Annotated in this window: 50 protein-coding genes and 1 pseudogene (2 of these 51 running past the window's edge); 18 read left to right on the top strand and 33 right to left on the bottom strand. The window is 72.1% G+C overall.

The window, feature by feature from the left end:
* Positions 1-32: the 5' end (the start) of a lysylphosphatidylglycerol synthase transmembrane domain-containing protein gene (locus SANBI_RS17710; RefSeq protein ID WP_056127046.1), read on the bottom strand. 2,581 nt of this gene lie to the left of the window's left edge; the window shows 32 of its 2,613 coding nt (coding positions 1-32); its start codon is at positions 30-32; the stop codon falls past the left edge of the window.
* A gap of 334 nt (positions 33-366) precedes the next feature.
* On the opposite strand from SANBI_RS17710, the gene SANBI_RS17705 reads away from it, so the two are divergent.
* Positions 367-1,602, top strand: a complete 1,236-nt coding sequence (locus SANBI_RS17705) for an HdeD family acid-resistance protein (protein ID WP_319157402.1) — start codon at positions 367-369, stop codon at positions 1,600-1,602.
* A gap of 95 nt (positions 1,603-1,697) precedes the next feature.
* Here the strand turns inward: SANBI_RS17705 and SANBI_RS17700 are convergent, their stop codons facing one another.
* On the bottom strand, positions 1,698-2,420 hold the full coding sequence (locus tag SANBI_RS17700; RefSeq protein ID WP_319157400.1) for a RibD family protein: 723 nt from the start codon (positions 2,418-2,420) through the stop codon (positions 1,698-1,700).
* A gap of 276 nt (positions 2,421-2,696) precedes the next feature.
* Here SANBI_RS17700 and SANBI_RS17695 point away from each other — a divergent pair, with 276 nt between their 5' ends.
* Positions 2,697-3,275, top strand: a complete 579-nt coding sequence (locus tag SANBI_RS17695; RefSeq protein WP_319157398.1) for a TetR/AcrR family transcriptional regulator — start codon at positions 2,697-2,699, stop codon at positions 3,273-3,275.
* Here the strand turns inward: SANBI_RS17695 and SANBI_RS17690 are convergent.
* Together SANBI_RS17690 and SANBI_RS17685 are read right to left on the bottom strand one after the other, a co-directional pair.
* Positions 3,268-4,104 (bottom strand): CPBP family intramembrane glutamic endopeptidase, encoded by an 837-nt coding sequence (locus SANBI_RS17690; RefSeq protein ID WP_319157397.1) that lies wholly within the window; start codon positions 4,102-4,104, stop codon positions 3,268-3,270. The genes SANBI_RS17695 and SANBI_RS17690 overlap by 8 nt on opposite strands.
* 94 nt (positions 4,105-4,198) lie before the next feature.
* Positions 4,199-4,594 (bottom strand): hypothetical protein, encoded by a 396-nt coding sequence (locus SANBI_RS17685; protein WP_319157395.1) that lies wholly within the window; start codon positions 4,592-4,594, stop codon positions 4,199-4,201.
* Positions 4,595-4,784: 190 nt separating this feature from the next.
* Here SANBI_RS17685 and SANBI_RS17680 point away from each other — a divergent pair, with 190 nt between their 5' ends.
* Genes SANBI_RS17680 through SANBI_RS17665 form a run of 4 tightly spaced genes read left to right on the top strand, consistent with a single transcriptional unit; the run spans position 4,785 to position 7,667 of the window.
* Positions 4,785-5,507, top strand: coding sequence for a hypothetical protein (locus SANBI_RS17680; RefSeq protein ID WP_319157393.1), 723 nt, complete (start codon positions 4,785-4,787; stop codon positions 5,505-5,507).
* On the top strand, positions 5,504-5,809 hold the full coding sequence (locus SANBI_RS17675; RefSeq protein ID WP_056127059.1) for a transcriptional regulator: 306 nt from the start codon (positions 5,504-5,506) through the stop codon (positions 5,807-5,809). Before SANBI_RS17680 ends, SANBI_RS17675 begins: the two co-directional genes overlap by 4 nt.
* The gene (locus SANBI_RS17670) at positions 5,806-6,894 is read left to right on the top strand and encodes an ABC transporter ATP-binding protein (protein WP_319157391.1); all 1,089 of its coding nucleotides are present in this window, start codon (positions 5,806-5,808) and stop codon (positions 6,892-6,894) included. The genes SANBI_RS17675 and SANBI_RS17670 overlap by 4 nt, the downstream gene beginning before the upstream one ends.
* Positions 6,891-7,667 carry an ABC transporter permease gene (locus SANBI_RS17665; RefSeq protein ID WP_319157389.1) on the top strand — a complete coding sequence of 259 codons (777 nt, stop codon included), beginning with the start codon at positions 6,891-6,893 and terminating at the stop codon, positions 7,665-7,667. The genes SANBI_RS17670 and SANBI_RS17665 overlap by 4 nt, the downstream gene beginning before the upstream one ends.
* A 39-nt stretch (positions 7,668-7,706) precedes the next feature.
* Here SANBI_RS17665 and SANBI_RS17660 read toward each other — a convergent pair whose 3' ends face one another.
* The 4 genes from SANBI_RS17660 to SANBI_RS17645 form a co-directional block, all read right to left on the bottom strand.
* Positions 7,707-10,271 (bottom strand): heavy metal translocating P-type ATPase, encoded by a 2,565-nt coding sequence (locus tag SANBI_RS17660; protein ID WP_319157387.1) that lies wholly within the window; start codon positions 10,269-10,271, stop codon positions 7,707-7,709.
* 131 nt (positions 10,272-10,402) lie between these two features.
* Positions 10,403-12,541: an MSCRAMM family protein gene (locus tag SANBI_RS17655; protein ID WP_319157386.1), complete on the bottom strand. Its 2,139-nt coding sequence runs from the start codon at positions 12,539-12,541 to the stop codon at positions 10,403-10,405.
* 331 nt (positions 12,542-12,872) lie between these two features.
* Positions 12,873-13,175 carry a heavy-metal-associated domain-containing protein gene (locus SANBI_RS17650; RefSeq protein WP_056127068.1) on the bottom strand — a complete coding sequence of 101 codons (303 nt, stop codon included), beginning with the start codon at positions 13,173-13,175 and terminating at the stop codon, positions 12,873-12,875.
* A 122-nt stretch (positions 13,176-13,297) separates the two neighbouring features.
* Positions 13,298-13,579, bottom strand: a complete 282-nt coding sequence (locus tag SANBI_RS17645; RefSeq protein WP_319157383.1) for a metal-sensitive transcriptional regulator — start codon at positions 13,577-13,579, stop codon at positions 13,298-13,300.
* A gap of 190 nt (positions 13,580-13,769) precedes the next feature.
* Between SANBI_RS17645 and SANBI_RS17640 the strand changes: the two genes are divergently transcribed.
* Positions 13,770-14,009 (top strand): hypothetical protein, encoded by a 240-nt coding sequence (locus SANBI_RS17640; protein ID WP_056127071.1) that lies wholly within the window; start codon positions 13,770-13,772, stop codon positions 14,007-14,009.
* 137 nt (positions 14,010-14,146) lie between these two features.
* Complete coding sequence (locus SANBI_RS17635; protein ID WP_319157380.1) at positions 14,147-14,935, top strand: HdeD family acid-resistance protein; 789 nt, start codon at positions 14,147-14,149, stop codon at positions 14,933-14,935.
* A gap of 117 nt (positions 14,936-15,052) precedes the next feature.
* Here SANBI_RS17635 and SANBI_RS17630 read toward each other — a convergent pair whose 3' ends face one another.
* From SANBI_RS17630 to hemE, 9 genes are all read right to left on the bottom strand, one after another.
* Entirely contained in the window at positions 15,053-16,618 is a 1,566-nt protein-coding gene (locus SANBI_RS17630; RefSeq protein ID WP_319157378.1) for a hypothetical protein, read from the bottom strand.
* Complete coding sequence (locus SANBI_RS17625) at positions 16,600-17,586, bottom strand: ABC transporter ATP-binding protein (protein ID WP_319157376.1); 987 nt, start codon at positions 17,584-17,586, stop codon at positions 16,600-16,602. Before SANBI_RS17625 ends, SANBI_RS17630 begins: the two co-directional genes overlap by 19 nt.
* 124 nt (positions 17,587-17,710) lie before the next feature.
* Positions 17,711-19,039 carry a glutamate-1-semialdehyde 2,1-aminomutase gene (gene hemL / locus SANBI_RS17620; RefSeq protein WP_319157374.1) on the bottom strand — a complete coding sequence of 443 codons (1,329 nt, stop codon included), beginning with the start codon at positions 19,037-19,039 and terminating at the stop codon, positions 17,711-17,713.
* Positions 19,040-19,200: 161 nt separating this feature from the next.
* On the bottom strand, positions 19,201-19,734 hold the full coding sequence (locus tag SANBI_RS17615; protein ID WP_319157372.1) for a hypothetical protein: 534 nt from the start codon (positions 19,732-19,734) through the stop codon (positions 19,201-19,203).
* A gap of 258 nt (positions 19,735-19,992) precedes the next feature.
* Positions 19,993-20,976 carry a porphobilinogen synthase gene (gene hemB, locus SANBI_RS17610; protein ID WP_319157370.1) on the bottom strand — a complete coding sequence of 328 codons (984 nt, stop codon included), beginning with the start codon at positions 20,974-20,976 and terminating at the stop codon, positions 19,993-19,995.
* Between the two features lie 36 nt (positions 20,977-21,012).
* On the bottom strand, positions 21,013-21,999 hold the full coding sequence (locus SANBI_RS17605) for a uroporphyrinogen-III synthase (RefSeq protein ID WP_319157368.1): 987 nt from the start codon (positions 21,997-21,999) through the stop codon (positions 21,013-21,015).
* Positions 21,999-22,937 (bottom strand): hydroxymethylbilane synthase, encoded by a 939-nt coding sequence (hemC, locus tag SANBI_RS17600; protein WP_319157366.1) that lies wholly within the window; start codon positions 22,935-22,937, stop codon positions 21,999-22,001. Before hemC ends, SANBI_RS17605 begins: the two co-directional genes overlap by 1 nt.
* A 163-nt stretch (positions 22,938-23,100) precedes the next feature.
* Positions 23,101-24,594 (bottom strand): protoporphyrinogen/coproporphyrinogen oxidase, encoded by a 1,494-nt coding sequence (locus tag SANBI_RS17595; protein ID WP_319157365.1) that lies wholly within the window; start codon positions 24,592-24,594, stop codon positions 23,101-23,103.
* 22 nt (positions 24,595-24,616) lie between these two features.
* Positions 24,617-25,678 carry a uroporphyrinogen decarboxylase gene (hemE, locus tag SANBI_RS17590; RefSeq protein ID WP_056127089.1) on the bottom strand — a complete coding sequence of 354 codons (1,062 nt, stop codon included), beginning with the start codon at positions 25,676-25,678 and terminating at the stop codon, positions 24,617-24,619.
* Positions 25,679-25,734: 56 nt separating this feature from the next.
* Between hemE and SANBI_RS17585 the strand changes: the two genes are divergently transcribed.
* Positions 25,735-27,210, top strand: a complete 1,476-nt coding sequence (locus tag SANBI_RS17585; protein ID WP_319157362.1) for a glutamyl-tRNA reductase — start codon at positions 25,735-25,737, stop codon at positions 27,208-27,210.
* A 73-nt stretch (positions 27,211-27,283) separates the two neighbouring features.
* On the opposite strand, the gene SANBI_RS17580 is transcribed toward SANBI_RS17585, so the two are convergent.
* The 5 genes from SANBI_RS17580 to purB form a co-directional block, all read right to left on the bottom strand.
* The gene (locus SANBI_RS17580) at positions 27,284-28,279 is read right to left on the bottom strand and encodes a DUF4333 domain-containing protein (RefSeq protein ID WP_319157360.1); all 996 of its coding nucleotides are present in this window, start codon (positions 28,277-28,279) and stop codon (positions 27,284-27,286) included.
* Positions 28,279-29,412 carry a hypothetical protein gene (locus SANBI_RS17575; RefSeq protein ID WP_319157358.1) on the bottom strand — a complete coding sequence of 378 codons (1,134 nt, stop codon included), beginning with the start codon at positions 29,410-29,412 and terminating at the stop codon, positions 28,279-28,281. Before SANBI_RS17575 ends, SANBI_RS17580 begins: the two co-directional genes overlap by 1 nt.
* Entirely contained in the window at positions 29,409-30,716 is a 1,308-nt protein-coding gene (locus SANBI_RS17570) for a trypsin-like serine peptidase (RefSeq protein WP_319157356.1), read from the bottom strand. The genes SANBI_RS17575 and SANBI_RS17570 overlap by 4 nt, the downstream gene beginning before the upstream one ends.
* Before the next feature lie 252 nt (positions 30,717-30,968).
* Complete coding sequence (locus SANBI_RS17565; RefSeq protein WP_319157354.1) at positions 30,969-31,799, bottom strand: nuclease-related domain-containing protein; 831 nt, start codon at positions 31,797-31,799, stop codon at positions 30,969-30,971.
* Between the two features lie 34 nt (positions 31,800-31,833).
* Positions 31,834-33,300 (bottom strand): adenylosuccinate lyase, encoded by a 1,467-nt coding sequence (gene purB, locus SANBI_RS17560; RefSeq protein ID WP_319157352.1) that lies wholly within the window; start codon positions 33,298-33,300, stop codon positions 31,834-31,836.
* On the opposite strand from purB, the pseudogene SANBI_RS17555 reads away from it, so the two are divergent.
* From SANBI_RS17555 to SANBI_RS17545, 3 genes and pseudogenes are all read left to right on the top strand, one after another.
* Positions 33,299-34,774 (top strand): annotated as a pseudogene (locus SANBI_RS17555) (DUF222 domain-containing protein); the annotation flags it as partial. The gene purB and the pseudogene SANBI_RS17555 overlap by 2 nt on opposite strands.
* 40 nt (positions 34,775-34,814) lie before the next feature.
* A complete protein-coding gene (locus SANBI_RS17550) occupies positions 34,815-35,027 on the top strand; it encodes a hypothetical protein (RefSeq protein ID WP_319161383.1) in 213 nt (70 codons plus the stop codon).
* A gap of 17 nt (positions 35,028-35,044) precedes the next feature.
* Entirely contained in the window at positions 35,045-35,617 is a 573-nt protein-coding gene (locus SANBI_RS17545; RefSeq protein ID WP_319161358.1) for an HNH endonuclease signature motif containing protein, read from the top strand.
* A 78-nt stretch (positions 35,618-35,695) separates the two neighbouring features.
* Here the strand turns inward: SANBI_RS17545 and SANBI_RS17540 are convergent, their stop codons facing one another.
* Positions 35,696-36,088: a phage holin family protein gene (locus tag SANBI_RS17540; protein ID WP_319157350.1), complete on the bottom strand. Its 393-nt coding sequence runs from the start codon at positions 36,086-36,088 to the stop codon at positions 35,696-35,698.
* Between the two features lie 247 nt (positions 36,089-36,335).
* On the opposite strand from SANBI_RS17540, the gene hisC reads away from it, so the two are divergent.
* Positions 36,336-37,439 carry a histidinol-phosphate transaminase gene (gene hisC / locus SANBI_RS17535; RefSeq protein ID WP_319157348.1) on the top strand — a complete coding sequence of 368 codons (1,104 nt, stop codon included), beginning with the start codon at positions 36,336-36,338 and terminating at the stop codon, positions 37,437-37,439.
* 294 nt (positions 37,440-37,733) lie between these two features.
* Complete coding sequence (locus SANBI_RS17530; protein ID WP_319157346.1) at positions 37,734-38,627, top strand: DeoR/GlpR family DNA-binding transcription regulator; 894 nt, start codon at positions 37,734-37,736, stop codon at positions 38,625-38,627.
* Positions 38,628-38,753: 126 nt separating this feature from the next.
* On the opposite strand, the gene SANBI_RS17525 is transcribed toward SANBI_RS17530, so the two are convergent.
* The 6 genes from SANBI_RS17525 to SANBI_RS17500 form a co-directional block, all read right to left on the bottom strand.
* Positions 38,754-39,698 (bottom strand): LacI family DNA-binding transcriptional regulator, encoded by a 945-nt coding sequence (locus SANBI_RS17525; protein WP_319157344.1) that lies wholly within the window; start codon positions 39,696-39,698, stop codon positions 38,754-38,756.
* Positions 39,699-39,710: 12 nt separating this feature from the next.
* Positions 39,711-42,431, bottom strand: a complete 2,721-nt coding sequence (locus SANBI_RS17520) for an FAD-dependent oxidoreductase (protein WP_319157342.1) — start codon at positions 42,429-42,431, stop codon at positions 39,711-39,713.
* A gap of 124 nt (positions 42,432-42,555) precedes the next feature.
* Positions 42,556-43,899, bottom strand: a complete 1,344-nt coding sequence (locus SANBI_RS17515) for a sugar ABC transporter substrate-binding protein (protein WP_319157340.1) — start codon at positions 43,897-43,899, stop codon at positions 42,556-42,558.
* 181 nt (positions 43,900-44,080) lie between these two features.
* Positions 44,081-45,007, bottom strand: a complete 927-nt coding sequence (locus tag SANBI_RS17510; RefSeq protein ID WP_319157338.1) for a carbohydrate ABC transporter permease — start codon at positions 45,005-45,007, stop codon at positions 44,081-44,083.
* Positions 45,004-45,936 (bottom strand): carbohydrate ABC transporter permease, encoded by a 933-nt coding sequence (locus SANBI_RS17505; RefSeq protein WP_319157336.1) that lies wholly within the window; start codon positions 45,934-45,936, stop codon positions 45,004-45,006. The genes SANBI_RS17510 and SANBI_RS17505 overlap by 4 nt, the downstream gene beginning before the upstream one ends.
* Before the next feature lie 171 nt (positions 45,937-46,107).
* Positions 46,108-46,584, bottom strand: coding sequence for an ASCH domain-containing protein (locus SANBI_RS17500; RefSeq protein WP_319161356.1), 477 nt, complete (start codon positions 46,582-46,584; stop codon positions 46,108-46,110).
* Between the two features lie 405 nt (positions 46,585-46,989).
* Here SANBI_RS17500 and SANBI_RS17495 point away from each other — a divergent pair, with 405 nt between their 5' ends.
* A complete protein-coding gene (locus SANBI_RS17495) occupies positions 46,990-47,586 on the top strand; it encodes a hypothetical protein (protein WP_319157334.1) in 597 nt (198 codons plus the stop codon).
* A 92-nt stretch (positions 47,587-47,678) separates the two neighbouring features.
* Here the strand turns inward: SANBI_RS17495 and SANBI_RS17490 are convergent, their stop codons facing one another.
* The 3 genes from SANBI_RS17490 to SANBI_RS17480 are packed head-to-tail and all read right to left on the bottom strand — an operon-like array spanning position 47,679 to position 50,880.
* The gene (locus SANBI_RS17490; protein WP_319157332.1) at positions 47,679-48,611 is read right to left on the bottom strand and encodes a DUF4097 family beta strand repeat-containing protein; all 933 of its coding nucleotides are present in this window, start codon (positions 48,609-48,611) and stop codon (positions 47,679-47,681) included.
* Positions 48,608-49,282: a response regulator transcription factor gene (locus tag SANBI_RS17485; protein WP_319157330.1), complete on the bottom strand. Its 675-nt coding sequence runs from the start codon at positions 49,280-49,282 to the stop codon at positions 48,608-48,610. The genes SANBI_RS17490 and SANBI_RS17485 overlap by 4 nt, the downstream gene beginning before the upstream one ends.
* The gene (locus SANBI_RS17480; RefSeq protein ID WP_319157328.1) at positions 49,270-50,880 is read right to left on the bottom strand and encodes a sensor histidine kinase; all 1,611 of its coding nucleotides are present in this window, start codon (positions 50,878-50,880) and stop codon (positions 49,270-49,272) included. Before SANBI_RS17480 ends, SANBI_RS17485 begins: the two co-directional genes overlap by 13 nt.
* A gap of 383 nt (positions 50,881-51,263) precedes the next feature.
* Between SANBI_RS17480 and pdhA the strand changes: the two genes are divergently transcribed.
* The 3 genes from pdhA to SANBI_RS17465 all read left to right on the top strand — a co-directional run bounded on the left by pdhA (position 51,264) and on the right by SANBI_RS17465 (position 55,281).
* Entirely contained in the window at positions 51,264-52,409 is a 1,146-nt protein-coding gene (pdhA, locus tag SANBI_RS17475; protein ID WP_179914555.1) for a pyruvate dehydrogenase (acetyl-transferring) E1 component subunit alpha, read from the top strand.
* On the top strand, positions 52,406-53,620 hold the full coding sequence (locus SANBI_RS17470; protein ID WP_319157327.1) for an alpha-ketoacid dehydrogenase subunit beta: 1,215 nt from the start codon (positions 52,406-52,408) through the stop codon (positions 53,618-53,620). Before pdhA ends, SANBI_RS17470 begins: the two co-directional genes overlap by 4 nt.
* Positions 53,621-53,745: 125 nt before the next feature.
* The gene (locus SANBI_RS17465; protein WP_319157324.1) at positions 53,746-55,281 is read left to right on the top strand and encodes a dihydrolipoamide acetyltransferase family protein; all 1,536 of its coding nucleotides are present in this window, start codon (positions 53,746-53,748) and stop codon (positions 55,279-55,281) included.
* Positions 55,282-55,539: 258 nt separating this feature from the next.
* Here the strand turns inward: SANBI_RS17465 and SANBI_RS17460 are convergent, their stop codons facing one another.
* Positions 55,540-56,257, bottom strand: partial view of a hypothetical protein gene (locus tag SANBI_RS17460; RefSeq protein WP_319157322.1) — the 3' end only. It continues 1,025 nt past the right edge of the window; only the last 718 of its 1,743 coding nucleotides appear in the window; its start codon lies off the right edge, out of view; it ends in the stop codon at positions 55,540-55,542.

Below are 56,257 nucleotides of genomic sequence, written 5' to 3'. Positions count from 1 at the left end.
ACCGTCGGTGGGCGCTGTGACTCGGGTGGCATGACTGCGAGTCTAGGGCTGTGCGCCTGCGCCGCACCGCGAAGGACACCCGCTGAGAGTGGTGGCGTTGCGCACGCACGGCCGGCTAGGTGCCCAGGGCGTCCCGCCAGGTGGCCAGACAGTCCCGGCGGGTGCCACGTCCCTCCTGCCTGGTAGCCCGTCGCCCCGCCCTCGGTGCTGTTGTCGACGCTGCGTGCGGGAGGCGTCGCGGGTGCCGTTGCCTGAGCGTGCTGGGGCTCGCGGACCTACGATGACGCCAGACGGCGCGCCGCTGGTGGCGCGCAGACGATCCGGCTCCCCAGCCGGCGTCGACCACACGAGCTCACGAGGTGCACCATGGCACGGACCACAGCGACGAAGAGCACCCCGGGGGGTGCGGGCGCAGACGGCGGGACGCAGGGGATCGAGCTGCGCAAGGCACGCGGGCTGTGGATCATGCCGCTGATCCGTGGGCTGCTGCTCGTGCTCCTCGGTCTGCTGCTCATGGTGCAGCCTCTCGGAACCCTCGACCGCCTCATCATGCTCTTCGGCGTGTTCCTGCTGCTCGACGGTGTGGTCGCGGCGGTCCAGGGGCTCGTCAACCGTGACCAGATCGGCTGGCGCTGGTGGTTGGTCCAGGGGGCCGTCGACGTCGTCTTCGCCGTGCTGGTCCTCGTGTGGCCCTCGGCCACGGCGCTCGTGCTGTTCTACCTGCTCGTGGTCTGGACCCTCGTGCTGGGTGTCGCGGCGATCGCCGGTGCTGTCGCCCTGGTCCGCAACCGTGACCTCGGCTGGCCGTGGCTGCTGACCATCGGTCTGCTGTCGACGCTCTTCGGCTTCTTGCTCGTCACGCGCTCGCAGGACGCCTCGGCTGCCCTCGAGCTGGTGACCGTGGTCTTCGGCATCTACGCCTTCGTCAGCGGAGCCGTGCACATCGTGTCGGTCTTCGCGATCCGGTCCGTGGCGCAGGAGATCGACCGTGCGCTCACAGGCCGCAGCCTCGTGGTCGACGCGATGGCGGCCCGCCAGGTGGCCGCCCGTGAGGCCGCCGAAGAGCGTGCCGAGGCGAAGGCCGCGGCCTCAGCCGAGAAGAAGGCCGAGAAGCAGGCGGCCAAGGAGCACGGGCGCGAGGGCGACCGTGCAGCGCGCGACCGCAAGGTCATCCACCTGCCCGACGGCTCGGAGGAGCAGCACGGTTCCGGCGCTCCCGGGGCTTCCGGCGCTGTCGGCACGGGCGGGACGGCCGGTGCCGCGCGCACCGGCGAGACGTCCGCGGAGGCCCACGACCGTCGGCTCGACGACGAGCGCGCCGCGGCGGGCTTCCCCGACAGCCCCGGGATCGTCGAGGCCCCGCACCCCGTCGTCCTCGACGACCAGGGCTCGGGCCGCATCCCGGCACGGACGGACCGGGACGGCGGTGCGCAGGCGCCGACGCCGACTACGCCCGCACCCGCACCCGCTGCCGACGACGAGGTCTTCGACGTCGCCGCGACCGGCGACGACCAGCCTCGGACGACCTCGAACCCTGGGACCTCCACCACCGGCACGACTGGTAGCCAGAGCCCCGAGGACGAGGCACCGCCCCGCGCCTGACGAGGCGCCGTCCCACGTCCGACGAGGCGCCGTCCCACGTCTGGCCCAGCGTCACCCCGCGCCTGGCCAGGCGTCACCCCGCAACCGGCCCGGCGTCAGCCTGCGTCGGGCACCAGCCCTGCGTCTGGCCCGAGCGTGACTCGCAAGAGGGGCTGGCCCGCGCCGTCACCCAGGACCCTGACGTCACGCAGGACGAAGCTCTCGGGCAGGTTCCCGACTCCGAGGTCCATGGCCCCCACGATCCCGCCGACCGAGAGCTCGGGGCTCACGTGGGTGACGACCTCGTCGACCAGGCCGGCCCTGAGGAACTCGGACGCGAGAGCGGGGCCGCCGTCGAGCAGCACGTGCCGACCGCCGAGGTCGTCGATCGCCTGCAGCGCGAGGTGCGGGTCGCGCGTCGCGAAGTGCAGGGTCCGGCCGGGTGCGTCGAAGACCGGCAGGCCCGGGTCGAGGTCGCGCGTGCCCAGCACGACACGGAGCGGCTGCCGTGCGGACGGCGTCCCGTCGGGGTCGAGGACGGCGAGCGACACGTCGTGCGCGAGGACGGCCCAGGTGCTCACGACGAGGGTGTCGGCGGCCGAGCGGAGGGCGTCGAGGTCGGGGGCGGGCGTGCCGTGGTCGACGACCCAGGTGACGAACGGGCGCCCGGGACGCGTGTCGTCTCCCGGGTGCGGGGCGCGCATCCGAGCAGCAGCCTGCGGGGCCGGGGGGGCCGGTGCGGTCTTGCTGTCCCCGGCGCGCAGCGCGTCAGTCTCGGGGGTCGTGCGGAGGTGCGTGGACGGTGTCGGGGCCCCGGTGTCGGAGGGCTCGGCGCGCATGGTGGTCTCCGGTGTCGTGCGGCGACCGTGCTCAGGCGCACCGTTCGCCCCTGCAGCATGGTCGACCAGTCTGGTCAGTCTGGCTCTTGATCGACCAGAATGGTCAGTCTATGAGGCGCGCCGCGGACGGCGTCGTGGCCCGTGGCAGTGATCTGCACCACCGCGCGCGCCCCCCGGTGGACCCCAGGCGTGGAACGGCTGCGGTTGTCCGGGAAGGTCGCGGGCGAGCGCCGCCGCTCCCCGTGCGAGTTCTCCGTCCGCCCGTAAAATGAGTCGATGCCACGCAGGACGACGACGGAGACGACCGAGGCGATCCTCGACAACGCCGCGGGGCTCCTCGCGTCGCTCGGGCCACGGGACCTCTCGGTCCAGGCCGTCGCCGACGCGACCTCCCTCGCCAAGTCGTCGATCCTCTACCACTTCGGCTCGCGTCAGGGGCTGCTCGACGCCGCCGTCCAGCAGTGCGTCCGCGAGGCCGTCGGTCTGACCGAGGTGACGGGAGACGACCGCGCGCGCCTGCGTGCCCTCGCCGAGCTGTCGCTGAGCCGCCCGGGGTGGATACGTCTCGTCATCGCCGGGGTCACCAACCTGCACGGGACCGAGGTCGCCGCGGGTCTGCGCCCTGCCATCGAGGCGCTCTACGGGCTCTTCGGGGTGGACATCGAGAACCCTCTCGCGGACCCTGACCGCGCGATGCGCGTGACCGGGACGCTCGGCGCGCTGGCGATCTTCGTCATCGACGCCCCACCGCTGCTGCCGCCGGCGGCCAGGCTCCAGGCTGTCGAAGACGTGTGCGCGGGCATCCTCGAGGCGGGTCGGGGCCGTACGGCTGGCACCGCCGTAGCGGTCAGCTGACGCCGAGGGCCCTGAGCCACGCGTCGGGCAGCAGCGCGTACCCGACGAAGGCCACGATGTCGAGGATCGTGTGGGCCACGACGAGCGGCATCACGCGACGCCGTCCCCACCGTGACTGGTAGAACCACGCGAAGACGACGCCCATGACGACGTTGCCGAAGAACGGCCCGATGCCCTGGTACAGGTGGTAGGAGCCGCGGATCAGGGCGCTCGTGACGATGATCTTCACGGTGCCCCAGCGCAGGTCGCCGAGGCGTTCGCTGAGGTAGGCCACGACGATGATCTCCTCGAGCAGGCCGTTCTGCAGGGCCGCGAGCACCAGGACCGGGACCGCCCACCACGTCGAGTCGAGGGCGGCGGCCTGCACCTCGACGGTGATGCCCAGGGCCCTGCCGGCGACGTAGAGCCCGAGGCCCGGGATGCCGATGACCGCGGCGAGCCCGACGCCGTAGCCCACGTCGCGCAGCGGGCTGGTGAGGTCGAGGCCGATGCGCCGCAGCGTGCCCGGCCCGCGGGCGGACAGCAGGAACAGCGCGAGCGCGACGGGGACCAGGTTGAACCCGATCGACAAGACCTGGAAGGTGAGGTCCAGGTAGGGCCGGACCGACTGGCTGGCGTTGAGGGTCGCGGACTGGTCGCGCAGCGCCGTGTCGGCGGTGAGCCGGGCGATGATCCGCACGATCGCGTACACCCCGGACTGCCCGAGGCTCAGCCCGAGCAGGATCCAGACCTCGACGCCGATGCGTCGGCGCTCGTGCCGGGTGAGCGGTTCGAGCTGGGCTGTCGCGGAGGCGCCGGTCGGCTCGGTCGGGTCGGGCTGGTCAGTCATGGACCGGTTATAGCATCGCGCGCCGCGTGCAGCCTGGGCTGCGGCCGGCGGCGCTGGCAAGCGGCGCGGGAAGAGAGCCCGAGGGGAGCGGCGATCAGCCCCGGTTCTCGCGACGCTTCGACAGGACCATGAGCCCGATCCCTGCGAGCAGCCCGAGCCCACCGCCGACGACGATCCCGGTCCACGGGATCCCCTCGGAGTCGTCGTCCTCGGCCGCGGGCGTCGTGGGACCGGTGGGGGAGATGCCTGGCTCGGGGGAGGCGTCGGCGGGGAGAGGTCCCATGCGGGCGGCTGCCGGCGCGGCGGCGAGGGTCGAGGCGGTCGGAGCGGTGCTGGAGATCGCGACACCCACCGGGCTGATGCTGACAGCACCTCTCTCGGCGACGGGCGCTGGGGCCGCCAGGGCGCTCGGGGTGCCCGCGAGCAGCAGCAGGGCGCCGAGGGCGACCGTCACGAAGAGCGGGCGGGAGGTGCGTCGTCGACCTGGCATCGCGCCAGCCTATCTGCCGAGCGTGACCAGCCTGCTCCGTGCCCGTCCGTCCACGCCGGGGGGTCGGTTGGTGCGCTCGGCCCTGGTCTGCCGCACCCGGCCTCGTTCCTCCGCGGGTCTTGCTGCCTGCGCGCCGCCGTGCCACACTGACAAAGTACTTTGAACCGCAAACCTCATCGACGGAGTCACCATGACCGACGACGGCACGTCTCGACCCTCAGGCGCTCCCGCAGAGTCCCCGCTCGACGCGGCCGAGAGCCTGCGGATCATCGCCGCGCAGACCGCGAAGGTGCGGTCCAGGGAGCCCGACTCCCGGCTGATCTTCGCAGCGTGGGGCGTGGCCTGGCTCCTGGGGTATCTCGCGCTCTACCTCACGGCTACGGGCCGCGTCGGGCAGCCGCAGGTCACCGAGGGCTTCTCCCTGCCTGCGGGGTGGGCCTTCGCGGTCTTCGCTCTCTCGATCATCGCGGCGATGGTGTTCACCGTCGTCCACAGCACCCGGGCCAACGCGGGGATCAAGGGAGTCTCGGTGTCCTTCGGGGCCATGTACGGATGGACGTGGTGCCTCGGCTTCGTCGCCATGTCCGTCATGCTCGGCGGGCTCGCGCGAGCCGGTGCCGGGCCCGAGGTCATGGCTGTGGCCTCGAACGCCTGCTCGTGCCTGCTCGTCGGCGTCCTCTACATGGCGGGCGGGGCGTTCTGGCAGGACCGCCAGCAGTATGCGATCGGCGTGTGGATCATCCTCGTCGCCACCGTGGCGGTCTTCACGGGCTTGCCGCAGACCTATCTCGTCATGGCTGTGCTCGGGGGCGGCGGGTTCTTCGTCGGGATGGTGCTCGAGCACCTGCGCCGCCGCCGCGACCCCTCCGCCGGTGCCGGCTTCGCGGTGGCCGGGCGGCCGGTCGGCGCATGAGCGAGACCGGCCTCGACCCCGTCATCCACGCGCAGGCCCGCCTGCGCGTGGTCGCGACCCTCGCGGCGCTCAGCCCGGGGGACCGCATCTCCTTCCCGCGGCTGCAGGACCTGCTCGACATGACCGCCGGGAATCTGTCGACCCACCTGCGCAAGCTCGAGGACGCGGAGTACGTGACGATCCTCAAGACCCACGAGGGTCGCAAGCCCGCCAGCTACGTCGAGCTCACGCCGCTCGGCCGACGCGCCTTCGAGTCCTACACGGCGTCTCTGACCGCACTCCTGAGAGGGACCGCACCATGAGCCAGCCAGCCCAGCCAGCCCAGCCAGCCCAGCCAGCCCAGCCAGCCCAGCCAGCACCTCCTGCCCAGCCAGCACGCTCTGCGCCGCCGATCATCGAGGTCAGCGGCGTCACCCGCCGCTTCGGCCCGGTGGTCGCCCTCGACGACGTGTCCCTGCAGATCGCCCCCGGCGAGCTCGTGGGCATCCTCGGCCCGAACGGTGCCGGGAAGTCCACCCTGCTGTCCCTCGTCTCGGGCCAGCGCAAGCCCGACTCAGGAACCGTGCGGCTCTGCGGTCTCGACCCCCGCGACGCGGCCGCCCGCACCTCCCTCGGCCTCACGCCCCAGGAGACCGGGCTCCCCGCGACCCTCAAGGTCCGCGAGGTCGTCGACTACATCGGCGGGCACTACCCGGACCCCGTCCCGACGGCCGAGCTGCTCGAGCAGTTCGGGCTCGGCGAGCTCGCCGGCCGCCAGACCGGTGGCATGTCCGGCGGGCAGAAGCGCCGCCTCGCCGTGGCACTCGCCCTCGTCGGACGCCCGTCGGTGATCCTCCTCGACGAACCCACGACGGGTCTCGACGTCAACGCCCGCCAGGTCCTCTGGCAGGCGATCCGCGACTACCACGCGAGCGGCGGGACGGTGCTGCTCACGAGCCACTACCTCGAAGAGGTCCAGGCCCTCGCCGAGCGGGTGGTCGTGGTCGACCAGGGCGTGGTCCGGGCCGACGACACCATGGACGCGATCCTCGAGCAGGTGGGTGTGCGGCGCGTCGTGCTGCACAGCGCAGGTCTCGCGGTGCCAGGCGCCGCCGAGACGCGCTTCCCGCAGGTCACCCGCGTGCAGGTGTCGGGCGACAGGGTCGAGCTGTTCTCGCCCGACGCCGACGGCTTCGTCCGCGAGCTCGTCGCGAGCGGGATCGACTTCCACGGCCTCGAGGTGCGCGGGGCGACCCTCGAAGAGGCCTTCGAGCAGATGGTGGCCGCCCCGACCGTCAGGCCAGCCGGCACTCGAGCCGTCAGCCCCTCCGGCAGTCCCGCTGTCAGACCCACCGGCGCTCCCGCCGTCAGACCTGCCGCCGCACCCGCCCGAGGAGAGCAGCGATGACCACCACCCGGCCCCGGACCCTGTCGACGGCGCGCCTCACCCGGCTGCACCTCAAGTACCAGTTCCTCGAGACCGTGCGCGTGCCGATGGCCGTCTTCGGCAACCTGCTGTTCCCGGCGCTGTCGATGTTCTTCTTCGTGGTGCCCCAGCCCTACGTGGCCGACGACCCCGTGGCCTCGACGATGGCCGTCGCGTCGCTCGGGCTCTTCGCCATCTGCTCGGCGAGCCTGTTCACCTACGGCCTGGGTGTCGCGGAGGACCGCGCGCTGCCCTTCGACCCGTTCTTGCGCTCGATGCCGGCGGGTCCCGCGCCGCGGATGCTCGCCCGGGTGCTCAACGGCGGGATCTTCTCTCTGTTCGGGATCGTCCCGCTCGTGCTCATCGGGTGGCTCTTCACCGCGGCGACGGTCACGTGGGGCCAGCTCGCACTCGGGGTCGTGGTGCTGCTCGTGGTCTCGGTGCCCTTCGTGCTGCTCGGCATGGGGATCGGCTACTCGCTGCCGGCCAAGGCGGCGCTGCCCGTCGTGCAGCTCGTGCTGTTCCCGCTGGCCTTCGCCGGTGGGCTCTTCATGCCACCGCAGTTCTTCCCCGACTGGTTGTCCGTCGTCTCCCAGGCGACCCCCACCCGCGCGGGCCGCGACCTGCTGGTCGGCGCCCTCACCGGAGCCGACGTCTACGCCGGCGCCTGGCCCGTGCTGCTCGGGTGGACGGCGCTCTTCGCAGCCCTCACGGTCTGGGCCTACCGCCGCGACGAGGGCCGCCGCTTCCGCTGAGGAACGTCAGCGCGCACGCCCGAAGGCTCGGCTCCCCGCTCAGCCGGCGCGGCGCAGCCGCAGGGAGTTGCCGACGACGATCACCGAGCTCGCGGCCATCGCGGCACCGGCGATCATCGGGTTGAGCAGCCCGAGGGCTGCGAGCGGGATCGCCGCGACGTTGTACGCGAAGGCCCAGAACAGGTTCTGCCGGATGATCCGCAGGGTCTGGCGGGACAGCCGGATCGCTGTCGCGGCGCTGCGGAGGTCGCCCCGGACGAGGGTGATGTCGCTGGCCTGGATCGCGACGTCGGTCCCGGTGCCCATCGCGAGCCCGAGGTCCGCCCCGGCGAGGGCGGCGGCGTCGTTGACACCGTCGCCGACCATCGCGACGACCCGACCCTCGGACCGCAGCCGGGCGACGACCTCAGCCTTCTCCGACGGGACCACCTGCGCGACGACGTCGCTGGCGGCGATCCCCACCTGCTCGGCCGCGACGCGCGCAGCACCAGGGTTGTCGCCGGTCAGCAAGATCGGGCGGAGCCCGAGGTCCTTGAGCTCCGCGACGGCTTGGGCCGACGACTCCTTGACGGGGTCTCGGAGCACGACGACCCCGCGGGCCGCTCCGTCCCACGCGGCGACGACAGCCGTCGCCCCGCTGCTCTCGGCCTCAGCGACGGCGTCCCGCAGCGGCCGCTGGTCGTCACCGTCGACCGCCATGCCCTGCTCGGCGAGCCACGGGAGCCGCCCGACGAGCACGCGCGGCGACAGGTCGAGCCCAGAGTGCGCGACCCTGACGACACCCGACACCCCGCCGCCCGCGGCGCTCACGAAGTCGAGCACCTGGTCGGACCCGACGACGAGGCCGTCACCGCCGACGGCCGCGACGTCCGGACTCAGCCCGGCCTTCTCCTGCTGCGCCGCAGCGGCGATCGCCTGCGCGATCGGGTGCTCGCTCAGAGCCTCGACGGCTCCGGCGAGGCGGAGCGTGCTGTCGTGGCCGACGACCTGCTCGACGACCATGCGTCCCTGGGTGACGGTCCCGGTCTTGTCCAGGACGACCGTGTCGACGCGGCGGGTCGACTCGAGGATCTCCGGGCCCTTGATGAGCACGCCGAGCTGCGCGCCGCGCCCGGTGCCGACGAGCAGGGCGGTCGGGGTGGCCAGGCCGAGGGCGCAGGGGCACGCGATGATGAGGACCGCGACAGCGGCTGTGAAGGCCGCCTGGGTGGAGTCACCCCAGACCATCCATGCGGCGAAGGTCGCCAGGGCGACGACGAAGACGACCGGGACGAAGACCGCCGAGATCCTGTCGGCGAGGCGCTGCACGGGGGCCTTGCCGGTCTGAGCGGCCGAGACGAGCCGGCCGATCTGCGCGAGGGTGGTCTCCTCGCCCACGCGCGTCGCGCGGACGACGAGGTGGCCGGAGGTGCTGATCGTCGCTCCGGTGACGGGGTCGCCCGGGCCGACATCGACGGGTACGGGCTCGCCGGTGAGCAGCGACGCGTCGATCGCGCTCGTGCCCTCGACGACGACCCCGTCGGTCGCGACCTTCTCGCCCGGCCGCACGACGAAGAGGTCGTCGGTGCGCAGGGACTCGACAGGGACTCGCTGCTCGACGCGGCGACCTGAGTCGTCTGTCGTGAGGACCACGACCTCCTTGGCGCCGAGGGCGAGCAAGGACCGCAGTGCGTCGCCGGCGCGGCGCCGCGACCTGTGCTCGGCGTAGCGGCCGGCCAGCAAGAAGGTGGTGACGACGGCGGCCACCTCGAAGTACAGCTCGGGGCCCGTCATGGCCGCGTGGTCGGCGGCTGGGAAGAGGGTCGGCGTCATGCGCATGCCGATCTCACCGGCCCCGCCGAGGAGCAGCGCCCAGAGGGACCAGGCCGTCGCCGCGACGACGCCGACCGAGACGAGGGTGTCCATGGTCGACGCACCGTGCCGCGCAGCGCGGAAGGCCGCGCGGTGGAAGGGCCAGGCCGACCAGGTGACGACAGGCATCGCGAGCACGGCGACGACCCACTGCCACCCGTCGAGCTGGAGCGCGGGGATCATCGAGAGCAGGACGACAGGGACCGACAGGACCGTCGAGACGACCAGCCTGCGCCGCAGGTCTGCACCACGGTCGGGGGTCGGCGCCGAGGTGTCTTCACCCTCGACCATCACGTGCCCCTCGGCCATCGAGTGGCCCGACAGCGCCATCTCCGCGGAGGAGTGGTCGTGTGCTGCGGGTGCGTGCGTTGCGTGCGTTGCGTGCGGCGAGTGCGACGTGCCGGGCGCGTGCGCTGCGTCAGGAGCGTGGGACATGTGCGCTGTGCGGTGCGCGTCTGGTGCGGGGGCTGCGGCTGCTTCACCACCAAGCCTGCGCCGCCCGGTGACGCGCGCGTCGTAGCCCGCCTTGGCGACGGCCGCGACGAGCTCTGCCTCGTCGACGTCCTCGTCGAGCACGACGTGCGCGGACTCGAGCGGCAGGTTGACCGTCGCCACGACCCCGGGGAGCCTGTTGAGCCGCTTCTCGACGCGAGCCACGCACGAGGCGCAGGTCATGCCGCTGACGGCGAGGTCGATCTCCGCGACGGGCTCGCGGTGGTCCTGGGTCGGGTGGTCGGTCGTCGTGCCAGACATGTCAGCTCCTCGGCGGTGCAGGGTACTTCTCTCCCTCCACCATACCCCTAGGGGGTACTATGTCCAGGTGTGCTGGGTCACGCGAGGGACCACAGAGGGTCGCCCCTCGAGACCTCGGCGCCTGTCGACGGTCAGCGCGCCGCAGCCCCCCGCCGCCGGACTGCCAGCGTCCCGGCACCCACGACCAGCAGGAGTGCCGCGACGGCGAGCGGCGCCGTCGGGTCGGACCCTGTCGTCGGGAGCCTGCCGCTGTCTCCGCCGGTCCCGGTGCCGCCGGGCGGCACGGCGCCCGGCGCCGTCGTCGGTGCCCCGGTCTCAGGGGCGCCCGGCCCGCCGGACGGCTGGCCCGAGGGCTCGGCCGTCGGCTCTGCCGTCGGAGGTGCTGTGGGCTCTGCGGTCGTCGGCTCGGGGGTCGGGACCGCGGCGAGCACGAAGCTCTGGTCGACGTAGACCTCGCCGGCGGCCGTCACGGTCACGGTCACGCTCTCCGGACCGGCGACCGTGTACCCCTCAGGCGGGACCACGCTGACGGTGTACGTCCCCGGTGCCAGCTCGTCGAGGGCGTAGGCGCCCGACGCGTCGGTCGTGAGCGTCCCCGGGCCCCCGGGTCCCTCGACCCGGAGGTCGACGCCGACGAGCGGTGTCCCGGCCTCGTCGGTCACCTGCCCGCTGACAGCGCCGAGGACGGCGAGGGCGAAGTCGACGTCGGTCACGTCGGTGCCCCCGACGGTCTCCTCGCGCGTGCCGGCGCCGAGCACGACGTACCCCGCGGGCGGGTCGACGGTCACCGACCACGCACCCGGGGGGAGGTCGCCGAAGCTGTAGCTGCCGTCGAGGGCGGTGAGCGTCTGGAGCGTCGCGCCACCGGGGCCCGTCGCGGTCACGAGGGCGCCGGGGACGGCTGTGCCGGAGGCTGTCACCGCACCCGAGAGCGAGACCTCCGGGGCGGCCTGCAGCACGAAGTCCTGGTCGGTCACGGGGGCCTCGGAGTCGGGCGGGACCGTGAAGGTCAGGGGCGGGGTCAGCGCTGTGTACCCGTCGGGGGCGGTGACGGTGACGACGTGGTCGCCCACAGGCACCGAGTCGACGAGATAGCTGCCGTCCGACAGGGTGACGACGGTCTGCGGTCCTCCGGGGCCCTCGACCGTCACGGCGACACCTCCGAGAGCGAGCCCGTCGGCGTCGCGGACTGTCCCGCTCACGGCGGCCGGGATGATGTCGCGGACCGTGAAGTCCACGGCGCTCGCGTCGGTCGTGGAGAGGTCGGCCGGGAGGCGGACAGGGCTCGTGGCGATGCTGCCGTCGGGCGCGTCCAGCTCGACCTGGTAGCCGTCGGTCGCCGTGAAGCCCTCGAAGGAATAGCTGCCGTCGGGGCCCGAGAAGCTCGTCGCGAGCGTCTCGCCCGCCGGTCCGAGCAGGGTCAGCGTCGCGCCCTCGAGCGGGCCCTCGGCGCCAGGGGTGACGTCGCTGACGACGCCGCTGACGTCTCGGGCGAGTGCCGCGAACCACGTCTGGTAGACGGGGAACCCGGCGCGCCGGGTGAAGGTGAGCGTCAGCGTCGAGACGGGTGCCGACGGCTCGAACCATCCTGCCGAGCCCGAGGTGTCGATCGCGGCGGCGTTGCCGGTGAGCGTGCGGGTGGTCGCGTCCCAGGAGGGGACGTCGGTCGTCACGCCTGTGCACGAGGGCTTGCCCGCGAGGCCGGGGGCGCAGTAGTTGAACCCGCCCTGGTACCCGAGCTCGGTCGCTGTCAGCAGCCGGCCGTCGGCTCCTGTCGCGGCGACCTGGACCTGGTCGGCGTCGATGTCACCGAGGACGAAGGTCCAGCCGCTCGCCGGGGTCGGCCTGTCGAAGGTGTAGGTGGTCGTCGAGGCGCCTGTCGACGAGTCGACCCGGGGCCGGAGGTTGAGGTACTGCTCGTCGCGGCTGCTGCCGTAGCGCTGCCCGACCGGCGTCCCGGCGCTCAGCCAGGTCGTCGCGCCCGAGATGACCGCGACACCTCCGCCGCGGGAGTCCGAGCTCATCTGGGACCCGGGGAACCCGCCGGCGAGCGGTGCGACGGAGGTCGACCAGCTGCCGGGACCGCCGTCGAGCGGTTCCCAGTCGGCCCATCCCGTGGTGGTCGCGGCAGATGCCGGTGCCAGCACCCCGCCGGCGACGAGCCCGCCCGAGAGCGCGACGGCTGCCGCGGACAGGACGGCCACGAGCCGGGGGCTGCGGCGTCGCGCGCGGGGAGCGGGCTGTCGGGCGGGCTGGTGGCGCGGTGCCATGTGCGGTCCTCCGGAGGCGTCGTCGCCGTCCGGCTGCGCGGGCGCGCCCCCCTGGCGATCAAGTCAGGAGGAGATCCGCTCGGCCAGGCCAGCAGGCGGAGTCTTCACCCGCCCACCATCGTCGACGACTGTGACGCGGATCGCATCTCGAGGTCGCGTCAGGCCGTGCTCGGCGAGCGGCCCTGGTCCGGCTCAGGGCGAAAGGGGCCCGACGCCTGCGGACAGATGACGACGGGCCTGCTCCCGCGAGCAGCAGGGGGAGCAGACCCGTCGACGCCGCCCGTCGTGCACGACCGGACGGGTGGTCACGCGACCACGTGGGACGCCGGCGTCAGGCCGGGTCGCCCTCGTAGAACTCTTCGCGCTGCTGGTGCTGCTCCTTGCTCTGGGCGGCGAGGCCGTCCACCTCGACGTCGACCGAGGCGGTCTCGTACCCGGCTTCGGTGACGGCCGCGCGCAGCGCGCTCTCGTCGAGGGGCTCGTGGGACAAGATCGTCACCTCGGAGACGGCGTCCTTGCGCAGCTCGACGCTGATGCGCTCGACTCCGTCGACGCCTTCGAGCTCTTCGGTGACCGACGAGACGCAGTGGGCGCAGGTCATCCCCGGCACTCCGAGGGTGGTGATGGTCGGCATGGTGGCTCCTTGTTCGGTGGCGGGCTGGGCGTGGGTCGGGACTGCTGTGGTGCGGTCCCGGGAGGTGGGGTGGGCCGTCGCGGTGAGGGGATCGTCCCGCTGGCGGTCGGGGAGGTCCGCTGTCAGCTGCGGACGAGCCGCGCGATCGCGTCGGCGGCCTCGCGGACCTTCGCCTGGCCCTCCTCGTCGGAGGACTGTGCGGCCTGCACGACGCAGTGGCCGAGGTGGTCTTCGACGAGCCCGAGGCTCACGGCCTGGAGCGCCTTGGTCACGGCGGAGACCTGTGTCAGCACGTCGATGCAGTAGGTGTCTTCCTCGACCATCCGCGCGATGCCGCGGACCTGGCCCTCGATGCGGCGCAGCCGCTTGAGGTAGTCGTCGGTGGTGCCGCTGTATCCGGCCATGGGTGCTCCTTCGTGCGTCGACATGACGGTCGGCCGGGGCTGAGGTGCCCCGGGGACCGTGCCTACCATGATACCCCCGCAGGGTATGAGGTGACCATGGGGCGTGCTCTTCGCCCGGCACCGGGCCGTCGTCTCAGCAAACGCGTCGCCCGGCACCGGGCCGTGGTCTCAGCAGAGTAGCCTTCCTCGCGTGAAGACCCTCAAGGCGTACTTCGGCCTGACCGACGACGGGACCCGGGTCGGGCCCGGCACGTCGATCGGCATCTCGCTCGCGCTCTCGATGCTCGTGAGCATCGGGCTGCGCTTCGTCATCCCGGGGGCGAGCCCGGTCGTCCGCCTCGTGCTGTGGTTCGTCGTCATGCTCGTGCTGTTCCGCTGGGCGGCGTCCAACGCCGAGAAGCAGCGTCAGCGGCGCCGCGGCGGTCGCTGAGCCGCAGCGAGCGGCCCGGTCTCCCCGCGACCAGCGCAGACACCCCGTCGGGGACTGGCGCGCGAGGCCCGTCTGCTCCACGATGAGCAGCAGGGCACCGTCGCCAGGTGCTCGTCCCTCAGACCGAGGAGCTGACCATGTCCGAGACGATCATCCCCACCTTCGCTTCTGTCGCCCGCCAGGTCTGGTACTGGACGGTGATCCGAGGGGTCTTGGCGGTCGTCTTCGGCGTCGTCGCCCTCGTCGCGCCCATCTCGACAGCCGTCTCGCTCGCCGTGGTCGTCGCGGTCTTCGCGATCGTCGACGGGCTCTTCGAGATCGTCGACGGCATCCGGCACCGCTCGACAGGTGGAGCGGGTCTGCGGATCCTGCAGGGGGTCCTGACCCTCGCCTTCGGTGTGGTGCTCGTCGTGTGGCCGTCCATCACGGCCCTCGCGATCGTCTGGACCGTAGGGATCTGGGCTGTCGTCGTCGGTGTGATCCAGCTGGTCGTCGCCCTCTCCCTGCGCAAGGTCGTGCGGAGCGGCTGGGGCTGGGGCGTGGTCTCCGGCCTGGTCTCGGTGATCTTCGGCGTGATCGTCGTCGCCCGCCCCTCGGCCGGGCTCGTGTCGATCATCTGGGTGCTCGGCGTCTACGCGCTCATGCTCGGGGTGCTGCTCATCGGCTTCGGCCTCCAGGTCCGCAGGCTCGCCCGCGAGGTCGACTCCCGGACGCAGACGAGCCCGACAGCGAGGTCCGAGGAGGCGGCGAGGCCCGAGGAGACGGCGAGGTCCGAGGAGCGGGCCGGGGCTCCGGCAGGCGCCCACCGCGCACCTGGCGAGCCCGTCGAGACGTCTCCAGCGAGCGAGACGTCACACGTCGCGAGCCACCTCGCGGACCCCGCCGACCAGCCGTCGCAGGGCCGGTCGGCCGAGGCTGACCGCTGAGCCGAGTGCGTCGCTCGTCAGCCGGCCCTGCCTCTCAGCCGGCCCTGCCTCTCAGCCCGCTCGGCCTCTCAGCCGGCCCTGCCTCTCAGTCCATGCATCTCTCAGACTCCCCACCTCTCACGCCAGCGCCGTGACCTGCTCCATGAGGTCGGTGCTCCGGGCGTCGTACACGCGCGACCCGATCCGCACGCCGACGACGAGCAGCACGGTCCCGAGCGCCACCCCGACCACGAGCGTCGCCCACCCGAGGGCCGCGTTCCCCGTGACCAGCGACGCGATCCCGAGGCCGACGTGCGGGAGCGTCAGGGCGGCGAGCACCGCGGCCCCGGCGGTCTGCACGAGCAACGTGGCCGTCGTCGCGCCCTGGGGCGTCGCGAAGGCGCTCTCGCCGTGCTTGGGCACCGGGTAGACGAATCGTGCGGAGGCCACGCTCGAGACCCCGAGGGCTGTGAGGTAGGTGCCGAGCGTGACGCCTGCCGCTGCGGGCAGGGTGTCCCAGCGGTCGAGGTACCAGACGGAGCCGACGAGGTACACGAGCATCAGCGGCACGGCGATCACCGAGACGGCGACGACCCGGCCGAGCCGGTCTGCGCGGCCGGGCACCCCGGTGACCACGTGCAGCCAGAAGGCCGTGCTGTCGTAGGAGACGTCGGCGGAGATCGCCCAGCCCATCGAGAAGGCCGTGAGCGGGCCGAGCAGCAGGAGCGTCCACCACGTCTGGTCGGCGACCGTCGTCCCGAGGCCGAGGAACACCGGGAACAGCGGCAGCACGACGAGCGAACCGATGTACCGCGGGTCTCGGCGCCAGTACGTGAGGCACCGTGCGGCGACGGCACCCGTGGGCGTCCAGCCGAAGCGCCCGAACAGCCCGAGGCCTGTCATCCGGCGGGTGGTCGTGGTGGTCCCGCCGCCGGTGAGCGTCCTGTCGAGGGCCCATCGCCAGAGGGCCACGAGCGCCGCGAGGGTCATGAGGGCGACGACGAGCCGGGCGACCGCGACGAGGGGCTGACCGCCGGCCACGGCGTAGGGCACGCCCCACGCGGCACCGACCGGGGTCCAGGCGAGGACGTCGGCGACGGAGTCGAGCGAGCCGCGGCTGACGGAGCCGAGCACCTTCCCGCCGAAGACGACCAGCAGGACCACGAGCACGACGAGCAGGGTGCTCGCGACCTCGCGGAACCGCCGGGTGGCGCGCAGCGGCGCGACCGCGGAGGTCAGGGCCCTGGACCCGACGACGCAGGTCGCGACGGCGAGGGCGACGCCGAGGACCGCCGTGAGCAGCGCCGGGACCGACCCGCGCCAGACCACGAGGCTGCCGGCGGACGCCAGGAGCGTGACGATCCCGGGGACCCCGACCACCCCGGCTGCGGCCAGCCCGAGCAGCAGGTCGCGCCGCGAGATCGGGAGCAGCGCGAGCTTGCGAGGATCGAGGGTCGAGTCGATGCCGAAGGTCACGAGCGGCAGCAGCCACCACCCGAGCACGGCGACGGAACCCCCGGCGACGACGACGGTCTGGGCTGTCGCGGGGTCGTCGATGCTCAGCGCGAAGAGACCGGCGACGAGCGTCAGCAGGACCGTGGCGCCGTAGAGCGCCGCGAAGGCGAAGCCGACGATCTGCCAGGCGGAGCGCTTGAGGAGGTTGCCGAGGAGGGTGAGGCGGAGCCTTACGAGCTGCGCAACCACGAGAGGCCCTCTCCGCTGAGCTGTCCGCCGGCGAGCTCGACGAAGCGCTCTTCGAGGCTGCGTCCGGCGCGGACCTCGTCGACGGTCCCAGCGGCGCGTACCTGTCCGTCGACGACCACGGCGACGTGGTCGCACATCCGCTGGACGAGGTCCATGACGTGCGAGGACACGATGACGGTCCCACCGCTGGCGACGTAGTCGGAGAGGATCGCGCGGATGTGGCTGGCCGAGACGGGGTCGACGGCCTCGAAGGGCTCGTCGAGGACGAGGACGCGGGGCGCGTGGATGAGCGCGGCGGCGAGCGTGACCTTCTTGGTCATGCCGGCCGAGTAGTCGACGACCAGGGTGTCGGCGGCCTCGCGCAGGTCCAGGACGCCCATGAGGTCTGCGGTGCGGCTCGCGACGGTCTCGCGGTCCATGCCGCGCAGCAGGCCGGCGTAGGTGACGAGCTGGGTGCCGGTGAGCCTGTCGAAGATCGCCATGCCGTCGGGCAGCACGCCGAGCAGCCGCTTCGCCTGGACAGGGTCGGTCCACATGTCGACGCCGCAGATGGTCGCGGTGCCCGCGTCGGGGCGCAGGAGCCCGGTGGCCATCGAGAGCAGCGTGGTCTTGCCGGCACCGTTAGGTCCGACGAGCCCGTAGAACGAGCCCGCGGGGATGTCGAGGGAGATCCCCGCGACGGCGACCTTGTGCCCGAAGGTCTTGACGAGCCCGCGGAGCGACACGGCCGGAGAGCCGTAGGCGGGCGCTGGCTCGGGCACCAGCGCAGGCGCATCCCCGTGCCCGGCCTCGGCCGCTGGTACCGGCGCGTGACCGACCTTGGCCGCTGGCGCCGGCGCCGTGGCTGACGAGCCTGGCAGAGCCGTCGCTCGTCCCTCGCCGTCCGGCGGTGCGACGGACGCCCCTGGGGCACCGTCTCTCGCAGAGGGTGTGACGATCGGGTCCTGAGGCTCGGTCGGCGAGGTCATGCGACCAACCTAGCGGCTTGCCCGTCGTCGATCACCCGGGACGGACGTGCGAGAACCCGACGTCACCGCAGGCCAGGGACGGCGGCGTGCCGTGTCGTCTCGTCACTGACCGGTGCGGGCCGAGTCAGCGCCTCGCTGCAGCCGCAGCCTTCGCGGCTCCCGGCAGCGCGTCGAGGATCCGTCCGACGGCGGTGTCGTCGTGCGCGGCCGACACGAACCAGGCCTCGTACACCGACGGCGGCAGGTTGACGCCCGCGTCGAGCATGGCGTGGAAGAACGCCGGGTAGCGGAAGGTGTCGGAGGCCTGGACCTGGGCGTAGGTGCGGGTGCCGACCTCCTGGGCGAGGTCGCCGAACATCACGGAGAACAGGTTGCCCGAGCGCTGCACGCGGTGCGCGACGCCCTCGGCGGAGAGTGCTGCGCTCGTCGCGTCGGCGATCGTCGTGGAGACCTCGTCGACGCGGGCGTAGACGGAGGCGTCGGCGGCGGCGAGGGTCGCGCGGCCGGCGGCGACGGCGACGGGGTTCCCGGAGAGGGTCCCGGCCTGGTAGACGGGGCCGAGGGGAGCGAGCAGGTCCATGAGGACCGACGGTCCGCCGATCGCGGCGACGGGCATGCCGCCGCCGACGACCTTGCCGAAGGTGAAGATGTCCGGGGTGTAGCTGGCGCCGAGGGTCGACGTCTCGTAGCCCCACCAGCCGCTCGCGCTGACCCGGAAGCCTGTGAGCACCTCGTCGAAGATCAGCAGCGCGCCGTGCGCGGTGGTGATGCGGCGCAGGCCCTCGTTGAAGCCGGGCAGCGGCGGGACGATCCCCATGTTGGCCGGTGCGGCCTCGGTGATGACGGCGGCGATCTCGGAGCCGCGCTCGGCGAAGACCTGCTCGACGGCCTCGAGGTCGTTGTAGGGGAGCACGAGGGTCTCCGACGCCGTCGCCTCGGTGACACCTGCCGACCCGGGGAGGGCCTGGTTGGCGACACCCGACCCGGCCTCGGCCAGGAGCGAGTCGACGTGCCCGTGGTAGCAGCCGGCGAACTTCACGATGAGCGGACGACCTGTCGCGCCGCGTGCGAGCCGCACCGCGGTCATGGTGGCCTCGGTGCCCGTCGACACGAGACGCACGTGCTCAGCGGCGGGGACGCGGCGGCGGATCTCCTCGGCGAGCTCGACCTCGCCGAGCGTCGGTGCACCGAAGGAGAGGCCGCGGGCGGCCGCCTCCTGCACGGCCTCCACGACAGCGGGGTGGGCGTGCCCGAGCAGCGCCGGACCCCACGAGCAGACGAGGTCGACGTACTCGGTCCCGGTGACGTCGCGGATGTACGGACCGGAGGCAGACGACACGAACCGCGGGTCCCCGCCGACCGAGCCGTAGGCGCGGACGGGGGAGTTCACCCCGCCCGGCAGCACGAGCCGTGCGCGCTCGAAGGCCAGGTGGTTCGCTGCGTCGTCGTGCATCGTCAGGTCCGTCCAGGAGGGGATGGTGTGCGTGACCTCCAGGCTACGGGAGTCGCCTGATTCCGGAGCGTGCGGGACGCTGCCTGTGCAGAACGTCTCATCGGACTGTGGCTGTGGACAGAGTCGGTGCGCTCACCCTGCGCGAGCGCGACGTCAGGCGCTCACGGCACCTCGTCGATGCGGCCGAGGTCGAAGGTGACGCGCAGGTCGACGGCGTCGTTGCGGTCGAGGAAGGCGTCGTGGACGGCGACGACCTCGATGGTGGCGGGTCCGTGGGTGACGGTGTCGCCGACGCGCAGGGCGGTGTCGGTCAGGCGGGTCTCGACCCAGGTGTCCTCCGGGTCTTCGGTCCACGTGAAGAGGTCGTAGGTCAACGAGATGCGGCCGTCGTCGACCCGAGTCACTCTGCTCAGCGGGAAGAGCAGCACCTGCGCTCCTGGGCTCTCGGCATACTCCGTACCGACCGTGGTCCCGGGAGCGCCGCCTGGCGTGCAGCACGCTCCGGTGAGCTGCACGATGGTGTGGTCGGACGGATCCGGTGGGAGCTGGTGCCACACGACGATGCCGAGCAGGGCGAGCGTCGCGGGAACTGTGATCGCCAGGATCTTGCCGGCCTTCCGGCCGTGACGGACAGCCAGATCCTCCACACGGTCTTGCGCTGCCAGCAGGGCGAGCTCTGCGCGTGTGCGCCTCATCGAGCACCCACCTCAGGACGGAGGACGAGGACCCGCCAGGCTGCCGGCGGTTCGAGGGCCTGCTGAGGCAGGTCGAGCTGCGGCACCATCTCCGCGGTCACGACGTCGTGCTGTGCCCCCACTGCTGCCCCCCGGCTGCATGGACGTCGGACCGCGGTCGCCTGCGCCCCGACGTCTCCGGGGCTGTCACCTGCGACGCCCCCGCTGTCGACTGATGGTCGACATGCTCGCAGGTCGCAGCCGCGGGGGCGATGGTGACTACTCCCCGAGCCACCCGGCGATCTCGGTGGCCCAGTAGGTGAGGACGATGTCCGCGCCGGCACGCTTGATGCCGAGGACCGACTCGAGGATCGCCCCGCGACGGTCGATCCAGCCGTTGGCGGCGGCGGCCTCGATCATCGCGTACTCGCCCGACACCTGGTAGGCGGCGACGGGCACGTCGGACTGCTCGGCGACGTCGGCGAGCACGTCGAGGTAGCTCATCGCCGGCTTGACCATGACGATGTCCGCGCCCTCGAGCAGGTCGAGCGCGGTCTCGCGCCCGCCCTCGCGACGGTTCGCGGCGTCCATCTGGTAGGTACGTCGGTCGCCGACGAGCGTCGACTCGACGGCGTCGCGGAACGGTCCGTAGAAGGCCGAGGCGTACTTGGCCGAGTACGCGAGGATCGCGGTGTCGGGGAACCCGGCGCCTCCGTTCGCGGTCGACTGGTCGAGTCCGGAGCGGACGGCGAAGACCTGGCCGTCCATCATCCCGGAGAGCCCGAGCACGGTGGCCCCGGCCTGCGCCTGGGCGATCGCCATGGAGACGTAGCGCTCGAGCGTCGCGTCGTTGTCGACCCCGCCGTGCGCGTCGAGCACGCCGCAGTGTCCGTGGTCGGTGAACTCGTCGAGGCAGAGGTCGGCCATGACGACGAGCCGTCCGGCAGCCGCCTCGACCGCGATCCGGATGCCGCGGTTGAGGATCCCCTCCGGATCGTCCGCGCCGGAGCCTGTCGCGTCGCGGTGCTCGGGCACGCCGAAGAGCATGACCCCGCCGATCCCGGCGTCGGCGGCCTCCCGCACGGCCTGGGCGAGGGACTCTTCGCTGTGGTGCAGCACCCCGGGCATCGAGGTGATCTCGACAGGCTCGGAGATGCCCTCCTTGACGAACAGCGGCAGCACGAGGTCGCGGGGGTGCAGGCGAGTCTCGGCGACGAGGGCGCGCAGCGCAGGGGTGGCGCGCAGGCGGCGGGGGCGGGTCATGGGGTCCTCCAGGGGGAGAGGTGTGGGTGGGGCTGGTCAGGTGGTCTGGGGGTGGGTGGACGCGGAGGCGTCGCCGAGGTCGTGCGGTGAGTGGCGCGACGAGCCGGCCGTGCGGGTGGCCCACGCCTCGAAGAGAGCTGCGAGCAGACCGTCGTCGTCTGCCGTCTGGGCGACCGCAGCGACCTCCTGCCCGGTCTCGGAAGCCGCGCGCCGGGTCGGCTCGCCGATCGCGACGACGCTCACGTCCTCACGCGGTCCGAGCTGCCCGGCGACCTCGCGGGCCACGCTCCCCGACGTGAGGACGACGGCGTCGAAGTGGCCGTCCCGCCACGCGGAGACGACCTCGGGCGGGGCCGCGTGCGACACGGTCCTGTAGGTGGTGACGCGCACGGGCTCGAAGCCGCGCTCGCGCAGACCCGTCTCGAGGGTGGGCCGCGCGAGATCGCCGAGCGGGAGCAGCACGCGCGGTGCGGGGCTGGTCTCGCGCTCGACCTCCGGCCACTCCGCGAGCAGCCCGACGGCGGAGTTCTCGGTCGCCACGAGGTCGACCGTGATGCCGACGGCAGCGAGGGCGCGGGCTGTCGCCGGCCCGACAGCAGCCCACCGGGCGCCGCGCGCGAGCCGGGCGAGCGCCTCTGGGCCGGGTCCTGCGTCGACCCGCGCCGCAGACGCGACGAGCTCGTCGACGGCGTTGACGCTGGTCACAGCGACCCACGCGACGTCCCCGTCGCGGAGGCTGGCCACGGCCCCGTCGAGCACAGCTCTGTCGTCGTCGCCGATGTCAGCGCGCGAGACGAGCGGCGCGACGACGGCCGAACCGCCGGCCTGCTCGACGAGACGAGCGAGCCCGGCACCGCGCCCAGGAGCGCGGGGGATCAGGACCCTCCACCCGTCGAGCGGGAGTGCGGGTGAGGTCGGTGTGCCGGCGGGCTGGAGCTCGTCGTCGTGGCTGGCGCGCCCCGCAGCCGCTGTCTTCTGGAGACCTGTCTCCTCGCGTCCGCCCCTCGCCTCCGCACCGCTCATCAGATGAACGACGCTGCGCCGAGCGACAAGAAGTGGTCGGCGACGGCCTCGCCGAGGGCGATCGCCTCGGCGGCCGACGTGTCGGCCACCTCGACGGACTGCTGGTGACGCAGCTGCTCGCTGCCGTCGGGGCGGGCGACGACGGCGTGCAGCGAGAGCAGCCCGTCGGAGACCGTCGCGTGGGTCCCCACGGGGGCCGCGCACCCGGCCTCGAGGCGCGAGAGCAGCGCGCGCTCGGCGAGGACCGACAGCGAGGTCGCGGGGTCCTCGAGGTCGCTGAATGCGCGGCGGACCACGGGGTCGCTCTCGAGGAGCGTGGTCCGGGTCTCGACGGCGAGGGCGCCCTGACCGGGTGCCGGTGCCATGTCCACGACGGAGATGAGCTCGGTGATCGCGTGCTCACGGCCGATGCGGTTGAGACCGGCTGCGGCGAGCACGACGGCGTCGAGGTCTCCGGTCTCCGGGTGCACCCGGCCGAGGCGGGTGTCGATGTTGCCGCGGATGTCGACGACGTCGAGGTCGGGGCGGACGAGGCGCAGCTGCGCGGCGCGGCGCGGGGAGCCGGTCCCGACGCGGGCACCGTGAGGGAGGTCGGCGAGCCTGTGGCCGGCGCGCGAGCACAGGGCGTCGCGCGGGTCCTGGCGGACGGGTGTCACGTGCTGCAGCCCGAGGACCCCGGTCGTGGGCAGGTCCTTGAGGGAGTGGACGGCCACGTCGCAGCGGTCGTCGAGGAGCGCTGCGCGCAGCGCGGTGACGAAGACCCCGGTGCCGCCCATCTGGGAGAGCGAGCCTGTGAGGACGTCGCCGTCCGTCGTGATCGGCACGATCTCGACAGGTCGGCCGGTCAGCCGGCGCAGGTCGTCGGCGACTGTCCCGGTCTGGGTCAGCGCGAGGAGGCTGCTGCGGGTGCCGATGCGGAGGGCGGGGTGTCCTGTCACCCGTCCAGTGTGCTCCCCTTCGCTCGCCGAGTCGAAATGAGAGCGATCACAGGGCAATTGTTCGGGTGCTCGACAATAGTTCTGACAGCCTGTCAGTTCTGCATCACAGAGGGTTGCCTAAGAATATGCAGGAAAGGGCACCCTAAGTAATTCCCCGACCGATTCAGGAAAGGTCGAGCGATCGCGCCGCGGCCTGCGCGTGCGGGACGACCGCGGCGAGCCCCGTCCCCGCGACCCATGCCCCCGTGACGGACAGGCCAGGAGCCCCTGACGAACCGAGCGCCGCCACGTCGCTGACCAGTCGAGACGTGCGCGCGCGGTGCGCCGGGGTGGGCGGCGAGAGCGCGTCGTCCCAGCGCGTCACGGCCGAGGAGAGCACGTCGTCGGACGCCAGGGGGACCCCGTAGAGCGCCTGGACGTCGAGCACGGCCTGCGTCACGAAGGTCTCGTCCGGGGCCGCTGCGTCTAGGTCGGCCCCGGCCGGGCCGGCTCCGCCCCGCCCGTAGCTGAGCCTTACGACGTGGGCGTCCGGCCCGAGCGTGGCGTCGAGGCGCTTGCGCAGCCACGGCCACTTGGCCGAGGCGTGGGTCGAGCCCTTGGCGACGACGTCAGAGCCCGGTGCGACCAGGACGCCGGTGCCGCGGGGCGCGTCCCCGAGGGCGGGAGCACGCAGGACGAGCGTGACGAGCCGGATGTCGGTCCCGCGGACCGGTGCGGCCCCGGCGGTGTCGACGAGGTCTCCGAGCAGTGCGACGGCGGTGTGCCCGCCGACGGCGAGGACGACCCGCGCTGTGCGCAGCGTCTCGCCCGTCGTGAGACGGACCTCCCACACGTCGCCGGTCCTCCGCAGCTGCCGGGCCCCTGTGCTGCGGCGGATCGACCCACCTGCCTCCACGGCAGTCTCGAGCGCGGCGACGAGCTGGTTCATGCCGCCGACCAGGCCGCGTACGGCCGAGCCTGCTGGCGCCTGCGCGCGCAGCGACCGGACTGCTGCGGCCAGCGACCCTGTGCGCTCGTAGGCGGTCAGGAGCCCCGGGGCGACAGCGTCGACCGACAGCAGCGCGGGGTCCGTCGAGTGCACTCCGCCGGCCACAGGCGTCACGAGCCTGTCGAGCACGCGCCGGCCGAGACGGCTCTCCACGAGCGAGGCGAGCGTCGACGTGTCGACGCGTGATGCGGGCAGCACACGGTCCAGGCTGGCGCGGAGCGCCCCGACGACGCCGATCGCACGGCACGTGTCCGAGGCCCACACGTGCCCAGGGATCCCGAGGACGCCAGCCTTCGGCAGCGGGAAGGCGCGCCCGCGTGGGCGGCGAGGCGCCGCCCGCGGGCCGGTGCCCTCCGGCACGTAGCCCCAGGCCGACAGACCGCTCGGCTCGACCGCCTCGAGCCCGAGCTCGGCGACGAGCGCGGCGATCGCCTGGCTGCGCGAGGCGTAGGACTCGGCGCCGGAGTCGACCACGACCGGCACGCCAGCGGGCCCCACGTCAGCCCGCGCGAGGTACCCGCCGCAGATCTCCGAGGCCTCCACGACGACGGGCGCGAACCCGTCGGCCACGAGGGTCCGGGCCGCCACGAGCCCCGCGATCCCACCCCCGACGACGACTGCGTCGAGGACCGGGGCGGGCGTGCCGTCGTGCGAGGGGATAGTGGTCATGGTCGTCAGGTGTGGTCAGGCTTCAGAGGGAGTGCACGAGCTCGACGACCCGCGTGAGGACCGTCGGGTCGGTGTCGGGCGGGACCCCGTGACCGAGGTTCACCACGTGCGCAGGAGCCGTGCGGCCGCGCTCGACGACGTCGCGGACGTGCGCCTCGAGGACCGGCCACGGCGCGCCGAGCAGCGCGGGGTCGATGTTGCCCTGGAGCGGCGTCGTGCCGCCGAGCATGGCGTTGGCCTCGTCGAGGGGCGTCCTGTAGTCGACACCCACGACGTCGGCGCCCACGTCGCGCATGGCGGGCAGCAGGTGCCCCGTGCCGGTGCCGAAGTGGATCACCGGGACGGGCAGGTCCTTGACGTGCGAGAGCGCTCGGGCCGACGACGGCGCGACGTGCGCGACGTAGTCCGCGAGGCTCAGGCTGCCCGCCCAGGAGTCGAACAGCTGGGCAGCGCTGGTCCCCGCGAGGACCTGCGCGCGCAGGAACGTGCCTGTCACGTCGGCCGCCCAGGTGGTGAGGCGGGCCCACGACTCGGGGTCCGTGTGCATCATGCGGCGTGCGCCGAGGTGGTCGCGCGACGGGCGCCCCTCGACCATGTACGCGGCGAGCGTGAAGGGCGCTCCGGCGAAGCCGATGAGCGGTGTGCTGCCGAGCTCGGCGACGGTGAGGCCGACGGCGTCGCGGATCGGCTGGAGGGCCTCGTCCGTGAGGGTCTTCTCGAGGAGCCTGTCGACGTCGGCCGGGGTGCGCACGGGCTCGCCGAGGACCGGTCCGACGCCCGGCGCGATGTCGACGTCGACCTCCGCGAGGCGCAGCGGCACGACGATGTCCGAGAAGAAGATGCCCGCGTCGACCTTGTGGCGGCGCACCGGCTGGAGCGTGATCTCGCTCGCGAGCGCCGGGTCCAGGCAGGAGTCGAGCATCGCGACACCCTCGCGGGCGGCCAGGTACTCGGGGAGGGACCGACCGGCCTGCCGCATGAACCACACGGGGGTGGTCTCGGGTCGGTCGCCGCGCAGCGCGCGGACGAGTGGGGAGCTGGACGTCCGGCCGTCGACGAGAGGGTGCGCTGAGGAGAGATTCACACCTCGATTCTGCCTTTCCGACCGACAAATGTTTAAATCGAATCGCTGTGGTTCTCATGTCGATGACCGCAAGTCACCACGAGCTTGACCTCGAAGCGCTCGAGCAGCTGTCAACAGGCGCGCATTCGATGGGCACGTCGGCCGTGCGGACCTGCGAGATGATCACCGGTGCCGTCGTGCTCGCGACCTGCAACCGGTTCGAGCTGTACCTCGACCTCGTCGACGGTGCGGCCGCTCCGGGCAGCCCTGGGACCCTCAGCGAGCGTGATCTTGCCCACGCTGCCGACGAGGTCGCCCGGCTCATCGCCGTCGAGTCCGGGGTCAGCCAGGAGGCCGCGCGGTCCGCCTTCACGGTCCGCAGCGGCGAGGGCGTCACCCAGCACCTCTTCACCGTCGCCTCGGGTCTCGACTCGATGGTCGTCGGCGAGCGGGAGATCGCCGGTCAGGTCCGCAGGGCACTCGACGCCTCGCACGCCGAGTCGACGACCAGCCCGAGGCTCGAGCGCCTCTTCCAGTCCGCGTCGCGCGCCTCCAAGCGCGTCGCGCACACCACCCACCTCGGCGCCGACGGCCGCTCGGTCGTCTCGGTCGGGCTCGACCTCGCCGAGGCGAGCATCCCTCCGTGGCGCCAGACCTCCGCGGTGATCGTCGGGACCGGCGCCTACGCCGGGGCGACTGTCGCTGCGCTGCGCGCCCGCGGGTGCGTCGACATCGCCGTGTACTCCGCCTCGGGTCGCGCCGAGCAGTTCGCGATGGCCCGCGGCGTCGACGCCGTGACGGACCTCGTGACGGCGCTCGGCGAGGCCGACCTCGTCGTCTCGTGCAGCGGTGCCGGTCGCGGGAACCGTCTGGCACGACCGTCTGCGGGGCCCGGCGAGGCAGCCGCCCCAGGGTCGGGCCTGCGGACCGACGACCCCTCTGACCTGCGCTACATCCTCGAGACCGCTGCTGTCGTGGCGGCCCGCGACGACGCGGCCGTGCGCGCCGGCGACGACGGGACGGCACGCCCTCTCGTCGTGCTCGACCTCGCGCTGCACCACGACGTCGACCCCGGTGTCGGCGACATCGACCAGGTGCTGCTCATGGACCTCGGGACGATCCGCAGCCACGCGCCGTCGACGTCGTCGCTGCCCGTGCGCGCGGCACGCGAGATCGTCGCTGCGGCCGTCACCGAGTTCACCGTCGGCGAGACGCTGCGTGCGGCAGACTCAGTGGTCGTCGCGCTCCGGGACAGGATCACCGCCGAGGTCGAGACCGAGCTGGCCCGCTCGGCCGGGTCGTTCACGACAGACGCCGACAGGGCGGCCCACGAGAAGTCCTTGCGCCGGTTCGCCGCGACGCTCCTGCACCGCGGCATCACCCGCATCCGGGACGCCGCACGGGCCGGAGAGCCCCTCGAAGAGGTCGCCGAGGACACGGCGACGGTCCTGACGATGCGCTGGAACGGCCGCCGGGCCGTGCCCGGTGCCGGTCCCGCCACGCCCGTCGCCGAGCCGAGGCACAGCCCGCGAGACGGGCTCGCCGCGGGCTGAGCGGATTCGGGCGACGTCCCTCCCGGTCTCGTCGTCTCCCGGGTCTTCGCCGGGACCGCACCGGGCGCGATCCTCAGCCGTCGACAGGTCCTCCGACCCTGTACTGGCCCGAGTCGTTGAGCACGAGCACGGGGACCGAGGCCGGGGCGCCGCCCGAGACGAAGGTGCACTCGAACTCGACCCCTTCGCGGACGTCGACAGACCCAGGGCAGGTGACGGCGTCCACGTCGCTCAGCCCGAAGCGCGTGGAGAGGATCTTCGCGACGTCCTGCGAGACGACCGACGCGTCGAAGGTGGCGGTCTGCTCGAACGCACCTGTCGCCGCGAGCGTGGCGCCGACGCTCACGAGCGCGGTCAGCACGGCGGTGAGCAGGACAGTCCGCAGGGTGCGGCGGCGGGTCGGCCGTGCGGTCGCGGTGCTCGTCGTGGACGTGGACGTGGGCGTGGATGTCGGCGTAGGCGCGGACGTCGGTCCGACGGGAGGCTGGTCGTAGGGCGACGGGCGGCCGTAGCCCGGTGACGGCGCGTGCCCGGGTGCGGTCCCGTAGCCCCCTGAGGCGAGGCTGGCGGGCGGTGTGCTGTAGCCCGACGAGGGGGTGCTGGCGGGCGGTGTGCTGTAGCCCGACGAGGGGGTGCTGGCGGGCGGTGTGCTGTAGCCCGACGAGGCGGTGCTGCCGGTCGGTGTGCCGTACCCCTGCTTCGGGTAGCCCTGCGCGGCTCCCGGCGCCGGGGAGGGTGCCGGACTGAGGGGCGGCGTCGGACGGAGGACCGGCGTCGGACGGAGGGCCGGCGTCGCGAAGGTGCTCGCTGTCCCGCCTGCCGCTCCGAGTCCGCTCCGGACCGTCGGTGCGGGGGCGTAGTCGGGTGCGGCCGGGCGCGCGGCCGCTGCGGGCTGAGGTGCCGTCGTCGCCGCCCCGGGTGCTGTCGCCGTCGTCGGTGCCTGCAGCCGGCGCGGGACCCGCGGAGGCACGGCTCCGCTGCCGGCTCCGGCGTCCGCGGTGCCGCGGTCGGCTCCGCGGTCTGCTCCGCTGGCTCCGGCACCGCCGGGAGGTGTGGGCTGGTCTGTCATCAGGCATCTCCGAGCGAGTTGATGAAGTCGTCGCGCTCGGTCTCCGAGAGCGTCGTGACGTCGTCCAGCTCCGGGGCTGGCGGGACGTCGTCGCGGGCCGCGGTCCCGGTGATCTCGAAACCGAGCTGGAGCACGAGGTCGGGCACGTCGCCCTCGCCCGGGACCACACCGTTCATCTCGACCTTGAGCAGGGCACCGTCGGCGTCCTGCCAGAGATTCACGGGGACGAGCGTGCTGAGCATGGTGTCGGTGAGCATCGCGGTGAGCGACTCCGGCATCGAGAGCATCTCGGCGTCGAGGATCGACTGGAGGGTCACCTCGGTCTGGCTGAGCACCTCCCCGTCGCGTGAGCTCGTGACGGTGCGGCGCATGCTCGGTCCGGCGTCCGAGGCCTCGGTGGCGTTGATCGCGTCGCGCACGTCGCAGACCGTCGAGAAGCCGAGGACGTAGCACATGGCGTTGTCGCCGAGGATCCCGAGGCTTCCGTAGAGGGTCGGGAACCTGACCCACGGGGTGTCGATGTCGGTGTCGAGCCCGTCGCCGAGGAGGAGGTAGTCCCACGAGTCACCGCCGACGTGCAGCATGTCGATGGTCCGGCCGGTCCCCGGGTCGTTCTGCTGCGTGAAGAGCGACGCGGGGTTTCCGCTGACCGCGACGACGGACTGCCCGGCGGAGGTGTCCTCGCCGAAGGTCGCGTGGGTGTACGTGACGCCGGTGATGTCGGTCGTCTCGCCGGTCGTGAAGGGGGAGGACTCGAGGATGTGCGAGTCGAGCAGGTCCATCTGGGCCGTGAAGCGCTCGGTGGCCGCGACGTCGACGGCGTCCCAGTCGGGGAACGCCTCGCCGCGCACGGGCTCGGGCGAGCACGCGCCGACGCCGAGCAGCACGCCCACGACCGCAGCCGCGACGAGCGGTCGACGTGAGCGCGAGGCCGTGCCCGGACGGGCGGACCGCGCGTCGGCTGTGTGACGGACGCTGGGGTTGGTGCTCGAGCTGGCGCCGGGGTTGGTGGTTGTACCGGTGCTGGGGCTCGGGCTGGTGGTTGTTCCGGGGCCGGTGCATGTGCTTGTGCCGGTGCTCGTGCTGGCGGCGCTCTCAGCCCCGGCTCCGGTGCGTGCTCGGTCGACAGTCACAGTCCACCTGCCTCGGTGAACAGCGCGAGCGCGTCTTCGCCGAGCGGCATGGCGCCGAGCTCGGTCGGCGACCGGAACGACGTGGTGGCCACCAGGTAGCCAGCGCCTGTCACGGTGTCGTAGTCGGACAGCCACCCGCCGCCCGAGGCGCCCTGGGTCATGGCGCACTCGATGCCGAACGCGCCGCGCTGGAGCACGAACCAGTCGTCGCTCGCGCAGTACCGCTGGTCCAGGCCGTCGAAGGGGGCGGCTGCGGGGTAGCCGGTGACGAGCAGGTCGTCGACGGTCCCGCCGAAGGCGATGCCCTGGCCGCCGGTCACCTCCTGGATGCGTCGACCGTCGTCGTCGGGCGCCATGGTGAGGAAGGCGAAGTCGTGCGTCCAGCCGCTGCCGATCACCATGCCGAGGGAGTTGGTCGAGGCGTTGTCGGCAAACTCCTGAGGACCGTAGGCGGACTCTGCGGCCCAGTACCCGTACGGCGCGACGGCGCCGTTGTCCTCGTCGGCGGGGACGAAGAACACGTTGGTCGCCCACCCGGTCCCGCCCTCGAAGTCCCAGAGGCAGTGGGCGGCAGTCGCGACGACGTCCTGCGAGGCGGCATTGACGACGGTGGCAGAGCAGACGTAGTCGTCGCTGCCGATCGTCACGTAGAGGCGGCCCTGGGTCGATGCGGCAAGACCTGTCGCGTCGAAGGGGTCTCCGGCGGTCGCGGGTGCGACGGGGGTCGGGTCGGTCACGGGACCTGTCGAGGGGTCGACCACCACGCCCGTCGCGGCGTCGGGCCGGGTGCCGCCGTCGGTGTCAGAGCTCTCGGGGTCGTCGTCCGGAGTGACGATCTTGGTGTCGGCGTCACGGCGACGGTCTTCGGTCCAGTAGTCGTTGACCTCTTGCGGGCTGTCTTCGTAGTCGTGCCGCAGCGAGACCGTGTCGGTCTTGAGGGGCGGGCCGATCTGCGGTGACAGGGACCCGGCGACGGCTTCTCCAGGGATCTGCGTCGCGCAGCCTGCCAGCGCAGCGGCGAAGGCGACGAGGGCTGTGGTCCGCAGCACTGGTCGACGGGCTACGGCGTGGCGTGGCACGGACACGATCGGTGCGGGTGCGGGTGCGGGTGCGGGTGCGGGTGCGGGTGCGGGTGCGGGTGCGGGTGGGACGCCGGGTCCGGCAGCGGGCCTGGCCGCGGTCGCGGCGGCAGGCGCGACGGCGGGCGTCGGGGTGGGCCCGGTCGGGGCAGCTGGTCCGGTTGCGGCGGCGGGCCCGGTGGCGTGCGGTTCACCGCCGGTGAGTGGCGGCCTGCGGAGCGACATGCCTCGACTATCCCACTCACCACGCTGTCACGAGCGAGGAGCGAGGGGGAGTGGTGCCCACCCGTACCGGCAACTCCTTCCGGGCCGCAGGATCGTGCGGATCGAGGGCGTCGTGAGGGCGTGGGGACCAGTCCCCATCTACGAGCGGCTGGTGTCGCGGCTGGCGCTGCCGGGGCGGGCTCGCCGTGGCGTGCGCGTGGGCAGTCGACCGCTCCCGGACTGGTGCGGGAGCGGTCGCCTGCCCGGGTGGCCCTAGCCGATGATCCCGAGGGCAACCCCTTGGACGATGAGCAGCACCGCGCTGAGTGTCACGACAGCGCCAGCCCACATCCAGAAGCTCTTGAGGCGCCGTGCCTTCGTGGCTGTGCGATCGAGGGTGTCGAAGCGGCGGAGCTGCTCGGCCGTCAGGAGCGGAGCTGGTGAACCCCAGGTCGTCGCGGTGACTGCCGCGGTCTGGACCGCTCTCAGGTCTTCTCCGGCGAGCGTGGCGGGTAGACGCTTGAGCCTGCGTCGGAGGAAGAGGTCGGCGAAGACTCGCGTCCGCTCCGGCTTCTCGCGCACGACGAGCCGCTTCGGGTCGACGAAGACGAGCACGGGGGTGACGGGCACGTCGACCGTCGACGCCGCCCGCAGCATCCGCCCGACGACGTCGGCGGAGCTCTCGGTCCGCGCCATGAGGTCGGTCTTCTCACGGTCGACGAAGACCTCGTGCCCTGCGACGAAGACGTTCTTCACGCGGTGGTGCTCGCTCGTCACGACGAGCACCCCGGGCGGACCGACAGCGACGTGGTCGGCGTCCGGTGTGCGACCGTCGAGGGCGACTGCGTGAGCCACGCCCCAGTCAGGTCCCAGCCCGTCGAGGATGCGAGCCACCCGGCGGGCACCGGTAGCCCGGTCGAAGGCTGCGCGTGCGGCCGGGGCGATCGGGTTCGTGCCGAAGACGCGCCCGAAGGATCCCCGTGCGTCGCCTGCGGGCTGGCGCTCGAGCGTCAGTGCGATGTCGCTCCGCCCTGGGACGCCGGCGGGCGTGAGCGCGCTCGGGGAGTCGTCAGAGGCTGGCCCCTGTGCTGGATCAGCGCTCATCGGCCCTCCGCCACCACGACTGCTCGCCTGCCGGTCACAGGTACTCGGCGACCAGCCGCTCGGCGAGACCGACGTACGACCCCGGAGTCATCGCAGCGAGGCGTGTCGCGACGTCGTCGGGGAGGCCGAGGCCTGCGACGAAGGTCCGCATGTCCTCTCCGGTGATGCGGTGCCCGCGGGTGAGCTCCTTCAGCCGCTCGTACGGGTTCTCCATCCCCTCGACCCCGGCGACCGACGCGGCGCGCATGGCGGACTGGACGGCCTCGCCGAGGACCTCCCAGTTGCCGTCGAGGTCGTCGGCGAGCAGATCGCCGTTGACAGCCAGAGCCTTGAGTCCCCGGCGCACGTTGTCGATCGCGAGCAGCGAGTGACCGAAGGCCGGTCCGATGTTGCGCTGGGTCGTCGAGTCCGTGAGGTCCCGCTGGAGGCGGCTGGTCACGAGCGTCGCGGAGAGGGTGTCGAGGAGGGCGCACGAGATCTCGAGGTTCGCCTCGGCGTTCTCGAAGCGGATCGGGTTGACCTTGTGCGGCATGGTGGACGACCCGGTGGCGCCGGGGACGGGGATCTGCTTGAAGAACCCAAGCGAGATGTACGTCCAGACGTCCGTCGCGAGGTTGTGGAGGATGCGGTTGAAACGGGCGATGTCCGCGTAGAGCTCCGACTGCCAGTCGTGGCTCTCGATCTGCGTGGTCAGCGGGTTCCAGGTGAGGCCGAGACCCTCGACGAAAGCCTTCGAGACGGCGGGCCAGTCGGTTCCCGGGACCGCGACGACATGGGCGCCGTAGGTGCCCGTCGCTCCGTTGAGCTTGCCGAGGTACTCAGCACCCTCGACCCTGCGGACCTGGCGCCGGAGGCGGTGGGCGAGGACAGCGAGCTCCTTGCCGACGGTCGTCGGGGTCGCAGGCTGACCGTGCGTCCTGCTGAGCATGGGGACGCTCGCGTGCTCCCGGGCCATCTCGGCGATCTGCTCGACGAGAGCCGATGCGGCGGGGAGCCAGACCTGCTGGACCGCGCCGCGAACCATGAGCGCGTACGACAGGTTGTTGACGTCTTCGCTCGTGCACGCGAAGTGGACGAGCTCACCGACCCCGGGCAGGACCGTCGCGTCGCCGAGAGCGGCCGGCGCTGCCGCGAGGCGACGCTTGAGGAAGTACTCGACGGCCTTGACGTCGTGCACTGTCTCGCGCTCGATCTCCGCCATCTCGGCGATGCCGTCGCCCGAGAAGGTCGTGACGACGTCGCGGAGGTAGGCCTTCTCGGGTTCGCTCAGGCGCGGCGCGCCCGGGACCACAGGACCGTCAGCGGTGCCGTCCGTGAGGGCCACGAGCCACTCGACCTCGACGTGGAGGCGCTCGCGGTTGAGGGCAGCCTCGGACAGGTGGTCGACGAGCGGGGCGACTGTCGAGCGGTACCGGCCGTCGAGCGGTCCGAGGGCGATCGCCGGTGTGACGTCCGCGAGGCTCGCGCGGGTGGGCTCTGAGGAGAGGTCGCTGGTGGGCATGACGCCATTCTTCCATCTGCGGTCGGGTCGTGGACATGGTGCCCACGGTCCTGTGGACGACGACGCGGGTCCGGCGGTCTGTGGACTGCTTGCATCGTTCCCGGTGAGGACCTCGGCGCAGCGACCAGCCGGGCCGAGGAACGCTGCACACAGTATGAAGCGGACTCTTCCGACTGTCAGCACCAAGCGGTACTATTCGAACATGCGTTCGATGAACAGTCCTGGTGTCGACGGCCAGGCCCACCCAGACGGATCTTCCGGCACCACTGGCGGCTCCAGCGTGCCCGTGGGTCCTTCCGACCCCGGCCGTGGTGTGGCCGGAGGAGACGGTCGTGCTACGAAGACGGCGTCGTCGAGCTCCGCTCTCCTCCCTTCAGGTGTGCGGCTAGAGGTACGGCCCCGTCGCTCGCAGCGCTCGTCGCTGGCCGCGGGGGTGTCAGGCGCGGGGTCTTCGCGCGGATCGGGCCCCTTCGGACGTCGGACGCAGCCTGATCGTCGGACGCAGCCTGATCTTCGAGCGCGGCTCAATCGTCGTGCGCAGCCTGAGCCTCAGGAACAGTCAGCTGCTCGACCCTCTCCGCAGATGGTGGCGGGCGAGCGACCTTCTCGCCCGTCTCCAACAAGTGAGCGACCTTCCCGCCCGTCTCCTGCAGACGGCAGTCTCCTGGTCGTACCGAGTGCACCGGTCGTCGCCCGCGCTGCCTCGGGGCTCTCCTGGCGTGAGGCGCGTCGAGAGGTCCTCGACGAGCTGGTCGACGAGGTCGAAGCCGCTGATCGGGCGATCGCGAGCGCTCAGGCGCGCCGGATCAGAGCGATCGAGGCCGTGCGGGTGGAGGCTGTGGGGGCTGTGGCTGCTCTCGACCCCGTGCTCGGGCCCGTGGACCCGGCTGACGCAGCCCGCGTCTCTGACATCCGCGCGCAGCAGAGGTACGCGCACCAGTCTGTGGTGCTCGAGGTCTCGTGCGCCATCAGGGCTCCTGAGGTCAGCACTGCGTCGTTGGTGCACGAGGCACAGGTGCTGGTCGACCACCACCCGGCGACGCTCGCCGCGCTGACCGACGGCCGCATCTCCTACGCCCATGTAGGCGTGGTGCTGGAGAACACGACTCTGCTGGAGCCGGACGACTGCCGTGCCCTCGAGGTCACGCTCGTCGACAGAGCCAAGGACACGACTGTCGCTGCCCTGCGGAGGTTCGCTCGACGAGAGCGCGAGAGGACCCATCCGCGGCCCCTGATCGAGCGTCACCGTGAGCGCCTGGCGGAGAGGCACGTAGAGATCGAGCCTGCACGCGACGAGATGATGTGGCTCCACCAGTACCTTCCGGCGGTCCAGGCCGCGGCGATCTACAACCGCGTGACAGACATCGCAGCGAGCCTCCAGGGCCCGGACGAAGAACGCACCCTCGCTCAGCTCCGCGCAGACGTCCTGAGCGCACTGCTCCTCGACGACGGCACCTCGCGTTCTGCATGGGAGTCGGCGAGGTTGCTGGGATGCACGGACAGCACGATCGCTGGTGCTGGTGCTGGTGCTGGTGCTGGTGCTGGTGCTGGTGCTGGTGCTGGTGCTGGTGCTGGTGCTGGTGCTGGTGCTGGTGCTGGTGCTGGTGTGGATGCGGGCGCTGGTGCAGGCGCGGCTGCCGACGATCCCGCGGACCTGCACGCCCGCACTAAAGGGCCCCGGCCCCGGCCCGAGGGACCGTCTCTGCGTGGGATCCGCGCGACCGTAGCGGTCACCGTCCCCGTCATGACACTTCTGGGCGTCTCGGAGGAGGACGGTCACCTCGCGGGCTACGGGCCGATCGATGCAGAGACTGCCCGGGACCTGGCAGCGCGAGCGCCCTCATTCAGACGGCTGCTCACCCACCCGGAGAGCGGGGTGGTCCTCTCCGTCGGACGAGAGAGCTACAGAGTCCCCTCGGACCTCAGGGCTTGGCTCCGGATTCGAGACGAGACCTGTCGCTTCCCGGGGTGCAACCGGCGGTCCGAAGGCTGCGATGTCGACCATATCGCCCCGTGGCAGACGGGTGGCGAGACCGATCACCGGAACCTCATCCATCTCTGCCGGCATCATCATCGGATCAAGCACGAGACTGCGTGGTCTGTCTCGGCGAGCGACTCGGGTTCGGCGGACCCCTTCGCGAGCCCTGACGACGTCATCTGGACGTCACCATCGGGACGTACCTACGTCGACCACCCGGCGATCCCGCGACCGGCTCGTCTCTCTGTCGAGCCGCGCCCGCAGCTCGACTTGGGCGCAGGATCGGGCCCGGCCGAGGGGGGACCCGAGCCCAGCTTCCCAGACCTGCCCCCGTTCTGACGGAAGGAGCGAGTTCTGACAGACGGACCCGGTACGGGCGAGGTGCACCTCGCCCGTACCGGTGCCGACCGCTCACATTTAGCGGCGCGACTCGTCCTTCGTCGGCACGACGACGGAGATGATCATCGAGAAGAGGGAGATGAGGAACGCGGCCAGCACGGCCCACCAGAAGCCGTCGACGCGCAGGCCCCAGTCGGCCTGGTCGGTGATCCATCCCGTGAGCAGCACCATGAGTGCGTTCACGACGAGTGTGAAGAGGCCCAGCGTGAGGATGTACAGCGGGAAGGTGAAGAGCTGCACGATGGGCTTGATGATCGCGTTGATGACTCCGAAGATCAGCGCGACGACGAGGAACACGACCACCCGGCCGCCAGTTCCCTCACCCCCGACGATCTCGAAGTGGGACCCCATGAGCAGGGTCGTCAGCCAGATCGCGACAGCGTTGACGAGGACTCTCACTAAGAAGCTCATGTCCAGATCCTCCCACCAACGGCACGTATCGCGCAGGACGAGTGGTGCGAGCTCGGCGCGAACCTAGGGTCAGGGGTGAGCGAAGGCGCGATGCCAGCACCAGCGTTGACCCCGGACCCCGGACCCCGGACCCCGGACCCCGGACCCCGGCGCCCAGCCGCAGACACAGCCGCAGACGCAGACACAGACGCAGACACAGACCGCGGTGCTAGTCCTGCGGACACCCGGGAGGTGCGAGACTGATCGCGTGACTCGACGTGTCCCTCTCCGCCCTGCCGTCTCCGCCCTCCCCGCCTACGTCCCGGGCGCTCGCGTCCCGGTCGGCGCAGCAGCATTCAAGCTCTCGTCCAACGAGAACCCGTACCCGCCGCTCGCCTCGGTCCAGGCCGCGATCATCGACGCGGCGTCGGACGTCAACCGGTACCCGGACATGTTCGCCACAGAGCTGACCGAGGCCCTCGCGCAGCACCTCACCGCGGACCTCACGCCCCAGGCGCTCGAGGACAACGGTGCGGTCTCGGCCGAGCAGGTCGTCGTGGGGAACGGCTCGGTCGCCGTGCTCGCGCACATCCTCGAGGCTGTCGTCGACGCCGGTGACGAGGTCGTCTACCCGTGGCGGTCCTTCGAGGCGTACCCGATCGTCGTCAGCGTCGCGGGCGGCACCGGGGTCCCCGTGCCGCTCGCCCCCCACGGACGTCTGGACCTCCGGGCCATGGCAGCAGCCGTGACGGACAAGACCCGCGTGGTCCTCGTCTGCACGCCGAACAACCCGACGGGCGCGGCCCTCACCCAGACCGAGCTCCTCGACTTCCTCCGGACAGTCCCCACAGACGTCCTCGTGGTCGTCGACGAGGCCTATCTCGAGTTCGTGCGCTCGGACGACCCGGTCGACGGCACGGCGGCGCTCGCGGCCCACCCCAACGTCGTCGTCCTGCGGACCTTCTCCAAGGCCTACGGCCTCGCGGGCCTCCGGGTCGGCTACGCGGTCGCCCGAGCGCGTCTGGCGACAGGCATCCGCTCTGCGTCGACGCCCTTCGGCGTCTCGCACCTCGCCCAGCGAGCCGCCCTCGCGTCGCTCGAGGCGAAGGACGAGCTCCTCGCCCGTGTCGACACCATCGTGACGGAGCGCACCCGGTTCGTTGACGGGCTCCGCGACCAGGGTTGGGACCTCCCGGAGTCGCAGGCGAACTTCGTCTGGATGGAGCTCGGGCAGCGCACCGCCGAGCGCGCTGCCGAGGCTGCCGCGGCCGGTGTCATCGTCCGACCCTTCGCAGGCGAGGGCATCCGTGTGTCCGTCGGCGAGCACGAGGCGACCGACATCTTCTTGCGGGTGGCAGCCGGCTGGCGCTGAGGCCGTGCCGGGTGCTGAGGCGTCAGGTGCTGAGGTCTGTCGGGTGCTGAGGTGGCGTCGGGCACCGAGGTCTGTGAAGCACTGAGGGCTGTCAGGTACCGAGGTCTGAGGAGCGATGAGGTCTGTCAGGCACTGGGTGCGTGTCAAGGACAGGCGTCATGGCGGGCACCGGGGTCGTGCCGGGCACCAGGTGGTGGCGACGTCGCCCCAGGCCGGCCCGTGCCAGACTGATCCCTCGACGACCTCGACGCGGTGGACGGTCCCCGCGCACGACTGGGTGACGGTGATGCTGGCGTGCTCGTGAACGACCGCAGGGCACGTGTCCTCGACGAGGTGACCCGCCGCGGCTCGGTGACGGTCGCCGAGCTGGCCAGCATCCTCGGAGTCTCGGGCATGACGGTGCGTCGCGACCTCGACGTGCTCGCCCGCCAGGGTGTGCTCGACAAGGTCCACGGCGGAGCCACAGCCCCCCGGGGCTCGACGGGGCTCGGCACGTACGACCCGAGCGGCCTGGGGTCGCGCCACGACCCTGGACTGCGTCGTGACCTGGGCCTGCACCGCGAACAGGGGCCGCGCCGTGACCCGGCAGCCGCGACCCGCCAGGCCGCGCAGGACGCCGCCGAGGCCGATGTGGCGGGACTCGTCGCGACGCTCGTCGAACCGGGGATGGCTGTCGGCCTCTCCTCGGGTTCTGCCACGCTCGCGGTCGCCCGCGCCCTCGTCGGGGTGCCGGACCTCACCATCGTCACCAACTCGCTGCGCATCGCCGACCTGCTCCAGCGGGTCTCGGCCGCCGACGACTCGGCGGCCCAGTCGGTCGTGCTCACGGGTGGTGTCCGGACCCCGGCCGACGCGCTCGTCGGGCCCGTCGCCGTCCGGTCGCTCGGGCACCTGCACTGCGACGTCGTGATGATCGGGGTCCACGGGATCGACCAGCACGCCGGCTTCACCACGAAGAACCTCCTCGAGGCCGAGACGAACCGCGCCTTCATCAGCGCGGGGAGCTCGGTCACCGTCGTCGCCGACCACACGCGGTGGGGCCGGGTGGGCCTCACGACTGTCGTCGACCTCGACGCCGTCGACAGGGTCGTCGTGGACGACGGTCTCGAGGACGAGCACGCGGAGGTCCTGCGGCCGCTCGTCAACGAGCTGTGGGTCGCATCGTCGGCTGCGCCTGCGCACACCTGAGCGGGCTGCACATACCTGAGCGGGCTGCACATACCTGACCGAGCAACGCACACCCGGCTGAGGCCCGCTCAGCGACGCCGACGTCTCGGCAGTGCGACCTCAGCCGCGTCTCCGCCCCCGCCGCCTCTACCGCGCCGTGCTCTCCCGGGCCCGGAGGGTGAATCCGACGACCACCTGCTCGACCGGCACGTCGGCGGCGGGCGGCGCGGCGATCTGACGCTCGAGCAGCATGAGCGCCGAGTCGACGATCGCCGACTTGTCAGGTGCCACGGAGCTGAGCGACGGGGTCGCGAACTCGGCGCCGCTCACGTCGTCGATGCCGATGACGGCGACGTCCTCGGGCACGCGCAACCCCCGGACGTGCAGCTCCCGCATGACCCCGAAGGCCACGGAGTCGTTCGAGCACAGCACACCGTCGGGCGGCTCGTGAGCGTCCAGCAGCGTGCGCATCGCCCGCTGGCCCTCGTGCGAGGTGAAGGCGCCGACAGGTCCGACCAGGTCCGAGTCGACCTCCCACCCCTGGGCCTGGACGGCGTCCCGGAAGCCCGCGACCCGCCTGTCGGCAGCGTCGGACGGGGTCGTGTGCCGTGGCCCCACGACGGCCAGGCGGCGGCACCCCCGCTCGACGAGGTGCAGGGTGGCCGCCATCGCCGCCGCCCGGTTGTCGATGGTCACGTGCGAGAACGGGCTCGACACGATGTGCTCCCCGAGCAGCACGAGAGGCCCGGGCGAGGTCCGACGCGTGAGGTCCGCGACCGTCAGAGACCGCGGGATGTGGATGAGCCCGTCCGTCGGGGGCAGCCCGACCCCGTTCGCGACGGTCACCTCACGCTCGTGCACCCCGGCGGTCTGCTGGATGAGGATCGACAGGCCGCGCGCCTCGGCCCGGCGCACCAGCAGACCCGTGAGCTCGGCGAAGTAGGGCTCTTCGAGGTCCGGCACGGCGAGAGCGACGAGACCGGTCCTGTCGCGCCGGGCCAGCGCCGCACCACGCGACGGCGTCGTCGCCTCGTCCTCCTGCACCCTGCCGCCCCTCGTCTGAGCCTTCGTGTCGCGCGTCTGGTAGGTCACGGTACCTCCAGCTCAGGCCTGGGCCCTGAGCGCGACGACACGCGCCTGGGGCGTCCCGTTCGTGGCTGTCACGACCACCCGTGCCGCGCGCAGCCGCGTCGGGGCTTGGAGCCTGTGCACCCGGCGTCGCCAGCGGTTGTCCGACTCGTCGGCGATCACGGTCCAGGTCTCGTCTGCGAGGTCCGCCGATGGCTCTGTCGCAGGCGCCCCGCTGGGCGCAACAGCAGGTACCTGTGCCTCGTCCCGGTCGTCAGCCTGCCCGCCCGGCGCGTCGGCCGTCAGTACCTCGACGCGGTAGTCGCGGACCAGCTCGGGGATGGTCTCGTGCGGGGACCTGTGGTGGTGCAGGGTGTTGAGCTCGAGGTCGACGTCGTCGTCCAGGACGAGCACGAGCTCGCTGACCTCGACGGGCTCGTCCCAGTCGAGACGCAGCCACTCGGGGGTCCCGGGGGACATCGGCACCGAGGCCCACATGCTGGGTCCCCCGTAGGGCCTGTTGCCGCCCGAGGTCGCCCGCTCCGGCGCGAGCGCCTCGGACTCGGGGTGGGCGACGAAGCACACCGAGCGTCCGCGCAGCGGCCGGGTGGGCCACTGCACGAGGAGCTCCGACTGGCTCACCTCGACGTTCTGGTCGTCCGAGGCGGCACCGTGGACCAGGGTGAGAACGCCGGGTGGCAACGGTTCGGTCAGGTGCACGGTGATCGACGGGTCGGCGCGCAGCACGACGATCGCGGTCTCGGGGGAGTCGGGCTGGTAGTCGAGCTGCGCGCGGACCCAGCGTGCCTCACCGGGGAGGATCTCGACGCTGGTCGTCACCTCGAGCCGGGACGGGACCACGTTCTGCGGCTTGCCTGTCGACCACACCTCGACGACCAGCGGGGAGGGGGCTGTGCGGTCGGCGGAGGCTGGGTCGTCGAGAGAGGCTGCGCGGTCCCGTGAGGCTGCGTCGTCTCGTGAGGCTGCGTGGTCCCGTGAGGCTGTGTCGTCGGGAGACGCCGTGCCGTCACGCGTGACCGCGCTGTCGACCGGGTCCGCACCGGCGACAGCATGTGCGCCCCCGACAGCGTCCCCACCGCCCGCAGGTTCGAGCGCAGCCCGCGACACCAGCAGGTCGATGCTGTCGAGCCGGGGGTGCACGGGCAGGACGATCCCGAGGTCGTCGACCAGCGGGTGCGGTGTCGCCCGGTTCTCGGCGACGAGGTCGGTGCGTGGGGCTGGGGCTGCGCCAGGTCGGGAGACGGCGAGCTGGTTCGCGCCAGGTCCAGTGCGGTGGTCTGCGCCGGATCCCGACCCCTCGGCCTGGTCCGGAGCGGGGTCTGCGGCTCCGCCAGGCAGCCCGCCCCCGAACGACCGCCCCGGCCCGGTGCCGATCGACGACAGGGTGCTCGACGCTGTGACGCGCGCCGAGCGCGCGTGGTCGTCCGGGTCGTCGTTGACGGCTCCGATGATCGGCGCGTCGTCGCGCAGCAGCGCGCGGCGCAGCTCGGCGAGGTGGTGGGTCCCCAGCTCGCGCGGGGTCACCGCGTGCTCGACGCACAGCGCTGCTGCTGTCCCGGCTGCCTGGCCGAGGGCTGCGCAGGTCGCCATGACACGGCTCGCCCCGAAGGCGATGTGCGTGGCCGAGATGTTGCGCCCGGCCACCAGCAGGTTCGAGGTGCTCGCCGGGTAGAGGCACCTGTACGGGATCTCGAAGACGCCGTCGGAGAACCTCTGGACCGCCCCGGAACCCTCGTGGTACATCCCCGCCGCGGGGTGCAGGTCGATCGACCACCCGCCGAAGGCCACGGTGTCCGGGAACGTCGTCTGCTCGACGATGTCGTTCTGCGTCAGCGTGTAGTCGCCGACGAACCTCCTGTACTCGCGCTTGCCCGGGACGTTCCCCACCCACTCGAGGGTCAGGGTGTCGGCGTCGAACTCCCCGGAGTTCTTGATGTAGTCCCAGATGCCCAGGATCACCGAGCGCAGCTCGTCGCGGATCGTCTCGTTGTCGTGCACGGTATCGAGCTCCCCGCCCCACTCGACCCACCAGTAGTGCGCGCCGGAGTCCCCGCTGCGGATCACCCGCGACGTCGGGATCGGGGTGTCACGGATGTCCTTGGCCGACTCCGGTGCCACGTACTTCACAGGGAAGCCGAGGTCCTTGGTGTAGAACAGCAGCGTCGAGCCGAGGAACTCCTCGACGGGCTCGTCAGGAGCCCACTCCTCGTCGAACTCCGACCGCGCCTCCTTGCCGAGCCTGTACCGCGCCCCGGCGAGGTGCCCGACCAGCCCGTCGCCCGTGCAGTCGAGGAAGACGGGCGCGCGGAAGGTCGTGAGGATCTCCGACCCCATGGTCCAGCCCGTCACCGTCTCGACCCGGCGCGCGTCCTCGGGCCCGGAGGCCACGACGTCGCGGACGTCGGTGTTGAGGAACAGCCGGATGTTCTTCTCCCGGCGGACGGTGTCGAGCACCACGTCGTCCCAGTAGACCGGGTTCCCCTCAGGGTTGCGGAACTGGTTCTCGACGTACATCTCGCCGATGATCCCGGTCTCGCGCGCCCACCGCTGGTTGCCGTGGGCTGTCGCGCCGCACACCCACACCCGGACCTCGGACGAGGAGTTCCCCCCGAGGACCGGGCGGTTGTTGATCAGGACGACGTCGACCCCCCGGCGTGCAGCCGCGACGGCGGCGCAGACCCCGGCGAGGCCACCTCCGACGACGACGACATCGGCTTCGACGACTTGCTTGAGCATGAGGATCCTTCGTAGGTGCTTCGTGGTGCGGGAGATGACGGGTGGGAGGGGGCGGCCTGCGGGAGGGCGGGGCCCGCTGAGGTCTGGAGCGCGAGGCCAGCTCCGCCAGGGCCGCGAGACCGGCTCAGCCCAGGAGGGCCTGGGCCTGCTCGCCGGCCTCGCGCATGGCTGTCGCGGCGTCGCTCGACCCGACGAGGACGGCCTGGACCTTCTCGGCGATGACGGCCTCGACCTGCGCGTACTGCGGGAAGGCCCAGAACGGGTTCGTGGTCGCGGTGGCGGTGATCTTGTCGCCGAAGTCCTTGGTGAAGGTGTCGTTCGTGACGACCTCGGAGGTGAGCGCCGCCTCGGTGGTGGGTGGCAGGCCGAGCTTGTCGAAGAACCCTGTGGTCGCCGTGGTGTCGGAGGTGATCCACTGCGCGAACTCGGCTGCGGTGCCCGCGCCGGGACCGTCGACGACGACCACGGCGTGCCCCCACACGAAGGCGCGCGGGTCGTCGCCCGCCGCGAGGACGGGCCGGGACGCGGGTGCGAGCTTGCTCTCGAAGTCGGGGTCGGGGGAGTCTGCGACGACGGCCCCGCGCCCGACGATCGCGTCGTCGTAGATCGCGGCCTTGCCCTGGCTGAAGAGGGCACGGGCGTCGAAGCGGTCGACGTCCGGGGCGATGAGCCCCTGGTCGTAGAGCTTCTTGTACCAGGTGACGGCCTCGACGCTCGCGTCGTCGCCGATGGTCACGGTCCCGTCCTCGACGAGCGGGCTGCCGAAGGTCTGCATCCAGATGAGGATGTCCTTGAGCTGGGCGACCTTGGTCGACGCCGCGTACGGGATCACGCCGCCGCCGATCCCCTTGAGCTCGAGGAGCGCCGCCTCGAAGTCCTCGATGCCAGACGGGACCTCGCTGATGCCGACCTTCTCGAGCAGCTCGGTGTTGGTCACGAGGCCGATCGCCCCGATCGTCCACGGCAGGCCGTACTGCGCGCCCTCGTACCGGCTCGCGGCGAGCGCGGCGTCGGTGTACCCGCGGCCCTCGGCGAGGCCGGAGAGGTCTTGCAGCTTGCCGAGCGCCGCGAGCGAGCCGAGCCACGCGACGTCGACCTGCGCTGCGCCGGAGAACTGACCGCCGCGGGTCTGCAGGGTCAGCTGGTTGAGGTACTCGTTGTACGGGTAGGACACGGGGGAGATCGTGACGCCCTTGTCGGCGCCGAAGGTCGACATGAGACCTTCGATGACAGGCTTCGGGTTCTCCTCGGACAGGGACCACGAGGAGAACGAGAAGTCCTCGGCGGCTCCGCCTGTCGTGGCGGCGGGGGCCGGGGACGTCCCGCTGGACGGGGCGCACGCGGCGAGGCTCCCGAGGGTCACGGCGCCGGCGCCGAGCCCCATCAGCCGGAGCATGCTGCGGCGGGTCAGCTGGTCGGTGCTGGGCAGGTGGGTGGCTCGGGGCAGGTGGGCGGGGCGGTTCGACATGGGTCCTCCTCGGTGAGGGTGTCGCGCGGGGGTGAGGGAGTCGTACGGAGACGGGGGTGTGCGGAGACGGGACTGTGTGGAGACAGAGCTGAGCGGAGTCGGGAGTCTCATGCAGCGAGAGCGAGAGCGAGAGCGGGGGCGGGTGCAGGGTGTGACGACCGGCCGTACGACCAGCGAGCCGTCAGCCCTTCACGGCGCCGGCGGTCAGACCGCCGACCAGGAACCTCTGCAGCGCGATGAAGGCGATCGACACGGGCAGCGAGACGACGAGCGACGCCGCCATGAGCTCGGGCCACGCCGTCGCTGCCTCGCCGACGAAGGTGTTGACCAGGCCGGGCGGCAGCGTCTGCTTGTCCGGTCCGGCGAGGGTCAGGGCGAAGATGAAGTCGTTCCAGCCCCGGACGAAGGCGAACAGGCCGGCCGCCACCAGACCGGGCGCCGCGAGCGGCAGGACGATCGAGTGGATGATCCGCAGCCGCGACGCCCCGTCGACGCGTGCCGCCTCGACGAGCTCGTCGGGGATGGTGTCGAAGAACCCCTTGAGCATCCAGACGCACAGGGGCAGCGTGAAGGTCGTGAAGGAGAGCACGAGCGCTGCGTAGGTGTTGAGCAGCCCGTAGGCGCTGAACACGCTGTAGAGCGTCACGAGCAGGAGGGCCTGCGGGAACATCTGCGAGGAGAGCACCAGGTACATGAGTGACCGGCGCCCGCGGTACCGGAACTTCGAGAACGAGTACCCCATGTACGCGGACACGACCACGCTGAGCAGGGCGGTGACGACCGAGACGATGATGCTGTTCTTGAGGTACCCGAAGAGGGCGGCGTTGTCGAAGATCGCGCGGTAGGCGTCGAGGGTGACGGCCGACGGGAAGAGCCGCGGCGGGTACGAGAACACCTCGGAGCGCGGGGTGAGGGAGGTCGCGAGCAACCAGTAGACCGGGAGCAGCGCGAAGCCGCCGAAGACGACGACGACGGCCCAGGCGCTGATGCGCACGCCGCGTCGCTCGGAGCGCAGCGACCCTGTCAGCCCGCGGCGGGAGGCCGGCGGTGCGGGGTCGCCGGTGACGACCGGGGCTTCGGCGGTGGTGGTCGGGGACACGGCGCTCATCGCTGCTCGCCCTTCTCGGAGAACCGGATGTAGACGACGACGAGCACGAGCAGGATGAGCATCCACAGCAGGCCGAGCGCACCGGCCCGGCCGAGGTCGTAGCCCTTGAAGGCCGTCTCGTAGACGGCTGTCGCGAAGGTCTGGGTCGAGCCTGCGGGGCCACCGCCTGTGAGCACGTAGATGATGTCGAAGTGCTGGAAGTTCCAGATGAACTCGAGCAGCAGGACCAGCCCGATGATCCCGGACATGTGCGGGACGGTGATCGAGAAGAACCGTCGGACCGTCCCGGCGCCGTCCATCTCGGCGGCCTCGTGGAGCTCGCCGGGGACGGTCTGGAGCCCTGCGAGGAGCATGACCATCATCCAGGGGAAGCTCTGCCAGGTCTTCGCGACGATCACGGCGCCCATGGCGGTCCCGGGCTGGGCGAGCCAGGCCTGCGGGGAGTCGATGACCCCGAGCCCTTCGAGGACGCCGTTCATCACGCCGTAGTTGGCGTTGAAGATCCACATCCACAGGAAGGACACGACGACCCCGGGGATGAGCCACGGGATGAGCATGAGCCCCCGCATGACCTTCGCCCCCGCGATGCGGGTGTTGAGCGCGAGGGCCAGCCCGAAGCCGATGACGAAGGGGACCACCGTGGTCCCGACCGTGAAGACCATCGTCTGGCCGAAGATCTGCCAGAAGTTGCCGTCGAGCACCGCCCGGATGTTGTCGAGACCGACGAACTCCCGGCCTGGCACCACGAGGCTCTGCTTGAAGAAGGCCGTGACGAGGGCGGAGACCAACGGGTAGACGACGACTGCGCCGAGGAGCGCGAGGCCTGGGAGCACCAGGAGGACGGCGAAGACGCCGTCGCTCAGGCGACGGGGCGCCGGTGGATTCTGTTTAACCGTGTTGCTTGCTGAGTTTATCTGTGAAGTTCGCATGCTCACGTCCGTGTGAGGGAGAGCCTCGACGATGAGGCTTCTGGCTTGACTCCTGGCCAGAGTGCCCGAACCGCGACGAGGACGTCAACCGCCTCGGGTCACGGTTGTGTAACGGGTGCTGGAGGCGTGAGCAATGCTGTTTAAGTGAACAGGATTGAGCGTGTCCGTGCCTCAGCTCGGACGCGTGCGCGCTGCCTCCGCGACCTCCGGCGGCCACACGACCGTGAAACGCTCGAGCACGATCTCCTGCTCGGGTGACCACACAGCACCTCGTGCGGCGCACCCGCGGACCCAGTACTTCTCGTGCTCGACCCGCCACGACTCGAGCGACCTGTCGTCCTCGCCCTCGTCGAAGGCGAAGGCTGCGTCCACCTGGTCGAAGGTCGCCAGGCGCAGCTCCGTGCTGCGCAGGACAGCGCGCGGCGCCCCGGTGCCGTCGCAGGCGATCCAGTGCGAGCCGACCCGAGGCAGGTCGTCGCCGCGCGCCGCGAACTCTTCGGTGAGCTCGGCCGTCGCGCGCTTGCGACCCGAGAGGACCAGCCCGAGCAGGGCGTCGGCCAGCGTCGCAGAGTCCCCGAAGCCCTCGACCGTGTACTCGGGGCACACGCTGACGGCCGACGGCACGGCGCGGGAGTAGTCCGCCCACATCCGCTCCGCGGCAGCGGTGTCTGCAGGGGCCGCGGGGGTGGGGGCAGAGGGGGCAGCGGGGTCGACTGCGGGGAGGTGGGAGGTCACGGTGGTTCCGTTCGTGGTCGTGGTCTGGGTCCGGGTCCGGGGGATGGGCGCGGGGCTGTGCTCGTGCGACTGCTCGCTCGTGCAACTGCTCGCTCGTGCGACTGCTCGCTCGTGCGACTGCTCGCTCGTGCGGGTAGCGGCTGCATCGTCCCAGCCCGACAGCCGGACGGCGACCTTTTTCCTCCTCCGACGAGTGAGTGGCCCTCTCCCTCGGGAGGGTGCTCAGCCCCTACACTCGCTTCCTACACCCACGTGTGCCGCACCGTCCCCCAGGGGCGGTGACCGCAGCCGGCAGCACGATCCTCAGGAGGACACCGCATGGACACGCAGACGGCAGAGATCTTCGCCCGCAGCTCCGACGGCGCCGCCGCAGCGCTCGGCGTCGGGCTCGTCGTCCTCCTCGTCGTCCTCTACGCCGGGCTCATCTTCGCCGTGTTCTACGTGTACTCGCGGATCGTGAAGAAGGCCGGCTACCCGTGGCCCTGGATCTTCATCATGCTCGTGCCCGTGGTCAACATCGTGATGATCTGCATGTTCGCCCTCAAGGAGTGGCCGATCGAGCGCGAGCTCGCCAGGACGCGTGCGGCGCTCGCGGTCGAGACCGGCAGCCCCTACCCGGACCCGTCGGTCTACGGCTTCACCGACTACCCGATCGACTACGCAGACACCCAGCGCTTCGCCGGCGCGATCCAGCCCGGCGGGTACCCCACGCAGGGCGGTTCGCCCTTCGGCACCCAGTACCCCGCGCCCGACGCGTCCCAGGGCTACAGCACGCCCGGTCAGCAGGGCTACGCGTCCCCGGGCCCGCAGTACGGTCTGCCCGACACCGGGTGGAAGGGGCAGAACGACGGTCTGTACGGCACGCCCGACCAGCCCGGCGACGGCAAGCAGAACCCCTGGGCCCCCAAGGGCTGACAGACGAGGTCGGTCTAGGGTGCAGGGCCGCCGCGAGCTGGTCTCCGATGCGGCCCTGCGTGCGGCTCGTGCCGGCTCTGCGCCTCCCGCGCCTACTCCGCGCCGAGGTACGACACGTCGCCGCTGCTCGAGCGGATCGTCACGGTCCGTGAGGCCGACGGGTCGGTCGGCGCGTCGACGGTCGACCGCCCGTCGCCAGTGCTGATCTCGAGGGCGACGGCCGTCCCGGTGCCGCGGACGACCACCTCGCCGTCGCCCGACGTGGCGACCACGTCACCCCGGACGCCGCCGACGCGGACAGCGCCCGACGACGTGGTCGCCGACGCGGATCCCGTCACCTCGCGCGCCTCGACGTCCCCGTCGCCCGACTCGGCCGTGGCGTCGCCCCTGACCCCGTCGACGACCACCCGGCCGCTGCTCGTCCGGGCCTCCACGGTGCCTCCGGCGTCGCGGACCGTCACGTCGCCGTCCCCGCTGCGCGCGACGACCCCCGTACCTGCTCCGTCCACCTCGACGCGGCCGCTGCTCGTCTGGGCTTCGACGCGCCCGCCAGCGCCGGCGACGAGCACGTCCCCGTCCCCGCTGTCGACGTGCAGGTCACCCTCGACGCCCTCGACGCGGACAGCACCGCTGCCTGTGCGGACGACGACCTCCGTGCCCGCAGGCACCTGGACGACCAGGTCGGCCTGGCAGACGCCGTTGCTCCACCACCGCGGGCAGGAGTGCTCGACCGCGAGCGTGCCGTCTGACTCGACGGCCTCGTAGCTGACGTCCTGGAACCCTGTCCGTGCACGACGCTCGACCTCGATGCTGTCCGAGCTGCCGACGGTGACCGTCACGTCGCCGTCGGCTGTGAGCTCGACCGTCGGGACGGCGTCCAGGCTCTGCGACGACACCGTCGTCGAGGACGACAACCAGTCGGCGGCCTGGTAGCCGCCCTGGGCGATCGCCACGACGGCGATCGCGCTGCCGACCCACAGGAGTGTCCGGCCGCGACGGCTCCGCGGTCCGCTGGGTGCGCTCATGATCCGTCTCCTCGGGTAGGTGCGTGCTCGAGCCAGCGCAGCACGGCGAGCACCCGGCGGTGGTCGTCGGCGTCGGGCGCGAGGTCGAGCTTGGTCAGGATGGAGGTGACGTGCTTCTCGACGGCGGCGGTCCCGACGACCAGCATCTCGGCGATCGCGCCGTTCGAGCGCCCCTCGGCCATGAGACCGAGGACCTCGCGCTCGCGCGCCGTGAGCCTGTCGACGCCTGTGCCGCGGGTCCGGGCGAGCAGCTGGGACACCACCTCGGGGTCGATCACCGTCCCACCCCCGGAGACCCTGTCGAGAGCGTCGAGGAAGTCGTCGACGTCGGCCACCCGGTCCTTGAGGACGTAGCCGAGCGCGCGGACGTCACCGGCGAAGAGCTCGGTCGCGTAGCGCTGCTCGACGTACTGCGACAGCACGAGGACCGGGAGGCCCGGGTGCAGGCTGCGTAGGTGCACGGCGGCCCGCAGACCCTCGTCCGTGTGCGTCGGGGGCATCCGCACGTCCGTGACCAGCACGTCGGGCAGCTCGTGGGGACCCAGGTGCGCGAAGGCGGCGACGAGCTCGTCGGCCGACCTGTAGCCGGTGACGGTGTGCCCCTCGGCCACGAGCAGACGGGTGAGGCCGTCGAGCAGGAGGACAGAGTCCTCGGTGATCACGATGCGCACGGTACCTCCACCATGATGCGGGTCCCGCGGCCCGCGGGGCTGTCGAGCCTGAACGTGCCGTCGAGGGCCTCGACGCGGCTGCGCAGCCCGTCGAGCCCGCCGCCCGGAGAGGCTGTCGCGCCGCCGCGACCGTCGTCGACGACCTCGAGACGCAGGACGTCTCGGGTGGTGCCTGCGGCGTCGGTGGGGTCTGCGGCACGGGTGGCACCAGTGGCACCAGTGGCACGGGTGGCACCAGTGGCGCCGATGGCACCGGGATCACCACCGTGCCCAGAGACCCGCGTGATCCCGGCGACCACGTGGACGCGGGTCGCCCCGGAGTGCCGGGCGGAGTTGGTGAGCGCCTCAGCCGTGACGAAGTACGCAGCCGCCTGCGCCCCCGGGCTCGCGGCCGACAGCGCAGCCGGGTCTGAGACCTCGACGGTCACCGGCACGGGGTGGCGTGCGGCGATCGCGGAGAGCGCGGCGTCGAGCCCACGGTCGGTGAGGACCGCCGGGTGGATGCCCCGGACGAGGTCGCGCAGCTCGGCCAGCGTCTCCTTGATCTCGCGGTGCGCGTGGTCGAGGGCTGCCGCCGCCGCGTCAGGGTCGGTCGCCGCAGCACGCTTCGCGGTCCCGAGCTCGACGCCGAGGGCGACGAGCCGCTGCTGCGCACCGTCGTGCAGGTCGCGCTCGATGCGCCGCCTGTCGTCGTCCGCCGCACCGACGGCACGGGTCCGGGTCGTCGCGAGGTGGTCCGCGCGCTGCTCGGCGCGCGCCGCGACCTCACGGGCCTGCTCGGCCTCGGCCTCGGCGCGCCGCACCTCGACCGACACCCTCGAGAGCCCGAGGAGCGCGCGGGCCAGCCGCACGTGCACGAGTGCCAGCGCCTGCGTCGCGACAGCCCAGACCCACGGCCCGACGACTCCGGCTGCGACGAGCGCGACCTGCGAGACGCTCGGGCCGTCGTCCCACGACAGGACCGGGGACAGCAGCAGCGCGAGCACAGCGCCCAGGCTCCACGCGACGACGACCTCGAGCGCGACCAGCAGCATGGCGACGGCGGCGTACGCGACGGCGCCCCACGCGACCCTGTCGGTCGTCGCGGCGACGAGGCCGCGCCACGACCTGAGCCGGGGACGGGTGCGCGCCGGGCCCGGGGTGATCAGCACGCCGAGCTGCGCGAGCAGCCGACCACGCTCGACCCGCGCGAAGCCTCGGGCAGCGGGGAGGACGACGAGCAAGACCAGCGCCCCGAGGCCGACGACGGGCAGCAGCCCGACGCCGAGCGCCGCGAGCACGGTCGAGAGGACGCCGGTGACGAGCAGCCAGGGGAACCCGATGCTCGCCTGGGCGACGGCGCGCCACGTCGCCGGGTCGACAGGGGCCCGCAGCAGGGCGGTGCCGCCCGAGAGCGCCGGGGCGACCGTCGACAGGTCCTGGAGCCTGCTCGTCTCGGGGGACGTCTCGAGGTCGAGCCTCGCGGCTGCCTCTGAGGCTGACGCCAAGGGGTCCGCCGTGGCTGTCGCCCAGGGATGTGCCGTGGCTGCCTCCGGGGGCGTCGCCGGGTGCGACCCGGGCGGGCCTTCCGATGCTGGGTGCTGCGCTGTGCTGGGCATGAGGCCAAGAGTAGAGACTGGGCGGGGTGCATCCTCAGCCTGTGGCCCCACCCTTCGGGAGTAGGGGTAGCCCACCTGTCGGAGCGGGCCGGCGGGCGGGGGGAGATGAGTGCGGGGTGCAGGGTCGGGCTGACCCCACCCTCGGTCCGGGGGACCTTCGGCTGCCGCCCGAGGTGCCCGGCTCGGTAGTGTCCGAAGCAGACAAGACCTGCTGCCGAGCGTTGTCCAGGCGGCACGAGACGAACCTACGCTTGCGTAAGTTACGCTGGCGTAGCCTACTGAGAGGTAGGGAGACGATGCCGGCTGGCTCGACGTCGTCCGACTCCGTGCGCAGGCCTCGCAGCCCGTGCACTGACCGTGGAGGAGAAGGCGTGACCGACCTGATGCAGCCGACAGAGGCTTCCCAGACCGACGAGGACGCACCCGTCCAGCTCGTCACCCCCGACGGCCGCCGCGTGGCCGACGACCGCAACGCGCCCTACAGGGCCCGTACCAGCCACCTCGGCCCCGAGGAGCTCCGCGGTCTCTACCGCGACATGGTCCTCGTCCGCCGTTTCGACACCGAGGCCACAGCCCTCCAGCGCCAGGGCGAGCTCGCGCTCTTCGCGCCGCTCCTCGGCCAGGAGGCCGCGCAGATCGGCTCTGGCCGCGCCCTCGCGCCGCAGGACGTCGCCTTCCCGTCGTACCGTGAGCACGGCGTCGCGCACACCCGCGGTCTCGACATGGCACAGATCCTCCGCCTGTTCCGTGGGGTCGACCACGGCGGCTGGGACTCCGAGGCCCACAACTTCCACCTCTACACCCTCGTCATCGGCTCGCACTCCCTCCACGCGACCGGCTACGCGATGGGTGTCCAGCGCGACGGGCTCGTCGGCACCGGGGACCCCGAGCGCGACACCGCCGTCATCACGTACTTCGGCGACGGCGCCACCTCGCAGGGCGACGTGAGCGAGGCCCTCGGCTTCGCAGCCGTGAACAACGCCCCCGTCGTGCTGTTCTGCCAGAACAACCAGTGGGCCATCTCTGTCCCGACCTCGACCCAGACCCGCGTCCCGCTGTACCGCCGCGGCGCCGGCTTCGGCGTCCCGAGCGTCCGCGTCGACGGCAACGACGTCCTCGCCTGCTACGCGGTGACCGCCGAGGCCCTCGAGCGTGCCCGCAGCGGCGGCGGACCGACCTTCATCGAGGCCGTCACCTACAGGATGGGTGCTCACACCACCTCCGACGACCCCACCCGCTACCGCACCCGCGCCGAAGAGGACTACTGGCGCGACCGCGACCCGATCGCCCGCCTGCACGCGCTCCTCGTCTCCGAGGGCGCCTGGGACGACGAGGCCGCTGCGGCCCTCGACGCCGAGTGCGAGGCCCTCGGCGAGCGGATCCGCGCGAGTGTCCGTGCGCTCGGCAAGCCCGCCGCCGCGTCCATGTTCGACCACGTCTACGCGACGGACCACCAGGTGGTCTCGCGCGAGAGCGCCTGGTTCGAGTCCTACGAGTCGTCCTTCACGGACCAGGGAGGCCACCGATGAGCACGCCGACCAGCACCAGCAGCACCAGCAGCATCGCCGGCCGCACCCAGGCTGCAGCGCCGATCCCCACCGACGTCCAGACGCTGCCCTTCGCCAAGGCGATCAACGCCGGTCTGCGCGCCGCCCTCGGCGGCGACGACAAGGTCCTGCTCATGGGTGAGGACATCGGCCCGCTCGGCGGAGTCTTCCGGGTGACCGACGGGCTCCAGGCCTCTTTTGGCGCGGACCGCGTCGTCGACACCCCGCTCGCCGAGTCCGGGATCCTCGGCACGGCGATCGGCCTCGCGCTGCGCGGCTACAGGCCGGTCTGCGAGATCCAGTTCGACGGCTTCATCTTCCCGGCCTTCGACCAGATCACGACGCAGCTCGCCAAGATGCACTACAGGTCGCGCGGGCGCCTCACGGTCCCCGTCGTCGTCCGGGTGCCCTACGGCGGCGGCATCGGCGCGGTCGAGCACCACTCGGAGAGCCCCGAGGTGCTGTTCGCGCACACCCCCGGGCTGCGCGTGGTCTCACCCGGGTCGCCCCAGGACGCCTACACGATGATCCAGGAGGCGATCGCCAGCCCCGACCCCGTGCTCTTCTTCGAGCCCAAGGGTCGCTACTGGGAGAAGGGTGCGGTCGACCTGTCGGCCGGACCCTACGGGCGACGCGCTGCGGAGCAGCAGGGCGCAGCTGACCAGCAGGGCGCGGACGCTGCGGATCAGGGCGCGACTGACGCGCAGAGCGCTGCCGACGAGCAGCCCGTGCGCGAGTCCATCACCGTGCGCGAGCCGATCACCGTGGCCGAGGCCAACGGCTTCGCGACCCTCAACACCGCCGTGGTCGCACGTCCCGGCACCGACCTCACCCTCGTCGCCTACGGGCCGACCGTCGCCACGGCCCTCAAGGTCGCCGAGGCCGCCGCGTCGGAGGGCACGAGCATCGAGGTGGTCGACCTGCGCTCCATCTCGCCCCTCGACACCGATACGGTGGTCGAGTCGGTGCGCAAGACTCACCGCTGCGTGGTCGTGCACGAGGCCCCCACCTTCCTCGGGACGGGTGCCGAGATCGCCGCGACAGTCACGGAGCGGTGCTTCTACGACCTCGAGGCGCCGGTGCTGCGGGTGGGCGGGTTCCACACGCCGTACCCCGTCGCGAAGATCGAGCACGAATACCTGCCGAGCCTCGACAGGGTGCTCGACGCCGTCGACCGCTCGCTCGCGTTCTGAGGCGCAGGCGAGGGTGGGGACACCCACCCGCGCCCCGCTCCAGACCGCACCCGTCTGCACCTGTCTGCGCCGCCCGCGCGACCTGCACGCCCGCCGTTTCTCGTCTGTACTGCCGGAGGACCTAGATGCCCACCTTTGAGCGCTTCACCATGCCGGACGCCGGCGAAGGCCTCACCGAGGCGGAGATCGTCGCGTGGCACGTCGCTGTCGGCGACCGTGTCACCGTGAACCAGACGATCGTGGAGATCGAGACGGCCAAGTCTCTCGTCGAGCTCCCCTCGCCCTTCGCTGGCGTGGTCTCCGAGATCCTCGCCGAGGTCGGGACCGTCGTCGAGGTCGGCGTGCCGATCATCGTCGTGGACACCGACCCCGACGGGGCCGCGCCGAGCGCGGGCTCGGGTGGCGAGGCTGGCGCTGAGGGTGCTGGGGCTGAGACCGGGCCTGGGTCGTCCGACGCGGCTGCGGCTGAGGCGAGCGAAGGTTCTGGTGCTGTGCTCGTCGGCTACGGCGTCGCGACGGGTGGGACGACGCGTCGTGCTCGACGTGCTGCGGAGCCGGCTGGAGCCGGCGCGCCTGGGCAGGGTGCGACCTCGTCTGCCTCGCAGGCTGCGCCGTCTGCACCCGCACCCGCTCCTGCTCCTGCCCGGCCCGCTGCTCCTGCGCAGCCCGCAGCTGCGCGCCCTGCCGTCGCGCCGCCGGCCTTCGCCGCGCAGTCTGTGGGGTCGGTCTCGCAGGTCGCGCCGCGCCCCGGGTCGCTCGCCGTCCGTGCGAAGCCGCCCGTGCGCAAGCTCGCCCGGGACCTCGGCCTCGACCTGTCGAGCGTCACCGCGACGGGCCCCGGCGGCATCGTCACCCGGGAAGACGTCCTCGCCTACAGCGCGCAGGCTCAGCCGCGCGCCCTCGCGACCTACGTCGACGACGACGCACCGTGGCTCGCCTCCGGGCAGGTGTCCTCCGACGGTCGCCAGACCCGGGTGCCGGTCAAGAGCGTCCGCAAGCGCACGGCCGAGGCCGTCGTCACGAGCGCTTTCACGGCGCCGCACGTCACCGTGTTCCACACCCTCGACGTCACCAAGACGATGCGTCTGCTCGACAGGCTCCGCAAGGACCGCGAGTTCACCGACGTGCGCGTCACGCCGTTGCTCATCACCGCGAAGGCGCTGCTGATCGCGATCAACCGGCACCCGGAGATCAACGCGAGCTGGGACGAGGACGCGCAGGAGATCGTCTACAAGCACTACGTGAACCTCGGGATCGCCGCGTCGACACCGCGCGGGCTGATCGTGCCGAACATCAAGGACGCGCACAGGCTCGGGCTCAAGTCGCTCGCGCAGGGGATCGCCGACCTCACCGCGACAGCGCGGGCTGGACGCACCAGCCCGTCCGACATGTCCGACGGGACCATCACGATCACCAACGTCGGGGTGTTCGGCATCGACACCGGCACCCCGATCCTCAACCCGGGCGAGGCCGCGATCCTCGCTTTCGGGGCGATCCGCGAGCAGCCGTGGGTGCACAAGGGCAAGATCAAGAAGCGCTACGTCACCCAGCTCGCGCTGAGCGTCGACCACCGCCTCGTCGACGGGGCCCTCGCGTCGAGGCTGCTGTCCGACGTCGCCGCTGTGCTGCAGGAGCCGGCGCAGGCGCTCGTCTGGGGTTGAGGGCGCAGGCCGAGCGGGCAGGGCTAGCGGGCAGGGCGGACCTGTAGGTCGAGCGGGCGCTGCCCAGCTGCGTGACTGCGTGACTGCAAGGCGGCGTGGTCTCGTGACACGCCGGAGGCCGGGATGGCGACGAGCCATCCCGGCTTCCGGCGTCGTGCGTCCTGAGGCGGCGAGCCTCAGGGTGCGCGGACCTCGTGGACCTCGTGGACCTCGTGGGTACGTGGGGTACGTGCGGGTCAGCGCAGTCGAGCTGGACGGTCAGACGGTGCGGCGCGCTGCGCGACGGAGGCCGAGGCCACCGGCGATCAGCAGAGCCACGAGGGCGAGCAGGCTGGGAGCCTGCGTGCCGGTGTGTGCCAGCTGGGTGGTCGGAGCGGACTCCGCCATCCACCGGGTCGAGCTGGCCGAGGTCCCGGCAGACCCGCGGTCGGCCGAGCCGGCCGTCGTCGCGTCGGTGGTCGTGGTGCTGACCCCCGCTGCGGTGGTCGTCAGACCACCTGCGCCACCACCGGAGGTGACGGGGTCGGTCGTCGTCCCGGGGACGACGGGCGTGACAGGGTCGGTCGGGTCGGTCGGGTCGATCGGGCCTGTGGGGTCGACGGGATCGGTCGGGTCGATCGGACCTGTGGGGTCGACCGGGTCAGTGGGGTCGACGGGGTCGGTCGGGTCCACGGGGGTCGTCGGGACCGTCGGGACGACGACGGTGCTCTCAGCATCGCCGATCACTCCCACTGCGACGCCCGAGAGGTCGACACCGAGCGAGATCGGGGCTGTGACTCCGAGGTCGTTCAGCACGCCGTCGAGGAGACCGCCGGTCGAGACGCCGCCCGGGGTGGTGGGTGTGGTCGTGCTGCTTCCGCCGGTGGTGGTGGTGCTGGTGGCGTCGCCGATCACGCCGAGGGCGAGTCCGGAGAGGTCGAGGTCGACGTCGATGGGTGCGACGGCGTCGGTTCCGTTGAGGATGCCGTCGGTGGGT

It is taken from the genome of Sanguibacter biliveldensis (assembly GCF_033798665.1).
Lineage (GTDB): Bacteria > Actinomycetota > Actinomycetes > Actinomycetales > Cellulomonadaceae > Sanguibacter > Sanguibacter inulinus.
The sequence above is the reverse complement of the archived record's forward strand: the minus strand, read 5'-3'. Positions and strand labels throughout refer to the sequence as shown.

Coding starts and splice junctions, on each gene's coding strand:
- SANBI_RS17705 (WP_319157402.1), top strand. CDS start 367: ATGGCACGGACCACAGCGACGAAGAGCACCCCGGGGGGTGCGGGCGCA.
- SANBI_RS17700 (WP_319157400.1), bottom strand. CDS start 2,420: ATGCGCGCCGAGCCCTCCGACACCGGGGCCCCGACACCGTCCACGCAC.
- SANBI_RS17695 (WP_319157398.1), top strand. CDS start 2,697: ATGCCACGCAGGACGACGACGGAGACGACCGAGGCGATCCTCGACAAC.
- SANBI_RS17690 (WP_319157397.1), bottom strand. CDS start 4,104: ATGACTGACCAGCCCGACCCGACCGAGCCGACCGGCGCCTCCGCGACA.
- SANBI_RS17685 (WP_319157395.1), bottom strand. CDS start 4,594: ATGCCAGGTCGACGACGCACCTCCCGCCCGCTCTTCGTGACGGTCGCC.
- SANBI_RS17680 (WP_319157393.1), top strand. CDS start 4,785: ATGACCGACGACGGCACGTCTCGACCCTCAGGCGCTCCCGCAGAGTCC.
- SANBI_RS17675 (WP_056127059.1), top strand. CDS start 5,504: ATGAGCGAGACCGGCCTCGACCCCGTCATCCACGCGCAGGCCCGCCTG.
- SANBI_RS17670 (WP_319157391.1), top strand. CDS start 5,806: ATGAGCCAGCCAGCCCAGCCAGCCCAGCCAGCCCAGCCAGCCCAGCCA.
- SANBI_RS17665 (WP_319157389.1), top strand. CDS start 6,891: ATGACCACCACCCGGCCCCGGACCCTGTCGACGGCGCGCCTCACCCGG.
- SANBI_RS17660 (WP_319157387.1), bottom strand. CDS start 10,271: ATGTCTGGCACGACGACCGACCACCCGACCCAGGACCACCGCGAGCCC.
- SANBI_RS17655 (WP_319157386.1), bottom strand. CDS start 12,541: ATGGCACCGCGCCACCAGCCCGCCCGACAGCCCGCTCCCCGCGCGCGA.
- SANBI_RS17650 (WP_056127068.1), bottom strand. CDS start 13,175: ATGCCGACCATCACCACCCTCGGAGTGCCGGGGATGACCTGCGCCCAC.
- SANBI_RS17645 (WP_319157383.1), bottom strand. CDS start 13,579: ATGGCCGGATACAGCGGCACCACCGACGACTACCTCAAGCGGCTGCGC.
- SANBI_RS17635 (WP_319157380.1), top strand. CDS start 14,147: ATGTCCGAGACGATCATCCCCACCTTCGCTTCTGTCGCCCGCCAGGTC.
- SANBI_RS17625 (WP_319157376.1), bottom strand. CDS start 17,586: ATGACCTCGCCGACCGAGCCTCAGGACCCGATCGTCACACCCTCTGCG.
- hemL (WP_319157374.1), bottom strand. CDS start 19,039: ATGCACGACGACGCAGCGAACCACCTGGCCTTCGAGCGCGCACGGCTC.
- SANBI_RS17615 (WP_319157372.1), bottom strand. CDS start 19,734: ATGAGGCGCACACGCGCAGAGCTCGCCCTGCTGGCAGCGCAAGACCGT.
- hemB (WP_319157370.1), bottom strand. CDS start 20,976: ATGACCCGCCCCCGCCGCCTGCGCGCCACCCCTGCGCTGCGCGCCCTC.
- SANBI_RS17605 (WP_319157368.1), bottom strand. CDS start 21,999: ATGAGCGGTGCGGAGGCGAGGGGCGGACGCGAGGAGACAGGTCTCCAG.
- SANBI_RS17595 (WP_319157365.1), bottom strand. CDS start 24,594: ATGACCACTATCCCCTCGCACGACGGCACGCCCGCCCCGGTCCTCGAC.
- SANBI_RS17585 (WP_319157362.1), top strand. CDS start 25,735: ATGTCGATGACCGCAAGTCACCACGAGCTTGACCTCGAAGCGCTCGAG.
- SANBI_RS17580 (WP_319157360.1), bottom strand. CDS start 28,279: ATGACAGACCAGCCCACACCTCCCGGCGGTGCCGGAGCCAGCGGAGCA.
- SANBI_RS17570 (WP_319157356.1), bottom strand. CDS start 30,716: ATGTCGCTCCGCAGGCCGCCACTCACCGGCGGTGAACCGCACGCCACC.
- SANBI_RS17565 (WP_319157354.1), bottom strand. CDS start 31,799: ATGAGCGCTGATCCAGCACAGGGGCCAGCCTCTGACGACTCCCCGAGC.
- purB (WP_319157352.1), bottom strand. CDS start 33,300: ATGCCCACCAGCGACCTCTCCTCAGAGCCCACCCGCGCGAGCCTCGCG.
- SANBI_RS17545 (WP_319161358.1), top strand. CDS start 35,045: ATGACACTTCTGGGCGTCTCGGAGGAGGACGGTCACCTCGCGGGCTAC.
- SANBI_RS17540 (WP_319157350.1), bottom strand. CDS start 36,088: ATGAGCTTCTTAGTGAGAGTCCTCGTCAACGCTGTCGCGATCTGGCTG.
- SANBI_RS17520 (WP_319157342.1), bottom strand. CDS start 42,431: ATGCTCAAGCAAGTCGTCGAAGCCGATGTCGTCGTCGTCGGAGGTGGC.
- SANBI_RS17515 (WP_319157340.1), bottom strand. CDS start 43,899: ATGTCGAACCGCCCCGCCCACCTGCCCCGAGCCACCCACCTGCCCAGC.
- SANBI_RS17510 (WP_319157338.1), bottom strand. CDS start 45,007: ATGAGCGCCGTGTCCCCGACCACCACCGCCGAAGCCCCGGTCGTCACC.
- SANBI_RS17505 (WP_319157336.1), bottom strand. CDS start 45,936: ATGCGAACTTCACAGATAAACTCAGCAAGCAACACGGTTAAACAGAAT.
- SANBI_RS17500 (WP_319161356.1), bottom strand. CDS start 46,584: ATGTGGGCGGACTACTCCCGCGCCGTGCCGTCGGCCGTCAGCGTGTGC.
- SANBI_RS17495 (WP_319157334.1), top strand. CDS start 46,990: ATGGACACGCAGACGGCAGAGATCTTCGCCCGCAGCTCCGACGGCGCC.
- SANBI_RS17490 (WP_319157332.1), bottom strand. CDS start 48,611: ATGAGCGCACCCAGCGGACCGCGGAGCCGTCGCGGCCGGACACTCCTG.
- SANBI_RS17480 (WP_319157328.1), bottom strand. CDS start 50,880: ATGCCCAGCACAGCGCAGCACCCAGCATCGGAAGGCCCGCCCGGGTCG.
- pdhA (WP_179914555.1), top strand. CDS start 51,264: ATGCAGCCGACAGAGGCTTCCCAGACCGACGAGGACGCACCCGTCCAG.
- SANBI_RS17470 (WP_319157327.1), top strand. CDS start 52,406: ATGAGCACGCCGACCAGCACCAGCAGCACCAGCAGCATCGCCGGCCGC.
- SANBI_RS17465 (WP_319157324.1), top strand. CDS start 53,746: ATGCCCACCTTTGAGCGCTTCACCATGCCGGACGCCGGCGAAGGCCTC.